Genomic DNA, 54,483 nt, shown 5'->3' with positions numbered 1-54,483 from the left:
TTCTCGTAATAGATGTCGGAGAAGTCGACCTGGGCGGCCCGCTCCGGGGTCACGTCCATGGCGGCGATGGCGGCGTCATAGCGACGGAACTTGAGGCTCGGGATCAGGCTGTCGAAGGCCTGGTTGTGGAAGCTGCACTCCAGCTTGGCCTGGGCACAGATGGCGCGGGCCAGATCGATGTCGAACCCCTGAAACTCGTTCTTGTCATCCAGGTATTCGAACGGCGCGTAGGTGGCCTCGGTGGCGAACTTGATCTCTTTCGCCAGCACCTGGGTGCTCAGCAGGCCCATGGCGGCGACCAGCAACAGACTCTTTTTCATGACAGCTTCCTTATCGATTCAATATCAATGCATCAAGAATTCGGCAAACCGGCTGGTTTGCGGGGCCTGGAAGATGGCGGCGGTGCCGGATTCGATGATCCGCCCCTTCTCCAGATAGATCACCTGACTGGCCACCTTGCGGGCGAACTCCACCTCGTGGGTCACCACTACCTGGGTAATGCCGGTCTGGCTCAGGGTGCGGATGATCTCCGCCACCTCTTTGGTAATTTCAGGGTCGAGGGCCGCGGTCGGCTCGTCAAACAGCAGCACCTGGGGATCCATCATCAGGGTACGGGCGATGGCCACCCGCTGCTGCTGGCCGCCGGAGAGGCGAGCCGGCCAGGCATCGCGCTTGTCGGCCAGTTGCAGCTGGGCCAGCAGGTAGGCGCCCTTCTCGATGGCGGCCTCACGGCTCATCCCGAGCACCTTGACCGGGGCTTCAATCAGGTTCTCCATCACGGTGAGGTGGGGCCACAGATTGTACTGCTGGAACACCATGCCCACCTTGCGACGCAGCGCCTGAGCCTGGCGGTTGAACTCGGCGGCGGGAAGGGTCGACGGGAAAGAAAATTCACTGCCTGCGATGCGCAGCACGCCGGCATCCGGAATGTCCAGCAAGTTCATCATGCGCAGCAGCGAGCTCTTGCCCGCCCCGCTCGGTCCCAGCAATACCAAGGTCTCGCCGGGAGCAGTCCGAAAACTCACCTGTTGCAGCACCGGCACCTTGTGCCAGGATTTTTCGACGCCGATTAATTCGATACCCATACAGCCCAACTGAATAAGTTTTCAAAATTTCGTCCTGATTCTAGCGTCAGCATACGTTGATGCAAGCTATATTTGAATCAATATGCAGAACAAGCGCCGCTTCCTTGCCAAAACAGGCATATGAATGCAAAATAGCGACGCTGTTCGTATCTGCCGCCTGAGCGTGACAGGCGGTCACCACCCTCACTCGTGAGTCCAAGATGAAACATAACGACAAGCAAGAAAAACTGGCCAAGGCCTTTAAAGCCTTGCTGAAAGAGGAGCGATTCGGCTCCCAGGCAGAGATAGTGACTGCCCTGCAAGAGATGGGCTTCGAGAACATCAACCAGTCCAAGGTCTCGCGCATGCTGAGCCGCTTCGGCGCCGTTCGCACCCGCAATGCCAAGATGGAGATGGTGTACTGCCTGCCGGTGGAACTGGGCGTCCCCACCACCTCCAGCCCCCTCAAGAATCTGGTACTGGACGTCGACCACAACGGCGCCCTGGTGGTGATCCACACCAGCCCGGGTGCGGCCCAGCTCATCGCCCGCCTGCTCGACTCCCTCGGCAAGGCCGAAGGGATCCTCGGCACCATCGCCGGTGACGACACCATCTTCATTACCCCAACCAGCGACACCGACATCGAGGAGCTCTACCTCTCCGCCCTCGAGCTGTTCGAACAGACGCCGTAAGGGGATCCACCGCCCAGCGGCGGTCGCGCCAGAACGCAAAATCCCGGCCAAGGCCGGGATTTTTGTTATCTGCAGACCGGGCTTATTTGCCCTGGGCCACCAGGAAGTCGACGGACGGCGCAAAGAAGGCCGCCCCGGTCACCGCCCGGGTGAAGCGCAGCAGGTGATCGAAGTGGCTGCCCTCCCCCTTGTACATGCTGGCCAGCATGGCGTTGAAGTGCAGCGGCGTGCGGCAGCAGGAGATGAAGTAGAGCCCCTGCTCGCTCATGGTGCCCCAGGGCATGCTCTGGCGCAGGATCTCCATGGACTCCCCCTTGGGGGTCTTGAGGTTGACCCGCTTGATGTGGGAGGTGAGCGGTTTGTCGGCAGACTCATACTCGATGTTGTCGGCCTTGGTGCGACCTATGATGTCTTCCTGCTCCTTCAGGGCCAGCTTCTCCCAGTCGCTCATGGCGTGGACCCAGCGCTGAACATGGATGTAGGAGCCACCGGCGAATTCGCCCCCTTCGAGCAGCGCCACCTCGGCCCTGTGATCCTCCTGCGGGTTCTCGGTACCGTCGACGAAACCGGTCAGATCGCGACAATCCAGATTGCGGAAACCGCGCACCTCTTCGGCCAATTCCACCAGGCCGGCCAGCAGGGCCATGACGCGCTGACCGGCATGATGCAGCACATCGACACGATCGGCACGCAGTTGCACGAACAGATCGAAGGGAGTATTCGGCGCCGTCTGGCCATTGGCGGACTGCGCCATGAAGCCGCGGAACTGGGGCGGACGGGCGGCGGGGTAGAGGTCATCCCAGGCATCGGCGCCCACGGCGATCAGACCGCTGAAGCCGGCATCGGGGAAATCGGCGCTCACCGACTCCCACAAGGTCGGCAGCCTGGCCAGACGGGCCGTCAGTTCGGCGGCATCACCGGTGCGGTTGAACATCAGATAGAGGGCGTGCAGATTCGGCTCTGCGCAGATCCCGGCTTGGGCTTTCATGTCTCTCTCCAAAGGCGTTGGCTATGGGCGTGGCGCGATTATAAACCAGTGCCATTTCAGTTCATTGATTTCGCGACGATATCGCGCGCTCAGGGCAAGGGGTCAAACAACACCAGGGAATGGGGGGCCACGGCCACCCGCGCCCTCTCTCCCTCCAGGGGCTCCCCTATACTGGCCTCCAGCTGCTGCCCCGCGCACTCCACCAGCACGCGGCAGTGATGACCCAGGAACTGCTGCTCCCGCACCGTCAGCTCGCCGTCAGCCGCCGTCGTCAGCGCCAGCTGCTGGGGCCTGAGCATGAGCTGCAGCCGCTCCCCGACCGCACGGCCATGAGGCTCGTGACCACAGATGGTCCCGAGGATGGTCTGCACGCAGTGGCTGTCCACCACCTCGGCGTCCAGGTAGTTGACCCCGCCGAGAAACTCCGCCACGAAGCGGTTCTCGGGGCGGCGATAGAGTTGCTCCGGCTGCCCCGCCTGCTCGATGTGGCCGGCCCGGAACAGTGCCAGCCGATCGGCGAAAGCGAAGGCCTCCTCCTTGCTGTGGCTAACGAAGATGGCTCCTATGCCCTGTTGCTTGAGCAGGGTGCGGATCTCGAGGATGAGCTTCATCCGCACCTGGGTGTCGATGTTGGAGAAGGGTTCATCCAGCAGCATCAACCGTGGCTTGCACACCAGGGCACGGGCAATGGCGACCCGTTGCTGCTGGCCGCCGGAGAGCTGATGGGGATAGCGCTCCCCCAGCCCCTGCAGATTGACCAGCGTCAGCGCCTCCTCCACCTGCTGCTGGCGCACGGAACGCTCGAGCCGCGTCAGGCCGAAGCCGATGTTGTCCGCCACCGTCAGATGGGGAAAGAGGGCGTAATCCTGGAAGATCATGCCGATGTTGCGCGCCTCGGGGGGCACATTCTCCCCCGGTCCTTCCAGCAGTGTCTCGCCGAGGCGGATCGCCCCCCCGGCCAGCGGCAACAGCCCGGCAATCGCCTTGAGCAAGGTGGTCTTGCCACAGCCACTCGCCCCCAGCAGGCAGACAATCTCGTTGTCGGCCACCGTCAGGGACAGCTGCTCCAGCACATTGCGACCGTTGTAGCGGCAGCTGACATTCTCAACCTGCAGGCAAGACACGACTGACATCCTCATATTTCTGTTGTTCCAAAGCGGCGGCAACCGCTCGACACCCTGCACGCCAAGGCGCGATGGCGCCGTTTATATCACGTTTTCGGGCTCAATGGCCCGGGCCATCCAGGCTGCGGTTGATCCAGACCAGGGGGATGAGCCCTACCAGCACGATGACGATGGCGCCGAGCGCTCCCCGCTCCAGCATCTCGTCCGAGACGAACTGGTAGACGTGGGTTGCCAGGGTCTCGAAGTTGAACGGTCGCAACAGCAGGGCGGCGGGCAACTCCTTCATGGATTCGATGAATACCAGCATGGCGCCGGCAAAGAGGCCGCGCCGCACCAGCGGCAAATGGATGCGACGCAGCATGCCGCCCGCCCCCTGCCCCAAGGATCGGGCCGCCATGTCGAGGCTGGGGGAAATCTTGTTCATGCTGCTCTCCACCGAGCCGATGGCGATGGCCACGAAGCGCACCAGGTAGCCGAACACGATGGCGGTGAGGGTGCCGGTCAGGAGCAGACCCGGCCCCTGCATCCCCAGCCACTCGGCCAGATCGTTGATGCCAAAGTCCAGCGCCGTCAGCGGCACCAGCACACCGATGGCCAGCACCGTGCCTGGCATGGCATAGCCCATGGCGGCGATGCGCAGGGGCAGCAGACTGCGCGTGCTTCCGTCGAGGCGGCGGAAGAAGCCGAGCAGCAGGGCGATCCCCATGGCAAGCAGGGCAGCCAGGGTCGAGACCGCCAGGCTGTTGCCAGCGAAGCGGACGAACTCCGGCGTCCACGACAGCGCGAAATAGCGCACCCCGTAGTCCAGCAGGATGGCGAACGGCAGGGCGAACCCCGCCAGCACCAGCCCCCAGCACCAGAGGCCGGCCAGCACGCGCCGCATCCCCGTGAGGGGGTAGCACAGCGGCTGCTCGAACCCCATGGACTTCTGGAACACCTGCTGACGCTGGCGTGAGCGGCGCTCCACGGCGATGAGCAGCACCACCGCCAGCAGCATCAGGCAGGAGAGCTTGGCGGCGGTGGCCAGGCTGCCATAGCCGAGCCAGGTGTCGTAGATGGCGGTCGTCAGGGTATTGATGGCAAAGAAGTGGACGGTGGCGAAGTCCGCCAGGGTCTCCATCGCCACCAGGGACACCCCCACCATGATGGCGGGACGGGCCAGTGGCAGACTCAGGCGGCGAAAACTCTGCCAGGGTGTGCAGCCGAGCAGGCGACTGGAGTGAATGAGACTGACCGACTGCTCCAGGAAGGAGGCTCGCGCCAGCAGATAGACATAGGGGAAGAGCACCAGGGCCAGCACCCAGGCGGCGCCGCCAAGGGAGCGAATGGCCGGAAACCAGTAATCGGCCGGACTGTTCCAGCCAAAGAGTGCTCGCAGCCCCGCCTGCAGCGGGCCCGAATAGTCGAGCAGGTCCGTGTAGACGTAGGCGACGATATAGGAGGGCATGGCCATGGGCAGCATCAGCGCCCACTGCAGGGCGCGTCGTCCCGGCACCTGGCACATGGCCACCAGCCAGGCGGTGGGCACCCCGAACAGCAGACTGAGCAGCACGACCCCCAGCACCAGACCCGAGGTGTTGCGAAGGTAATCGATCAGTACCGTATCGGCGAGGTGGGCAAACAGATCCCCGTCAGCCGATAGGGCCGAAAAGACGAGGGCAAGCACCGGCAAACCCAGCAGCAGGGCGGTGGCCCAGCTGCCGGCAATCCATCCAAAATTTTTCATGAGTCCACAGAGGTTGATGGGGCCCTTGGCCCCATCTGATTACAAGTCGAATTTCACTTCATCCAACAGCTGCAAGGCGTCCTTGCGGTGCTTGGCGTAGTCGCTGACCGGCAGGGCGTCAGCCTTGAAACTGCCCCAGGACTTGACCATGGCGGAAGGCTCGACACCGGCCTTGACCGGGTACTCGGCATTCACATCCGCATACATGTGCTGTGCAGTGTCGCCGGAGAGGAACTCCATCAGCTTCCGGGCGGCGTCCTTGTTCTTGGCATATTTGGTCATGGCCACGCCGCTCACGTTGACGTGGGCACCGCGATCACCCTGGTTCGGGAAGTTGATCTCGACCGCATCAGCCCAGGACTTCTGCGCCGGATCCTTCAGCATGGCGCCCAGGTAGTAGCTGTTGCCCAGGGAGATATCGCAGATGCCATCCTTGATTGCCTTGACCTGATCCCGATCGTTGCCCTGGGGCTTGCGTGCCAGGTTGGCCTTGACCCCTTCCAGCCAGGTCTTGGCATCCGCCATGCCGTGATGGGCGATCATGGAGGAGACCAGCGCCACATTGTACTCGTGCTTGCCGCTGCGAGTACAAATTTTTCCTTTGAATTCAGGCTTGGCCAGATCTTCATAGCTGATGGTGGCCAGCTTGCCGAGGCGTTCCTTGCTGGAGTAGATGGCGCGCACCCGGGTAGTCAGGGCGAACCAGCGGTTCTCCGGATCACGATAGATGGAGGGAATGTTCTCCTGCAGGGTCTTGCTGTCCACCGGCTGCACCAGGTCCTTGTCCACCAGGTCGGTCAGACGGCTGATGTCGACGGTCAGCATCAGATCCGCCGGGGAGAGCTTGCCTTCCCGCTCCAGACGCTCGTTCAGCCCCTCTTTGGCGAACACCACGTTGACCTTGATCCCGGTCTCCTTCTCGAACTGCTGGATGATGGGCTTGATCAGCTCATCCTGGCGGGTGGAGTAGACGTTCACTTCAGCGGCGAATGCCGACTGGGCGGCCAGGGTGGAGAGAGCCAGCGCCAGCATCTTCATTTTCATTGTCCGTTCCTTGTGTGCATATCGATTGATAACCATTTTCGTTTGCATTCTGCACGAGGCGCGGCCACCGGATCAAGGCGGTTCAGGGAGGTAGGATCACATATTTAACCATTGACCAAAGGAAAAGGGCCGGATGGTGTTCCATCCAGCCCCTTGAAGGCCAGTTTTTCATGCTACAAGCATCGCACTCCGGCCATCCCTGCCGCCCCCCGCGGCAGCGACATGACCGGTCGCGGCATCAGAGCGCCTCGTCGTCGCTCTCGCCGGTCCGGATGCGCACCGCCTGCAGCAGGTCGTAGACGAAGATCTTGCCGTCACCAATCTTGCCGGTATAGGCCGCCTTGCAGATGGCCTCGATCACCCCTTCCACGTTTTCGTCGGCGGTGGCGATCTCCAGCTTCACCTTCGGCAGGAAGTCGACCTGGTACTCGGCCCCCCGATATAATTCGGTATGCCCCTTCTGGCGACCAAAGCCCTTGACCTCCGAGACGGTCAGGCCTTCCACCCCCAGGTTGGCGATGGCCTCGCGCACGTCGTCCAACTTGAAGGGTTTGATAATCGCAGTAATCAGCTTCATCTGGTTGCTCCCAATCCATGGTATGTCACGAATGGGTCATCAATTCTTGTGCCAATTATTTTTATTGTTTACTTTCATAAGGATAGCCATTAAACCTCGAGCCTTTGCGGCTCCGGATCACCAAGGAAGCGCATCTCGCCCCATTATGAGGCACCAAGCTGCACCAGGCTCCCTTGATGCACCAAATGAGAGCATCACCCCATGTTAGTCATCTCCAACAGCGTGATCATCCCCTGGCACGAGCTGCAGTTTCAGACCATGCGCGCCCAGGGAGCCGGGGGCCAACACGTCAACAAGACCGACTCCGCCGTCTGGCTGCGCTTCGATTACCGCGACTCCCCCAGCCTGCCGGATCTCTATAAGGAGGGGCTGGAGAAACTCAGTGACAGCCGGGTCCACGACGGCTTCATCCAGATCAGGGTAGAGACCCACCGCAGCCAGGACATGAACCGCAAGGAGGCCATGAGCCGCCTGACCGAGCTGCTGAAAAAAGCCGCCTGGCGCCCCAAGGCCCGCCACGCCACCAAGCCGACCCGCAGCTCCCAGCGCAAGCGGGTCGACGCCAAGAAGCGCAAGGGGGAGATCAAATCCACCCGTGGCAAACCCGTGCTGGATTAGCTCGCCCATCCTTCGTAGGAGACACCGTGAAGTACAGTTTTTGTGAGTGCCGCCAGGGGCCCCTGCTCGTCGCCATCGATCAGGGCGGCCTGCGTCACGTGGAGTTCATGCTGGGGGAGCGCCCCATCCTGCCGCAGCCGGACTGGCAGCGGGATGACCAGGCCCTGGCCTCCTTCGTCGAGCAGTTTGACGCCTACTTCGCCGGCCGGCTGCGCCACTTCGATCTGCCCATGGCCGCCCGGGGCACCCCGTTCCAGCAGTCGGTGTGGCGCGCCCTGTGCGACATTCCTTACGGCCAGACCGTCAGCTACCTCGAGATAGCCCAGGCCATCGGCAACCCCAGGGCGGTGCGGGCGGTGGGCGCCGCCAACGGGCGCAATCCCTTGAGCATCATAGTGCCCTGCCACCGGGTGATCGGTCGCAGCGGCGAGCTGACCGGTTATGCGGGCGGCATCCCCATCAAACGCTGGCTATTGGCGCTGGAGCAGCAGGCTGCCGACGATTTCGTACTGCGCCCCTGAAAATGACATGCACGCTCATCAAGTGCTGACGGCTGACACCGGCATCACAGCAAGCCGTGACCGGGAGCCAACCCCTTGCCAGCGGATAAAACACTGATCATTGAAATGAATGCAGCATGAGCCCTGCATCTCACAGGCATCAGCCAGTGTTTCCAAAATGAACGGAATATGAAGCATCACCTCAGAAGGGCTTCAGACACCCTCAGGCATCATGGCTTCACACTTGGATGATATGGCTCATCCCTCATTCAAGTGGCACCCATGTGACGCTTCCAATCTGTCTTTTTCCCCGCGCCTCCTCTGAGGCGCTTTTTTTTGCCGACGAACAGCCACAAAAAAGCCCGCCGAAGCGGGCTCTGACCGGTGGTGCCGGTTGACGGGATCAATCAGAGGGCGAGGAAGAGCCCGGCCAGCGAGGCGCTCATCAGGTTTGCCAGCACCCCCGCCATGATGGCACGCATGCCGTAGCGGGCGATGAAAGACTTGCGCTCCGGCACCATGGCCCCCAGGCCGCCGATCAGGATCGCCATGGAGGAGATGTTCGCAAAACCGCACAGGGCGAAGGTGACGATGGCCTTGCTCGAGGCATCCAGCGTCTGATCCTGCACCAGGGCGATGAAGGCGACGAACTCGTTGATGACAATCTTGGTGCCGATCAGGGCGCCTGCGGCCTGGGCCTGCTCCCAGGGCACACCGATCAGCCAGGAGACGGGGGCGAACAACCAACCCAGGAGGATCTGGAAGCTCAGCTCCAGCCCCACCAGGTCACCGGCCCAGCCCAGCAGACCGTTGAGCAGGGCGATCACCCCGACGAAGGCCAGCAGGGTGGCGCCCACGGCGACGGCGATGTTGAGACCGGACATGGCGCCATCGGCGGCCGCCTCAATCACGTTGGTGGCGCGGGGGATCACCACGTCCTCGTGATGATCCACCTCTTCGGCAGCGGGCGGCACCAGGATCTTGGCCATGGCAAGCCCCGCAGGCGCCGACATGAAGGCCGCCGCGATCAGGTATTTCAGCTCGACCCCGATGCTGGCGTAACCCACCAGGGTACCGCCCGCCACGGAGGCGAGGCCGCAGCTCATCACCGCGAAGAACTGGGAGTCGGACATCTTGGAGAGATAGGGTTTGACCACCAGCGGCGCCTCCACCATGCCGACGAAGATGTTGGCGGTGGCGGAGAGGCTCTCGGCGCGGCCGGTGCCCAGCAGCTTCTGCAGGCCGCCGCCAAGCAGGGCAATCACTTTCGGCATCAGGCCGATGTGGTAGAGGATGGCGATCACCGCAGAGAAGAAGATGATGACCGGCAACACGTTGAAGGCAAAGATGAAGCCCAGCTTGAACTTGGCCAGATCGCCAAACAGGAAGGCGATCCCCTCCTGACCGTAACCGATCACGCTGCTGACGCTCTCGCTGACACCGTTGAGCACCTGCTGACCGGCGGGCAGCCAGAGTACCAGGGCGGCGAAGAGCACTTGCAGGCAGAGGGCCAGGCCCACTGTTCGCAACGGGATACGACGACGATTATCAGAGCAAAGCGTGGCCAGGGCCAGGATGCTCAGGATGCCGAGCAGGGCAATCATAGGGACTCCATCAGGTGGGGCAAAAGATGGGCGCGGATTCTGCGCCCCCTGCCCCGCCACTGCAAGTCCAGTTGGTTACAGCCCTGTTAGCAAAAACGTTTGCACGATACCGGTTGCGGCAACTGACTGATTTGGCTCGATTTTGGTATCAAGCGAAAACCAGTGTTCTTATATGGAAACGATCATTCCTCCAGGCCGGACAATTTTCCCCCGAGCCAGGGGGCGAGATGCTGCTCCCAATAGGGATGAGGGCCGAAGCTCTCCTTGAGGAAGTCGATGAAGAGACGGATCTTGGGGTCCAGGTGCTCCCTTCTGGCGTAGACGGCGTGCACCGCCATCTTCTGGTTCGGCTGCCACTGGGGCAGCAGGGGAATGAGCTGGCCTGACTGCAGCTCCTTGTCCAGCAGGTAGTTCGCCACATAGGCGATGCCGAGCCCGGCCAGGGCGGCGTCGCGCACCGCCTCCGCCAGATCCACCCGGTAGTTGCCCGCCACCTGCACCGTCTGGCGCTCCTTGCCCTGACGAAACGACCACTCGTGGTAGCGCCGCTCCCGGCTCTGGTAGGTGATGCAGTTATGCTGGGCCAGATCCCTGGGGTGCAGCGGCGTGCCGTGGCTCAGCAGATAGTCCGGCGAGGCCACCAGCACGAAACCGATATCCGCCAGCCGCTGCCCCACCAGCCCCTGGGGCTTGTCCTCAAAGGTGGTGATCCAGAGATCCAGCCCCTCATCCACCAGATTGGTGCGGCGATCGAACAGGGAGACTTCCAGCTCCAGATCGGGGTAACGGGTCTGGAAGGCCTTGAGCAGCGGGATCACGTGCAGCCGGCCGAAGGACTGGCCGACCCCCAGATGCAGCACGCCGCTCACCTTGCCGCGACGTTCCGCCACCATGGACTCCGCCTCCTGGGCCACCGCCACCAGGGCGCGGCAGTGACGGGCATACTCCTGGCCGAGCTCGGTCAGGGCGAAGCGGCGGGTGGTGCGCTGTACCAGCTGGGCCCCGAGTCCGGTCTCCAGCAGGGCAAGCTGCTTGCTGATGTGGGACTTGGAGACCCCGAGCCGGCGCGCGGCCGCCGAGATGCCTTGCTCGCGAACCAGGGCATCGAAGATCACCATTTGGGGAAGACGTTGCAGCACGGGATAACCAGAGTGAGGGGCGAGCCCCCATTATTCCAGAGCGGCCCGCCAGGGGGTAGGGTCAGGGCGCCAGCGCCTCGATGATCTTCCTCTTGAGCGGATCGCTCGCCGGATTCTGGTTGGCGCCATAGCTCGCAATCAGTTTACCATCGCGGCCCACCAGGTATTTGTGGAAGTTCCAGTTGGGCGCGTCACCGTCGGCAGCAGCGGCCAGCCCCTTGAACAGGGGCACCGCATCCGAACCCCGCACCGCCACCCGGTTGAACATGGGGAAGGTGACCCCGTAATCGCGCCGGCACACCTCTGCGGTCTTGTTCTCGTTGCCCGCCTCCTGCCAGAAGTCGTTGGAGGGGAAGCCCAGCACCATCAGCCCCTGCTCCTTATAACCCTGATAGAGCGCCTCCAGATCCCGGAACTGGCCGCTGTACCCGCAGTAGGAGGCGGTGTTGACCACCAGTACCACCTTGCCCTCGGTCAGCTGGCAGAGGTTGTGGCGCCGGGTGCTGTTGAGCTCCCGCATCTCCACGTTGAGGTAATCGGGGCAGGCGGCAGACGCCGCGCCCGAGCCGAGCAACAACAGCAGGGTGAACCATTTCATCGACGTGACTCCTCGCGTTTTCTCCATCATACGCAAGATCCACGCACAAGGTTCAGGGATCAGTGCAGCGGGATCCCGGTCAACCAGCCGTGGCCCCAAAAGATGAGCAAGGCCGTGATCGCCAGACCGGCACCCAGGCTGATCCCGGTTCCCTGCCAGCTCGCTTCGGGCCGCGGCTTCTGCTGCCAGTCCCGCACCGAAATCCAGACGATGCTCACCAGCGCCCAGAGGCCGATACCGCCAAACAGCACCAGGGAGCGGGCCTCGCTGTTGACCGTCAGGTGGGCGCCGGCCCAGAGCAGGGTACCGAGCAGCTGGGGATGCACCAGCCAGCGGCGCAGGTGATTCTGGCCCTGCCCGCTGCACAGCAGGATCAGGGATACCGGCATGGCCGCCATGGTCAGGGTCGGGCCCCAGGCGGGCAGCGGGTAGAGCGGCAATGGGCTGGCGCTGCGCCAGCCGGCCAGGATGCAGGCAATGGCGACGAACACCAGTAGCGAGAAGAGCCCCTTGTAGCGGTTCTCCCCCAGCCGCTCGCGCAGGCGGGCCCGGTGGGCCACGGCGAAGCAGGGATAGAGGTGGGTCAGGGTAAACAGCACTACCCCCAGGGTCAGCAGGATCATGGGTGGCTCCTCGCACATTGCCCCTCGCAATTGAGGAGATCACTATGCCGCAAAGCCTCTCGTCAGAATACAAAAACCATATAAAAGACAGCAGGATAATAAAAAAGCCGATCCGGGGATCGGCAAGTGCGTCGAAGGCGCGGCAGGCAAGCTGCCACCTCGGTTGCACGGGGCAGGGTGAGGCCGGTGCCGGGCACCGGCCAGAAGAGCATCAGTTGCGCAGCAGATAGAGGGCGGCCACGTTACGGGCCGTGAGCTGCAGGTTGGTGGTCGCGGTGGCGAGCGCCTCCGGCAGGGACATGGCCCGGTTGACCACGGCGAAGACCGCGTCCAGCCCATGCTCGTGCACCACGCCGCAGTCGTCGGTGAGACAGCCCGCGATGCCGATCACCGGCTTGCCAAACTGCTTGGCGCAGCGGGCCACGCCGATGGGCGTCTTGCCGTGGATGGTCTGGCTGTCGATCCGCCCCTCACCGGTGATCACGAGATCCGCGTCGGCCACTGCGTCGGCCAGTTTCAGCGCCTCGATGACGATCTGGATGCCGGGCTTGAGCTCGGCACCGAGCAGGCCGATCAGGGCAGCCCCCATGCCACCGGCAGCGCCGGTGCCCGGGATCTCCTTCACCTGGTGGCCCAGCGCCTGTTCGATGCAGTCCGCATAGCGGGCCAGGTTGGCATCCAGCTCGGCCACCATCGCCGGTGTGGCCCCCTTCTGCGGACCAAACACGGCAGATGCCCCCTTGGGCCCGCACAGCGGATTGTTCACGTCGCAGGCCACCTCGATGTGGAGCCCACTCAGGCGCGAGTCCAGCATGTTCAGGTCGATGCTGGCCAGCTCACTCAGGCCACCGCCCCCCAGGGCGATGGGCGAACCGTCCGCCTTCAAGAGCTTGCCGCCGAGGGCCTGGATCATGCCGGCACCGCCGTCGTTGGTGGCACTGCCACCGATGCCGAGGATGAGGTGGGTCACCCCCAGATCGAGGGCCGCCAGGATCAGCTCGCCAGTGCCAAAGCTCGAGGTGAGCAGCGGATTGCGCAACTCCGGCTCCACCAGATGCAGGCCGGAGGCCGCCGCCATCTCGATCACGGCGCGCTTGCCATCCCCCAGCAGGCCGAGGAAGCCTTGCACCCGGTTGCCAAGGGGCGCGGTCACCTCGACCGGCAGGATGCGGCCTCCGGTGGCATCCACCAGGGACTGCACCGTCCCCTCGCCACCATCGGCCATGGGCAGCTTGACGTAGGTGGCATTCGGCAGCACCTGCTTGAAACCGGCCTCGATGGCATCAGCCACCGCCATGGCGCTCAGGCTCTCCTTGAATGAATCCGGGGCGATCACAATTTTCATATCAGTTCCTTAGGCGAGGCCAAACACGCCAAACATCAGGGTGGAGACGGCGGCAATGGTCAGGCCGACGGCGGTTTCGTAGGGGATGAGCTTGAGCCGCTCGCTGACCCCCATGTGGACGCTGCCCCCGGTAGCGTGGAAGAAGGAGCCATGGGGCATGTGGTCAAACACGGTGGCACCGGCGTGGATCATGGCGGCCCCCGCCAGGCTGGTGACGCCGAGCTCGATCAGGGTGGCGCTGAACACGTTTGAAGCAACCACGGTACCGGCCGTGGTCGAGGCGGTCGCCAGCGACATCAGGGCGCCCGAGATGGGGGCCAGCAGGTAGGAGGGCAGGCCGGAGGCGGTCAGGCCGCTGATCAGCACATCCTTCAGGCCGGAGTTGGCGATGATGCCCGCCAGAGTCCCTGTCCCCAGCAGCATGATGGCGACCGGCGCCATGCGGGCGAGACCCGAGACCGCAAACTGGTTCACTTTGGAGAACTTGCCCATCATCAGGGCGCCGACCAGGCCGCCCAAGGGCAGCGCGATGAGCGGATCCACCACTATGCCGGCGACAGGGCGCAAGGCCAGCAGCAGGATGGCCACCAGGGGCGCACTGATGGCGGCGGCAAAGCCCGGCAGCTTGACGCCGTCGAAGCTCACCACCTCGTCGGCAGCTACCTTGCTGCCCCGGTTGTTGAGGCGCTTGGCAAGCCAGTAGGCCATCACCAGGCCGAACAGGCCCGGGATGATGCCGGCCGCCATCACCGAGGTGAGGGGCAGGTGGAAGGCATCGGAAGCGGCAATGGCATTGGGGTTCGGGGACATGACGTTGCCCGCCTTGCCGCCGCCTATCATCGCCAGCAGGATGGCCGCCTTGGAGAGATCGGCACGGCGCGCGATGGCCAGCGCTATGGGGGCGACCGTGATGACCGCCACGTCCACGAAGACGCCGACCGCAGTCAGGATCAGGGTGGCCAGGGCCAATGCCAGCAGGGCACGGGTCTCACCGAGTTTGCGGACTATGGTCTCGGCGATGGTGGTAGCGGCGCCCGACTCGATGAGCACGCCGGCCAGCACGCCGGCCGCCAGGATCCGCATCACGGCGGTGGTGATCCCCTGGGCGCCGCCGATCATCAGGGCGACGGTCTGGGTCAGATCGGCCCCGCCGATCAGGCCGCCGGCCAGGGCGCCGACGATCATGCCGTAGGCGGGCGGCACCTTCTTCAGAATGAGGAAGATGGCGATGGAGAGCGCGGCGAGAGCGCCGAGCGCGGATACAGGGATCATGACGGGCACCTTTTGTTGTAATGAGTGGCGCCATTATGGAGATCCCCGCCCGGAATGCTTTGGCAAAAAAGCCAAAAATCACCGTTTTAAAATCAACATTTATGTTCAAAAAAACAAATCAACTGTCGAGACTGAGCCCGAGATAGAGCAGAAACTTGTCGTCTAACTTGTTGAAATTCAACCCGGTTATCTGCTCTATCCGGGTCAGCCGATAACGCAGGGTATTGGGGTGAATGAAGAGGGCATCGGCACAGGGATGCAGATCACAATCCTGCAAGAAATATTGGCGCAGCGTCTTTTGCAACACCCCCTTGGTGTCCTCTTTCGCGAGCGCCAGCAGGGGCGCCCGCAGCTGATCCGCCTGCCAGGAGTCCGCCAGGCTGCCAAGCAGCACGGGCAGCCGGTAATCCTCGAAGAAGTAGACCTGCTTGCGCGGCGCCTGGCGCATGCCACGGTGCAAGGTGTCCCGCGCCGTCTGGTAGGAGAGCGCCAGCCCCTCTATCCCGGCGAAGTAATCACCCACCCCGATGCGCACCCGGAAGTGGGGAATGCGGGCGAGCAACTGCCTGATGCGGCTGCGCTCCTGGGCCGACTGCCACACGCCGTCGCTCAGTTGGGCCGGCTTGAGCACCACTATCTCGTCCAGGCCGTTGATGGCCACCAGGTTGTCCCGCTCCGGGTGCTCCAGCAGATGCACCAGCTCCCGCAGGCGGGCGGGCTCTGCCTCCTCCAGGGCCAGTACCGCCACCACCCGAGGCTGGGTCAGATCCAGCTCGAGGAAGCGGGCCGCCTGCTGCAGCTGGTCCACCCGCCCCTCGCCACGGATGAGTTGCAACACCAGTTCCTCCTTGTGGCGCTTGTCCCACTGCAGCTGCTCGGTGAGCGCGGCCTGCTCCAGGATGAGCTCGGCAGTCATGCGCACCAACTCGGCGTAAGCACGAACGATGTCCGGATCCCCCGAGATGCCGATGACCCCGAGCAACTCCCCCTGGTAGGCGATGGGCAGGTTGATGCCGGGCCTCACCCCTTTGAGCTGCTGGGCCGTCGCCTCGCTGATCTCCACCACCCGGTTCTCGGTCAGGGCCAGCACAGCCCCCTCATGGCGCTGATGCAGCCGCTCCGGATTGCCGGACGCAATGATCAGGCCATGCTCATCCATGACGTTGACCGAGAAGGAGAGGATCTTCATGGCCCGGCTGACGATCTGCCGCGCGAGAATGGCATCAAGCTGCATGAGGACTCCGCTCTACGAAGGGGGAACAGGATATGAAGGGCATGGAAACTCCGTGTAAAAACCTGAATGGCGGCGCAAAGATGCCACATCATCAAGACAAGCGAGGGGGGGATCGCTAGAATAGGCCACTTTACCTCAGGTGTGGCCCGACCGGGATCACGGATTTGACGCGACCCTTGGCGATGCACCTGCCGTTATCTGATGGATTCCGCTATGGACTATGAATTTCGCCGCGACCCGTTCGGTGGCTATCGCGCCCGGTTCTCCATGGGCCACGAAGCCATCGGCCAGTGGCTGATCGACGAGGTGGGCAAGGATGAGGAGAAGCTCGACCAGCTGTTCTCCATCATCGACGAGCTCTCCAGCCGTACTCGCGTCGAGTACCAGCTTGCCGGGGGGGACTACTCCCTGCTGCTCACCCATGAGGAGGCGGAGGTCAAGGCCAACGTCCTCAATATCGCGCTGGACGAGGATCTCGACGATCTCGCCTACTACGATGATGAACAGCTGGCCATGTGCGGGCTGGAAGATTTTGCCCAGGTCCTCACCTCCTGGCGCGCCTTTATCCGCAACGAGGATATGGGCTAGACCCTTTTATCGACCGGGCGCGACCGCCCGCTGCAACCCAACAGGATTGACTATGTCTATTTACGATTTTGATGACGAACTGCCGGAAGACGAGCTGGAAGAGCAGCCGAAGAAACCCGCCCAGCCCAAGAAAAAGGGCAAGCAGGTGCTGAACACCCAGGTCAACCTCAGCCCGCGCGATGCCAGCCGCCTGAACGGCATGCACGTGGAAGCCATCACCACCCTGGACGACGTCAGCCTGCCGAAGAACGTCATCTTCAAGGCCGGCCTCATCGCCCTGGGCGAACTGGAAGCGACCAAGCGCGCCGACATCATCGCCCGGGTCATCGCCGAGTCAGGCCGCTAAGGCCCACGCTCACGCCGTCGTCGATGGCGAGACATGCCGACCCGGTCGTCAGACCTTGCAAAACGCCGGAGCCCTGCTCCGGCTTTTTTATGGTGCCGGAAGCGGGCTCACTGGCAGCCAGGGCTACGACCACGCTATTGACCCTTGTGTCATGGCGGGGCGGCTCGTTAAGGTGCGTCCCCTCGAAGACCAAAGGAGACTCAATGCTGCCACTTCCTGATTCCCTGATCTGGGCCGTACTGGCGCTGGCCGTACTGCTTTGCCTGGCCCGCCGGCGTATCCCTGGCCTCTTTCTGCTTGGCATCGCCCTGCTCGGCGCGTTCTGGCTGGACCGCATCACGCCGCTGGCCCTCACCGTCAGCGTCGCAGGCTTGCTGCTCGCCTGGCGTACCCCCGCCCTGCCCCAGCCCTGGCGCGGGATGGCCCTTGCGCTGGTGATGGTCTGGGCCATCGCCCTGACCCTGCACCTGGTCCCGGGTTTTGACAACTTGCGGGTGCTGGACAGGGTGCAGGCCAGCCCCGCCAGCGTGCCCTTCACCCTCTACCTCAACCTGGACAAGCCGCTCATCTTCTTCGGCCTGTTGCTGGCCTGGCCCACCCTGCTCGGCCCAGGAGGCCCCCTGCGCTGGCGACCACTTGCCCTGTTGCTGTTACCCCTGGCCGCCCTGCTGATCGCCGCCTGGCAACTGGACGCGCTCAAACCCGAGATCGGCCTGCCCCACTGGTGGTGGCTGTTCGCGTTCAACAACCTGTTTTTCACCTGCGTGGCGGAGGAGGCGCTGTTCCGGGGGTTTATCCAGCAGGCCATCACGACGCGCAGCCGTGCCTGGGCAGGCATCTGCATCGCCAGTCTGCTGTTCGGGGCCGCGCACCTGGCCGGTGGCCCGCTGCTGGCGCTGTTCGCCACCCTGGCCGGCGCCTGCTACGGTCTGGCATTCCAGCTGAGCGGACGGCTCGGTGTCGCCATCCTGCTCCACTTCCTGTTCAACTTCGCCCACCTGGCTCTGTTCACCTACCCGCTGGCCAGCCGCTGACAAGCCTCGGTTTCACGGATAAAAAAATGCCCCGCACCGGCAGGTACGGGGCATCTCGTCAGGCCCGGGGGGTCAGTCCACGTAGAAGGTCTGCTGGAAGGTCAGCGTCTGCTTCTGCCCCTCCCCCATGATCGTCAGGGTGAACTGGTAGGTGTCCTCGTTGCGATAGGGCAGCACCGCCAGGTAGTAGATGGAATCCCCCTCCTTCACCTCCTGAAACTGCAGGGTACGGAGAGTCCCGGTGAGGTTCTTGGCCTCGCCGCTGATCCCCACCGCCTGTGCCACGCCCTGCTTGTTCTGCACCGCGATGTTGACGATGCCGTTGTAGCGGCTGCGCTCCAGACCATAAGCCTTGGCCACCTCGGGGGTGAGGAAGCTGGAGTTGAAGGCGCTGTAATGCACCCGCCAGGGGCCCAGCTCCTTCATCTGTTCGGCCCGCACCGGCAGTACCATCAGGAGTGCCAGCAGGCAGCTCATCCAGACTGTTTTCATGATGTCATCCTTCTCGTGTTCCACTCTCCAGCAGGGCGGCAATCTCGGCGGGGATCTGCCTCGGCGCCTCGATGGCAACCGTCTTGTGGCGACCCAGCTCCCCCCGCACGATGCGAACCTGCCCCTTGGCCACCTTGCACTGCTTGGCCAGGTACTTGATCAGGTGACTGTTGGCCTGACCATCCACCGGCGGCGCCGTGATGGCCACTTTCAACTCGTCCCCGTGCAATCCGACGATCTGATCCCGGCTTGCCTTGGGCTGGATCATGAGATGCAGCACAAGCTCGTTCCCTTCCCGCAGGACGGCTGGCATCAGATCATCCACCACAGCTGACCGAACAGATCCCCCAACAGATAGTTTATGGCCTGCAGCGCGATGAAGGCGACCAGCACGGAGAGATCCAGCCCGCCCAGGGCCGGCAGGATGCGGCGGATCGGCGCCAGGAAGGGCTCGGTCAGCTGGTGCATCACGTATTCGATGGGGTTGCGACCCTGGCTGACCCAGCTCAGGATGGCGCGGATCAACAGGATCCAGAAGATCATGGAGCCCGCCTTCTTCAGCACGGTGAGCGCCGCAAACAGGCTGAGGGTCAGCCAGTCGGTCAGCAGCACGTTCATGCTCTTGAGCAGCGCCAGCTTGGCGAAGGCGATGAGGAGCGCCAGCAGCACCGAGGCCATGTCCAGCCCGCCAAAGCCGGGAATGACGCGACGCAGAGGTACCACCAGCGGATTGGTCAGCTTGACCACCATCTGGCTCATGGGGTTGTAGAAGTCGGCGCGGGCCCACTGCAACCAGACTCGCAGCAGCACCACCATGAGGTAGAGATCAAAAACCGTGTTAATCAAAAAGTAAGCCGTGTTCATCCGGGCTCCTTGCTAAAAGAGGGTTCAAAAAAGGGTTTCCATCTCGCCGGCCCGGGTAACGGCCGCCTGCATGGCACGCGCGGTCAGCGGCATCAGCCCCTGCTCCTGGAAGGTCTTGACGGCCTCGGCCGTGGTGCCGCCCTTGCTGGTCACCTGCTCGCGCAGGGTCTGCAGCGACAGTTCGGGATTCTGCTCCACCATGGCGGCAGCCCCCAGCGCCGTCTGCTGTACCAGCAGGCGGGCCTGCTCCGGTGTAAAGCCCATGGCCTCGGCCTCTTCGGCAATCGCCTGCATGAACAGGAAGAAGTAGGCCGGGGCACTGCCCGCCGCCGCGATGACGCCGTTGATGCCGGACTCCTGCTCCACCCAGAGGGTCTTGCCCACCGCCTGCATCATCTGCTCGGCAAAGTCGCGATCGGCCTGCTCGATGCCTGACGGCGCGTAGAGCCCCGTCATCCCCAGCCCCAGCAGGGAGGGTGTGTTGGGCATGGTGCGGATGATGCGGCCATGGCCCCCCGCCATCTCCTGCAACCGCTCAACCCGGATGCCGGCGGCGATGGAGACCAGCAGCTTGCCCGCCAGCGAGCCCAGTTCGGCCACCAGCGCGGCCAGCATTCCCGCCATCAGCTGGGGTTTGACCGCCAGCACGATCACTTCGGCCTCGCGGGCTGCCTCGGCATTGTCCTGGGTGATGCGAATGCCGAACTGGCTGGCCAGTTCGTCAAGCTTGGGCCGGCTGGGGTTGGCCGCGATGATACGTTCAGCCGGATAGCCAGCCTGGATCAGGCCTGCGATGATACTGCGGCTCATGTTGCCTGCGCCGATGAAGGCCAGCACTCTGTGTTGCATCACTCTCTCCTGTCGCAGGGGTGAAGGGGACTACCGTGCCTGCCCGCTCCGGCGGCAACGCGGCGTACCATCCCGCACTCCTCATTGATGATATGAATGGGAAGCCCGCGCATCCTGGTGCGAGCCCTTGTCTGTGTCATGCCTGTGAATAGTCGCGGGCGCCGAAGATGGCGGTACCGACCCGCACCATGGTGCTGCCATGGGCGATGGCGAGCTCGAGATCCTCGGTCATGCCCATCGAAAGGGTGTCGACGCTCGGGTATTGTTGCGCAAGCTCGGTGAACAGAGCCTGCATGCGCGCCATCTGGGCGGCCAGCACCGACTCGTCACGGGTGTGCTCCGGAATGGCCATCAGACCCCGCAGCACCAGATGTTCACTGCGGGCCACCAGGGCAGCCAGACGGAAAATCTCTTGCTCAGACGTACCGGATTTGCTGCTCTCTCCGCTAATATTGATTTGCAGACAGACATTTAGCGGCGCCAACCCGGCAGGACGCTGGCTGTTGAGCCGCTCGATGAGCTTGTCGCGATCGACGCTTTGCACCCAGTCGAACCGCTCCGCCACCAGTTTGGACTTGTTCGATTGCAGCGGGCCGATAAAGTGCCACTCTATGTCTGTACAGGCGGCCTGCTCGCGCAGGGTATCTATCTTGAGCGCCGCCTCCTGGGCATAGGATTCGCCGAAGCGACGCTGCCCGGCGGCATAGGCAGCCTGGATGTCCCCCAGTGGCTTGGTCTTGCTGACCGCAAGCAACTGGATGTGATCGGCGCCACGGCCGACGCGCCGGGTGGCCTCTACAATACGTTCCTTTACCTGAAGCAGGTGCTGGGCAATATGGCTCATATTTCGTTCGTGATCTTGTGATGGGAGAATAACAAATCTATGGATATCACAGAGTTATTGGCATTCAGTGTAAAGCATAAGGCCTCGGATCTACACCTCTCCGCCGGGGTTCCTCCGATGATCAGGGTTGACGGAGAGGTTCGCAAGATCAATTTGCCCGCCCTGGATCACCGGGAAGTTCACGCCCTCATCTACGACATCATGAACGACCACCAGCGCAAGGAGCTGGAAGAGAACTTCGAAGTGGACTTCTCCTTCGAGGTGCCCGGCATGGCGCGTTTCCGGGTCAACGCCTTCCAGCAAGCCCGCGGTTCAGGCGCCGTGTTTCGGACCATCCCGAGCACTGTCCTGACCCTGGAGGATCTGGAGGCGCCGAGGATATTCAAACAGATAGCAGAATTCCCCCGTGGCCTGGTGCTGGTGACCGGGCCAACCGGCTCGGGCAAATCCACCACTCTGGCGGCCATGGTCGATTACATCAACGACAACTTCCACCACCACATCCTCACCATCGAGGATCCCATCGAATTCGTGCACGAGAACAAACGCTGCCTGGTCAACCAGCGGGAGGTGCATCGCGACACCAAGAGCTTCAGCAATGCCCTGCGCTCGGCCCTGCGTGAAGACCCGGACATCATACTGGTGGGGGAAATGCGCGACCTCGAGACCATCCGTCTCGCCATGACAGCGGCCGAGACCGGTCATCTGGTGTTTGGCACCCTGCATACCTCCTCGGCGGCCAAGACCATCGACCGTATCATCGACGTCTTTCCGGGATCCGAGAAAGACATGGTGCGCTCCATGCTCTCCGAATCCCTGCGGGCGGTCATCTCCCAGACCCTGCTCAAACGGATCGGCGGCGGCCGGGTGGCGGCCCACGAGATCATGATGGGCATCCCCGCGGTGCGAAACCTCATCCGGGAAGACAAGGTGGCCCAACTCTATTCCGTCATCCAGACCGGGATGACCCACGGCATGCAGACCATGGACCAGAGCCTCAAACAGCTGGTCAATCGGGGCATAGTCGCCGCCCTCGATGCCAAGGCCAAGGCGGTCGATCCCAACACCATTTAAGCCAGCACCCAAGGAGACGTTATGAACATGGATGTTCTGCTCGCAGCACTGGTTGAACAGAAGGGCTCGGATCTCTTCATCACCGTCGACGCTCCCCCCACCCTCAAGGTGAACGGGCGCTTCATCCCCCTCGGCGATAAACCGCTCGACAGGGAGGCAGCCCTGACCCTGGTCAGGGAGAGCCTGGATCATGCCCACTTTGAGCACTACACCCGCACCCGGGAGGCCAACTGCGCCATTCAGCGGGCAGCCCTCGGCCGGTTCCGGGTCAGCGCCTTCTGGCAGCAGGATATGCCGGGCATGGTGCTGCGCCGCATCGAGACCAAGATCCCCACCTTTGACGAGCTGATGCTGCCCTCCATACTGCAGGACGTCGTCATGGCCAAGCGCGGGCTGGTGCTGTTCGTCGGCGCCACGGGCGCCGGCAAGTCCACCACCCAGGCGGCCATGATCGGCTACCGCAACCAGCACGGCGAGGGGCACATCCTGACGGTGGAGGATCCGGTGGAGTTCGTCCATCAGCACGATCGCTGCCTAGTGACCCAGCGGGAGGTGGGACTAGATACAGAGTCTTTCGACACCGCACTCAAGAACTCCCTGCGCCAGGCACCGGACGTCATCCTCCTCGGCGAGATCCGCTCCCAGGAGACCATGGAGTTCGCCATCCAGTTCGCCGAGACCGGTCACCTCTGCCTCGCCACCCTGCACGCCAACAACGCCAACCAGGCACTGGATCGCATTCTCCACCTGGTGCCGCAGGAGAAGCACCGCCAGTTCCTGTTCGATCTCTCCTTCAACCTGCGCGCCATCGTCGCACAACAGCTGCTGCCCGCCGTCCATGGGCAACGCCGCGTCGCCGCCTTCGAGATCCTGCTCAACACGCCTCTCATCACCGACATCATCCGCAAGGGGGAGATGCAGCGGCTCAAGGAGGTGATGACCAAATCCAGCGAACTCGGCATGCAGACCTTCGATCAGGCGCTGTTCACCCTGTTCTGCGCCGGCCAAATTGGCTACAGTGAGGCCCTTGCCCATGCCGACTCCGCCAATGACCTGCGGCTGCTCATCAAGCTGTCCGGTCGCGAGCAACTGGGAGCCGGCACACTCGACAACGTCACCCTGGATGAATGAGGGGGCGTCCGTCACCGCAATGAAAGGAGAGTTATGCTGATTGTGGTTTCCCCGGCCAAGACGCTGGATTACGAGTCACCTCTGGTGACGTCCCGTTTCACCCAACCCGAGCTGCTGGACCACTCCGCCGAGCTGATAACGCGGGCCCGCGAGCTGAGCCCGGACCAGATCGCCAGCCTGATGAAGATCAGTGACAAGTTGGCAGGCCTCAACGCTGCCCGGTTTGCCGAGTGGCAGCCGGACTTCACCCCGGCCAATGCCCGCCAGGCTTTGCTGGCCTTCAAGGGGGATGTCTACACCGGGCTCGCGGTGGACGACTTCAGCGATGGTGATCTCGACTTCGCCCAGAACCATCTGCGTATGCTCTCCGGCCTGTACGGGGTACTGCGCCCGCTGGATCTCATGATGCCCTATCGCCTGGAGATGGGCATTCGCCTGGACAACGCTCGTGGCAAGGATCTCTACCAGTTCTGGGGCGACATCATCACCACCCGCCTCAACCAGGCGCTGGCCGCCCAGGGGGACGACGTGCTGATCAACCTCGCCTCCGACGAATATTTCAAATCGGTACGCCCGAAGGCCCTGCAGGGGCGCATCGTCACGCCGGTGTTCAAGGACGAGAAGAACGGCCAGTTCAAGATCATCAGCTTCTACGCCAAGAAGGCGCGCGGCATGATGGCCCGCCACATCATCAAGCACCGCCTGACCAGGGTGGAGCAGCTGACGGGCTTCGACGCCGAAGGCTACTACTTCGTGCCGGAAGAGTCCGATGCCAGCACGCTGATGTTCAAGCGCGCTGAAAATTAATTACAAACGGAGGGAACCAAGTCAGGGATCCTCGGGTCTGACTCTGTGAATCCTCTGTTGTAAGCACTTTTTGTTGGCCGACGTTCATGCGTCGGCTTTTTTCTGTCCGCTGCATCCCGGTGCTGGCCCGCCAGGCAGCAAACAGCAAAACGGCCATCCGAGGATGGCCGTTGCAACTGCGCTCTGGGGCATTACTTCTTTTTCTTCTTCGCCGACTTCTTGGCATCCTTCGGCTTTTTCTTCTTCACCGGCACCCGCGCCTCCTTGTGCTTGGGGCGCAGCTCGTCGATCACCCGGCGCTTGAGGCGCTCCTCGGTGTAGCGCTCAATCTTGGCCACCATGGCCATGTCGTGGGCTTCCACCAGGCTGATGGCGCAGCCGCGGTTGCCGGCTCGGCCGGTACGGCCGATGCGGTGCACGTAGACATCAGCGCCGTAGGGCATGTCGTAGTTGATGACATGGCTGACGTTCGGCAAATCGATGCCGCGGGCGGCCACGTCGGTGGCGATGAGGAAGGGCACCTCCCCTTCGTGGAACTTGCGGATCGACTCGATGCGTTTGGCCTGCTCCATCTCGCCACGGATCCAGGCGCAGGAGACACCCGCCGCCTGCAGCTGGCCGGAGAGCTCTGCCAGCCGCTCACGAGTCTTGACGAAGATGATGGCCTTCTGGGTTTCCGGGTTCTTCAGGATGTGCACCAGCAGGGCCAGCTTGTGGGCGGCGTCGTCCGCCAGATGGACCCACTGGGTGATGGGGCGGCGTTCGCTGCGGGGCGGCTCGGCGTGCAGCTCCACCGGGTCTTTCAGGATCTCGCTCGCGAACTTCTCAAGGCCGGCCCCTTCCAGAGTGGCGGAGAAGAGCATGGTGTGCTTGCGGTAGCGTGCCTCTTCCACGATGCGGTTCACGTCCTTGATGAAGCCCATGTCCAGCATGCGGTCAGCTTCATCCAGCACCAGCACCTCGATATCGTGGCTCTCGAACTCCTCTTTCTCGATGTACTCGAGCAGGCGCCCAGGGGTCGCCACGACGATGTCGGTGGTCTTGGTCAGGGCGGGCAGCTGCTCTTCGTGGCTCACGCCGCCGATGATGGTCTCGATGCTGAGATGAGTGTGCACCGCCAGCGCCTTGGCGTGGGCACTCACTTGCAGCGCCAGCTCGCGGGTCGGGGTCAGGATCAGCATGCGGCAGGGGCCCGGCTTGCGGCGCGGGAAATCCAGCAGGTGCTGCATGGCCGGCAACAGGAAGGCGGCGGTCTTGCCGGTCCCCGTCGGGGCGGATGCCAGAATATCGCGGCCGTCCAGGGCTGGCTCCAGCACCATCTGCTGGATGGTGGTGGGGCGGGTGAATCCCATCTCGGCCAAGGCCCGGCTGAGGGCTGGATTCAGGTCGAAATCATCAAAGGACTGGCTCATGGCAATACTCGGTCATTAAGGAAACGGCAGATTATAGGCGATTATGTCGTCGGCTCCTATGGTGACTGTGTCTTAGCCGCTATAATCGCCGACCATTTTCTGCGGGCAGGCACAGAACGGGATCCGGATGGGACGAAACAGCGGTTTTACCTTCAAGCAATTTCACATCGACCACGACCGTTGCGCCATGAAAGTGGGGACCGACGGCATCCTGCTGGGAGCCTGGGCCCCCGTTGCCGGTGCCCGCCGGGTGCTGGACATCGGTGCCGGCAGCGGCCTCATCGCCCTGATGCTGGCCCAGCGCACCGCCGACCATTGCATGATTGACGGGGTCGAGCTGGACAAAGATGCAGTTGGGCAGGCCAGGGAGAACGTGGCGACCTCCCCCTGGCAGGGCCGGGTCAGCATCATAGAGAGCGCCATCCAGGACTATAGTGCCGCCCCCTATGACCTCATCGTCTCCAACCCACCCTACTTCGTGGCAGGCCAGACATTTAGCGACCCGGCAAGGGCGCTGGCCCGCCATACGGGGGCGCTGGATCCCCGCGAATTGCTGGCCGCCAGCCAGCGCCTTTTGAGTCAGGATGGCCTGCTGGCCCTGGTGCTGCCCACGGCGATGGCGGATGAAATTTTATGCATTTCGTCGAGTTATGATCTGCACGCTGTTTGTTACACAGCTGTTATCACCAGAGCGGGAAAAGAGGCAAATCGTGTTTTATTGCTGCTTGGCAGAGGATCAAACAAGTGCGAGAGGGGTGAAATTGTGATCCATTCTGCTGATGGAACCTATTCCGACAGATACATCCAACTAACCAGCCCCTTCTATTTGAAGATGTAAATTTTGTCTTGAACTATTTTTTCACATCATTATGCTGACTACCAAATGAGCGCCCGCTCAAGACCAGTTCAAACCACTGGTCGCGATGAAAAAATCAGCGGGGCTCTTTTTTTTACCCCCGAACAGTACCGGTCACTGACCAATAAAAAACTATAACAAGCAATAGTTTACAAGACAGACGAGGTTGAACTTGACGAAATCACTCACATTGTCCGACGTACTCGGATTGGGCTTCATGACCTTCGCCTTCTATCTGGGCGCAGGCAACATCATCTTCCCGCCCCTGGCCGGCTTCATGGCCGGTGAGCACCTCTCCCTGGCCATGCTGGGCTTCCTGGTCACCGCCGTGGGTCTGCCCCTCATCACCATCATCGCTGTCGCCAAGGCCGGCAACGGCTGGGCCGGCATGACCAAGCTACTGCCAGCGGGCGTAGCCACCGCCCTGGCCGTCGCCATCTACATCATCATAGGCCCGGCCTTTGCCGCCCCCCGTACCGGCCTGGTCGCCTACGAAATGGGCCTCAAGCCCTTCCTCGGCGACATGGGCCAATCCGGCCTGGCCGCTTACACCGTGCTCTTCTTCGGGGTCGCCATCCTGGTCTCTCTCAACCAGGGCAAGCTGATGGACGCCATCGGTAAGTACTTGACCCCGGTCCTGATGGTGCTGCTGCTGACCCTGGCCATCGGCGTCTTCGTCGCCCCCCAGGGCACCATGCCCGCCGCATCCGGTGACTACCAGAGCGCACCTTTCGTGAAGGGCATCCTGGAAGGCTACAACACCATGGATACTCTGGCGTCCCTGATGTTTGGCGCCCTGATCGTCGATCTGCTGCGCCAGAAAGGCATCAACGACTACCAGAGCCAGTTCAAGTACCTGGCCATCGCAGGCATCATCTCCGCCATCGGCCTGTCCGTGGTCTACGTCTCCCTGTTCCAGCTCGGCAACACCGCTGCCGGCGTCGCCACCGACGTGACCAATGGCGGTGCCATCGTCAACGCCTATGTGCTGAGCCTGTTCGGACAGCCGGGTCAGTTCATTCTGGCCGCCATCATCACCCTGGCCTGCTTCACCACCGCCGTGGGTCTGATCTCCGCCTGTTCCGACTTCTTCCACAACCTCACCGGCATGAGCTACAAGAAGCTGGTGGTGTTGCTGGGCGTCATCTGCGCCGTGGTGGCCAACGTGGGCCTGAGCCAGCTCATCAGCCTCTCCATCCCGGTACTGGTCGCCATCTACCCGGTTGCCGTGGCACTGGTGCTGGTCACCTTCCTGAAGGGTTACTTCGGCCGTCCCCGCCTGGTGTTCCGCTCCGTGCTGCTGGTCGCCTTCCTGTTTGGCTGCCTGGACGGCCTGGGTGCCGCCGGCATGAAGATGGATGCGTTCGCCTTCCTGCCGCTGTTTGACAAGGGCCTGGCCTGGTTGCTGCCGACCCTGCTGGCCTGCGGTCTGGGTGTCATGGTGCGCGGTGGCGATAAACTGGCTGCCGAAGCCGCCTGATATCTCGCGACATCGCCAACAAGATAGAAAAGAGGCCAGCTGATGCTGGCCTCTTTTATTGGTGCTGATAGATGTGAAATGAGCCAGCACTCAGAGCACGGATGCGGGCTTGGGTTTGCCATCCAGGCCGTACCAGTGATGTTCGAACCGGCCGCCGTGCCAGCGCAGGGTGCCCCAGGGCTGATCGGCCTGCCAGCGGGGGAAGCTGATCTCCACGCGGTTGTCTTCGTACTTGTAGAGAGAGGTGTGGATCTCTATATCCGACAGGATGAGCAGTACCACCCCACCGATGAAACTCCATTTCAGCATCTTCCACATGGCGGTTACTCGAAGCAGATCTCTATGGTGGCACGGCCAAACTCCGAGTCGAACGGCATCATGATCTTGGCGCCGTCGGCCCGGTGGGTGATGGTGTGATTGGGACCGGAGACGATGACGGGGGTCGCCATGTCGAACTCATATCCCTTCTCCCCCAACATGCGCTTGGCGCCGCCCGTCACCATGTTGGTGATCTCGCCCACCATGTCGGTCACTTCCTCATTGATGGTGGTCGGCGCTTCCCCCAGCATGCGGCGCATGATCTCCAACGCCAGCCCCTTCTCGAAGCTGATGGAGAGGGAGCCCCGGGTCTGCGGACCCACCATGCCGATGAGGCCGGAGACGTCGCCCCGCGCCAGCTCGTCCGTCTTGCGCTTGGGGGCACCGGGTTTGAGCTCCAGCTGCGCCATGGTGGAGAGCACGTTGAGCAGGGAGAGCAGGAACGGGTTTACAAAATCAGCCTTCATCTTGACTCCCTACGGTGGCAGAGCAGCTCGCACATTGACCATGAGCTTCTATGGTCTTGTTGGTAATAGTAAAACCATGCAGGCGAGCCTGCTCGGAAAAGGCGGCGTCGATGGCCGGATCGTGCAGCTCCACCACCTCCTTGCAGCGATCGCAGATCAGCAGCTGCATCGGATGGGCATGGTCGAAGTGGCAGCAGAAGATGAAGGCGTTGAGCGACTCCACCTTGTGGGCGAACCCCTGCTCGAGCAGAAAGTCGAGGGCCCGATAGACGGTAGGGGGCTTGGCATGGGCCTCGGTCTGCTGCAACTGGGCCAGCAGATCATAGGCGCTGATGGCATTGCCATGGGCGGCAAGCAGCCGGAACACCTGGCGCCGGGTCGGAGTGAAACGGATCCCGCGCTGCTCGCAGAGGCGTTCCGCTCGTTGTAGAAGTTGGTCTTGATTCATGTTCACGCAGATACCCTGTCAATTAGCCGGATACTATCACAGGGCCTCCCTGGCGCGGGGACAAAATTCATTTTCGGAGCCTGTCTCACGTTGTGGTAGAATCCGCCCCCTTGTTTGGCCAACCCGGATGATTTTTATGCAGGCGCAGCGCTTCTCCATCGCCCCCATGCTGGACTGGACCGATCGGCATTGCCGTTACTTCCACCGTCTGATGACCCGTCAGACCCTGCTCTATACCGAGATGGTAACCACGGGCGCCATCATCCACGGCAAGGGGGACTACCTGGGCTACAGCGAGCAGGAGCACCCCATCGCCTTGCAACTGGGTGGCAGCAACCCGGCGGATCTGGCTCGCTGTGCCAGGTTGGCCGAGGAGCGTGGCTATGACGAGGTCAACCTCAACGTGGGTTGCCCGTCTGATCGTGTCCAGAACGGCCGCTTCGGCGCCTGCCTGATGGGCGAACCCGCCCTGGTGGCCGACTGCATCAAGGCGATGCGCGACGTGGTGGATATTCCGGTGACCGTGAAGACCCGCATCGGCATCGACGAGCAGGACTCCTACGAGTTTTTGCAGGCTTTCATCGAGCAGGTGCGGGATGCCGGCTGCGATACCTTCATCGTCCACGCCCGCAAAGCCTGGCTAAGCGGCCTGAGTCCGAAAGAGAACCGCGAGATCCCGCCGCTGGATTACCCCCGCGTCTACCGGGTCAAGCGGGATTATCCGGATCTGACCATCGCCATCAACGGGGGCGTCACCAGCCTGGAGCAGTCCCTCGAACACCTGCAACACCTCGACGGTGTCATGATGGGACGCGAGGCCTACCAGAGCCCCTACATCCTGGCCGAGGTCGACAACCGGATCTTCGGCATGACCGGCGAGGTGCCAAGCCGCCACGAGGTGGTGCGGATGATGCTGCCCTACATGGAGCAGGAGCTGGCCAAGGGCAACTACCTCTCCCACATGACACGCCACATGCTGGGACTGTTCCAGAACATGCAGGGCGCCCGTGCCTGGCGCCGTCACCTCAGCGAAAACGCCTGCAAGCCCGGGGCCGACATCCAGGTGGTGCTGGACGCCATGGCCAAGGTGCCGGAATTCGCGCCAGCCGACTCGGTGGAGTAATCATGTATCGCTTCACCGGTTCCTGGCTGCACAAGGCGCTGGTCCGCCTCTGTGCCGGCCTGCTCGCCATTCTGGGCATCAAGCTCAGCGCCTTCTACTTCATCGGGCTGTTGATCGTGCTGGGGCTGCACCGGGATCAGATCCTGGGCTGACCCTGGCTGACAAGATAGACACAAGAAAAAGCCGGGGCAACGATGCTCCGGCTTTTTTGTCTGCTGCGCGGACCACGCTGGGCCAGGCTCACTCCTCCAGCGCCACGAATTGCAGCTCCGGGGGAGAAGAGGTCAGCACGTCGGCGCAGTAATCCCAGGTCGAGATGCGGTAGTGCTGCAAGTCTTCATCCAGATGCAGGCCATCGGATTCCTGATGGAACCAGCTGGCGAAACGGGACGGGGTGATCAGCTGGATCTGCTCCTCGATGACGTGGCTGTCACGCCCTTCCGCCAGATCACAGTCCTCCATCACCCTCACCGCGAAGATGTGGCGGAAGCTGACCCGGCACATGGGCTGTGGCGGCAGGTCGATGCTGCGGGCGCGACCCAGCATGACGGTCAGGGTATCGCTCCAGATGTCCTGGTGCAGCTCGGCCACGACCAGGCCGGGGGGAAGCTGGCGAGCGGGGGCCCAGGGGATGGCCACCTGCCGAATGGCATTCTTCTGTTCTATATCCACCTCACTACAGCGCATGCCATATCCTGAGTGTATCTGAAACCAATTCCAATGAAGATGGCAAGAAAAAACCCGGCAGGTGCCGGGTTTCATTTGATTACTTAACGCGATTACTTGACGGCGTCTTTCAGCGCCTTGCCTGCCACAAAGGACGGCACATTGGCGGCTGCAATCTGGATCTCTTTGCCAGTCTGCGGGTTGCGACCGGTGCGGCCCGCGCGATGGTTGACCTTGAAGGTACCAAAACCCACCAACTGAACGGCATCGCCCTCTTTCAGGCTCTGGGTAATACCATTGATGATCTCTTCCAGAGCGACTTTGGCCTGAGCTTTGCTCAGGTCTGCTTTGGCGGCAATTGCATCGACAAGTTGAGCTTTGTTCATAACATTTCCTTTATGATCGGGCATTTAGCACCGGGCCACTCTATTCAAAAAAAAACACTCAGGCAAAGGCTTTATCAGCCGGATTGGCTTGAATGCTGGGGTTTTCATCAAGATCTGCGGAAATAGTCACATATCTCGTCCCTTTGCCTTCCAGATGGGTGACGGGACGCGAGAATCCGGCGGAGACTTGTATGCAGCCCCCTGCCTGATGTAACAATATCCCTACACTCCTATTGACGGTCAACAGTATTTTCCCTAGTTATAGGAGTGTCGTCAGTCGATGAGAATGACCGGAGGCGTGCGGCCAGGGTGTCGCAAGCCATGCCCATGGAGGGACTATGTTAACTGAACTGGAAAAAACCAAGCGCGCACTGGCAGGCAAGCACAGAGCGATAGACGACTGGCTGGATGCCAGGCAGGCGTTGCTGGTCGAGTACATGCGGCTCGCCGGGCTCATGCCGACCCGCGCCAAACAACGCTCCCTTCCCGGCCATGTCGAGCTGCAACGCTTCTGCGAACAGCTGGTCGACTACGTCAGCGCCGGTCATTTCGAGATCTACAACCACGTGGTCACCGCCTTCGAGCAGGCCAGCGGCGACAAGCTGGAACTGGCCAAGCGCATCTACCCCCACATTCGGGCCTGCACCGAGTTTGCACTGGAATTCAACGACAAGTACAGCAATGCCGACGAGGCCCAGCTGCTGCAACTCGACGAAGATCTGAATCAGCTGGGGCCCGTCCTGGAGGACAGGTTCAAGCAGGAAGACAGACTGGTCAAGGCGTTGCAGGTCGTCGAGTCCCTCAGTCATCAGCGGGTCTGATAGCCAATACCGGAGCCAGTTCAAGATCCTGATGTGCCAGCTGCATTACACTCTGGGACATGAACGACTAGCCCTGTGCTCGCACGCAGACCGGAGACGACCATGGCCGAGCGCCGCCACTTTACACGCATCTTCTATTTGACCGCCGCCAAGCTCACCCAGGGCGCGAACCAGTGGCACACCCAGCTGGTCGATATCTCCCTGCAGGGAGCCCTGCTGCTCAGGCCCGAGGAGTGGTCCCCCGGCGACGACAAGGAGTACGAGATCAGCTTCATGCTGGGGGGCAGCGACATCGAGATAAGGATGCAGGTCGAGCTGACCCACGTGGCCAGCAAGAAACTCGGCTTCTACTGCCACCACATCGACATCGACAGCGCGACCCATCTCAAGCGGATGATCGAGCTGAACATAGGGGAGGAGCAGCTGCTCTATCGCGAGCTGGAACAACTGCTGCAAGAGCACAGGGAGCACATTCCCCCGACCGCGCCCTGACAAGGGTCAGAGAACAAAAGGAGCGTCTCGACGCTCCTTTTGTTTTCCATCACTTTTTGCTTTGCCTCACAAAGCCTCGAGGGCATCGGAGAGCTTCTTCACCGGCACCACTTCCATCCCCTCGATGGGATGCTTGGGGGCATTGGCATGGGGCACTATGGCCCGGCGGAAGCCGTGCTTGGCCGCCTCCTGCAGCCGCTCCTGACCGGAGGGCACGGGCCGGATCTCGCCGGACAATCCTACCTCCCCAAAGACCACCAGATCCTTGGGCAGGGCCTGATCCCGGAAGCTGGAGACCATGGCCAGCAGCAGTGCCAGATCCGCGCTGGTCTCCTCGACCTTGACCCCGCCGACCACGTTGATGAAGACGTCCTGATCCGCCATCTGCAACCCGCCGTGGCGATGCAGCACCGCCAGCAGCATGGCGAGACGGTTGTGATCCATGCCCACCGCCACCCGGCGCGGATTGGAGAGCTGGGAGTAGTCCACCAGCGCCTGCAGCTCCACCAGCAGGGGACGGGTTCCCTCCCAGATCACCATGACGATGGATCCCGGAGCCTGCTCCTCCCCGCGGCTCAGGAAGATGGCGGAGGGGTTGCTCACCTCCTTCATTCCCTGCCCCGTCATGGCAAAGACGCCGAGCTCGTTGACCGCGCCGAAGCGGTTCTTGTGGGAACGCAGGGTCCGGAAACGGGAGTCATGCCCGCCATCCAGCAGCACGGAGCAGTCGATGCAGTGCTCCAGCACCTTGGGACCGGCCAGGGTACCGTCCTTGGTGACATGGCCCACCATGAAGATGGCCACGTGGTTCTGCTTGGCATAACGGGTCAGCAGGGCGGCCGCCTCCCGCACCTGGGAGACGGAGCCCGGCGCGGACTGCACGTCCGCCACGTGCATCACCTGGATGGAGTCGATGACCATGATCTGGGGCTGCTCCTGCTGGGCGATGAGGCAGATCTGCTCGACACTGGTCTCCGACAGCATGCGCAGCTTGTCGGTGGGCAGGCCCAGACGACTGGCACGCATGGCCACCTGCTGCAGCGACTCCTCGCCGGTGACATACAGGGTCTTCATGCGCTCCGCCAACCCGCACATGGTCTGCAGCAGCAGGGTCGACTTGCCCGCCCCGGGATTGCCGCCGATCAGGATGGCGGAACCGGGCACCACACCGCCGCCAAGCACCCTATCCAGTTCCTTGAATCCCGAGCTGAAGCGGGGGATCTCGGTCGTGGCGATCTCCGCCAGCGTCTGTACCTGACTGCCGATGGCACCGGCATAACCGGTATAGCGGGCGCTCTTGCCGGGGGTCGCAACCCCCAGTCTCACCTCGGTGATGGTGTTCCACTCCTTGCACTCGCCACACTGGCCTTGCCAGCGGCTGAAGGCGGCACCACATTCGGAACAAACATAGGCGGTTTTGTTTTTGGCCATGGATAACTCGGGGACAGGATGAATTCCTGCTTGATATACTGGTTTGCGACCGACAGATCAAACCCAGAATCGGAAAAGTGACTTTCCGCGGCAGGAATACATGGATTCAGAACAGCCCCTACACCTGATAGAACAACTCGTCCCCCTGCTTCGGGAAAAGGACTTCGACGACATCTTCAACCGCTTGACCCAGAACGAGAATACCAACAGTCGTTTCTTGCTGAAGATGGAGCTCAAGCGCAAGTGTACCCCCTGCCGCCGCGTGATCGACATGCGCAACGAGCTCGGTGCCCTCTGTCATGTCCACGAGTTCGACGGGGTGATCCACTTCATGCCTGCCGAGGCCATCGAGCTGTTTCAGTCCCAGTGCTACCTCTACCGGGACAGCTATACCCTGGGCGTCTACGAGACGCTGCAAGCCTGGTACAAGCTCAATCAGGGGCGCAGCGACAACCTCGCCCTGCCGCTCAACCCGGTTCGCTCCTTCGATGTCAGCGCCATACCCTTCGCCAGCCACTATGGCCGCCAGGAGGAGCGCATGCACTTCAGCTCCCCCATGGTGCTGCGCCTGGCCAGCGGGGAAAAACTGCAGGCCAAGAGCTCGGACATCTCCCTCGGCGGGATCCGGGTCTCGGTGCCCTATCTGCCCCAATACCAGAGCGGCGATCAGGTCGACGTCTTCTTCACCGGCCTGGAGCGTGAGCACCCCCACCCCATGCTGCGCCAGCCGATCGGCTACCAGATCCTGGGGGAGGAGCAGAAAGAGGGCAAATACTGGCTCCGCCTGCTCAAGAGCGGCGACACCCCCGCCTTCGACGATCTCCTGCGCGACTTCATCGAGCGCAACCGAAGCCGTTACCGGGTCAGCGTCGACTACCTGCTGTCGGCCGCCGTCATCAAGGGATATGAGCAGTTCTATCTGCCGCGCATGACGGGCATGCCGCTCTTCTTCGGCAAGGGCAGCACCCCGGCCCTCGAGATCGCCCTGCGCACCGAGAACAACCAGCACATCCTCGAGTACTGGCGCGACGCCAAGAACCGCGACATGCTCGCCACCCTGTTCACGGCGGCGCGGATGCCCTCCCTGCTGCCAGGCAAGGAGGGGCTGCGCGAAACCCTGATCTACAGCTTCACCCATTCGGTGCGCAGCCACCTCTACTTCTTCTCCGCCACCCGGGAGGAGCTGGAGCAGAGCGGGCTGACGGCCCTGTTCTTCCAGATAGGCTCCCGCCGCCCCAGCTGGCGGGTCTACAAGTTCAGCCTGGAGGCCTGCACGCTGCACGAGGCCGACCTCGACAGCCAGAAGGGCGGCGCAGGGCACCACCTGCAGGACATGCTGCTACGCGAGCGGCTCGCCCGCCTGGGCTATGTGGGCATGCTGCAGGAGATCGGGCTCGACACCCAGCGCGACGAATTCCAGTTCGACGCCAGCCAGATCCACAATGCCAACGCCTTGCAGCGCTTTGGCCACGACATTCATGCCGTCCCCTTCGAGACAGAGACGCTGCACTATGTGCAGCTGCGCAAGGAGGCCCGCTATGTACACAAGACGGCCATAGTGCTGCGCCACAAGGAGCGCGCCTGGGTCGGCTGGACTCGCGACATCTCGGCCCACGGCATGCAAATCGAGCTGGAGGAGCCCCTCGACGGGGAAAAGGGGGACATCATCCGGGTCGCCCTGCCCCGTTTGCAGGATCTCGCCAGGAACATGGATCTGCAGCACCTGCCCTATCGGCTGGTCAGCCTCAACCTGAGCCGTACCGTGCTGCACCTCTGCATCGAGGGGGAGGCGGAGCGCCACATCGGCCACCAGTTCTTCAGCCTGCTCATCGAGAGCAACCAGAACAAGCTCAAGACCACGGTGGAACACAAGCGCTATCGCGGCATGGCCCGTGCCCTGCGCAACCTCTATACCCATCACCTGTTCAATACCCCTATCTATGTGAACAAGCTCAAGGCGGCCCCCAGGCCGGCCGCAGCCGGCCTCTCTCCCCGGCCGCGCAGCCTCTCCCGGCTGCTGCGAAGCTGTGCCGAGCAAGAGGACCAGCTCAACCTCTACCCCCTTCTCCAGGGGGCGCTGCTCAAGACGCTGCTGCTCGACCCCCTGCGCACCATCGTTCGGGAAGACAAGCCGGAGGAGGAGGAGGTCTACATCGCCAACCTCCACTCACAGGGAGGCGCCCCCCTGTTTCGCAGCCACCTGGCCAGCAGTTTTGTGTCGGTGGAGCAGAAGCGCCACTTCATCGAGCTGGCCCTGCAACAGGGGGAGTTCTACTCGGTACTGGTCGGCATCTCCCGTACCGGCCGCCCGGATACCAGCTTCATCGCCAACGAGCTCGACTACATCGCCAAGTTCGCCATTCACAAGGCCAAGAAACTGGAGGAGGAGCTGTGGAGTGTCGTGGGGGTGGTTGAGCTGACCGACACCACCGAGGCTACCCTGTTCCGCCTCGGCATACCGTCAGTTACGCCTTAGCCGGTGGGGCCAGGCGCAACAACGAACAACGGGCACCAGGGGTGCCCGTTTTTTCGTGTATCACGCCGCCTGGGGATTGCGCAGCCAGGCGAGGATCTCGGGGAAGTGATCCTCCTGGGCCTGGGGCGCCGTCAGCATGTTGATGTGGTCGTAATCGAGCCGATTGCCGTTGTCCCGTCCGAGGCGGGTGTGCCGCACGGCCGAGCCCATCTCGTCGCTGAAGCGCCGCACGTCGACGGGATGGCCCAGCACCTTGTCGGCCTTGGCCGAGATCATCCAGAGCGGTGGCCAGTTGACCCCGGCCGCCGCCTCGTCATAGGCAAAACCATCGAACGGATCCCGCCAGGGGCCGCACTTCACCCAGGGAATGGTCTCCTGCAGATAGCGCAGGGGCTCGTCGTCGGCCCCGATCTTCAACCTGCGAGCAGCCAGGAAGCCGCTGTGTCGTGCCAACCAGGGGGCCAGGCGGTTCCAGATCAGGTCCACCTTCAACCAGCGCTCCGGGCTCTGTACCGAGACTCCCCGCTTGGTGCCGAAGAACACCAGGCTCGCGATTTCGTCCGCCAGCGCGGGGAAGCGCACCAGGGTGGACGCCATGATGACCCCGCCCCAGGAGTGGGCCATCCAGTGCACTCGGGCACCGGCATGGCGGGCAGACACCCAGCGCTGCAGGGCGGGCAGATCCTCGGTGATGAGCTCATGCTGGCCGTGACCGGCCCGCTCGGCGATGGCCGGGGTGCTCTGCCCCCGGCCACGCAGGTCCGCCACATAGACCTGATAGCCGTGCCGTGCCAGGAAGCAGGCCAGCCCCTTGCCGGATTCGGTGTAGAAGATGCGGCCGTTCTCGATGGCGCCGTGCACCATCAGAATGGGATCCGCGTGCACGGCGACACCGGGCTGGATATGGCGTACGTGCAGCCGGTGTTCGCCGCAGGGGACGAACAGGGATTGTTGCAACAGTTCCATCTTGTTCTCGGCTCCTCCTTGAGCAGACTCAGCCCCAGCGCAGATCTCGGCAGGCGAGCGCACCGAGCAGACAGAGCACCCCTTCCAGATCGTGGTGATTGAGGGTCGCCGCCGCCTGGGCGCGCACCAGGGGTTTGGCGTGGATGGCGATGCCAAGACCGGCCACCCCCATCATCTTGAGATCGTTGGCGCCATCGCCGACGGCCACCGTCTGTGCGGCGGGGATCCCGTGCTCCTCGGCCATGCGCTGCAGCACCTCGGCCTTGACGGCGGCATCGACGATGGCGCCGCTCACCTGGCCAGTCAGCAAGCCCCCTTCCACCGCCAGCTCATTGGCGAAGATGGCGTCCAGACCCAGTGCCCGCTGCAATGCCCCGGCAAAACGGGTGAAGCCGCCCGATGCGATGGCCACCTTCCAGCCGGCCTCTTTGAGGGTATCGACCATCAGCTGCAGGCCCGGCATCCAGGGCATGTCGGCCGCCACCTCGTCGAGGATGGTGACAGGCGCCCCTTCCAGCAGGGCGACTCTGGCCCGCAGGCTGTCGGCGAACTCCAGCTTGCCCTGCATGGCAGCCGCCGTGACGGCCGCCACCTGCTCGCCGACGCCAGCCAGCCGTGCGATCTCGTCGATGCATTCGATCCGGATGGCGGTGGAATCCATGTCCATCACCAGCAGGCCTGGCTCACTCAGGGTGGGCAGGGCGGCCAGATGGCAGAGATCGATGTCCCACTCCTGACTCTTCAGGGCCTGCACCAGCTCGGGAGAGAAACGGTCCGTCCCGAGCAGCAGCACGGGAATGCCGGCCTGCCCCCCCACGGGATAGAGGCTCGCCGCCATGTCATGACTGGCCAGCAGGCTGGCCAGGCGGGCCAGATGACCGGCCTCCAGCCCCTTGCCAAACAGAACGAGCCAGGCGCCGTCATGGGCACTGGCCGCCGGCAGCAAGGCTTCGGGAGTGAGCTGCCAGCAGGGGGCGCTGCACAGGGCGGTGGACCAGTCATGCAGGGAACGGGGGAGTTGGGACAACAACATAAGAGAGACGCCTTCCTTGGAAATCATGGGGTTCAACATGCCGACCCAGAGTAGCGTATTGCTTTTTGTACAGGCAAGCGCCAAGATCCCGCGTGCCGGGCGGGCAAGCCGTCCGCCTTCCTAGTTCATCCATCACCAGAGGCCTGCGCCGTGCGTCACCTTCCCATCAAACGAGTCATCAGCCTGGCGGCGGGGATCCTGCTCGGTCTCTGGGTGCTGGTGCTGCTCATTCACATGCAGGGAGAGAGTCAGGCCGCGCTGCACAGTGCGGCGCGGGAGCGGGCCCAGGCACTGGTCGCCTATGCCGCCCGGGACATGAGGCGCTGGATCAAGGAAGACAAGGAGAGCGAGCTGGAGCGGCTGGCCCAGGATCTGGCTGCCGAGCCCGACATCCTGGATGTCACCCTGTATGACGCCCGCGGCATTCCCCTCGCCCAGTCGGACAAGGCCGTGCCCCTGGACAGCCTGCTGCCCATCGGCACCGACAACAAGTCCCTGCCGGAACAGGGCAAGGGACGCGTCCAGTTCGTGCAGGAGATCCTGGAGGGGAACCTGACCCTGGGCTACCTGAGGATCACCCTGGAAGAGCAGAAGCTGCTGGCTGCGCAGGATACCCACCTCAAGGTGAATCAGGAGAAGCAGCGCCTGATGCTGCTCGTCATGCTGCTTGCCGGCCTGCTCATCTCCTACGGGGTGCGCCGCAACTACGTGCGGGTTCGCAAGCACAAGAAGCAGAGCAAGCCGGTCACGCCGCAAGAAGGGGGGTAGATCGCACCAGCCCGCTTGTATATAACTCTGACAGGATGACTGGCAGGAGAGCCACATGATTGCCCCCCCCTTGCCGCTGGACGAGCACAGCAGACTGGAGCGACTGCGCGTCCTCGGCCTGCTCGACCGCGAGCCCATCGACCAGCTGGATCGCCTCACCCGGCTCATCACCCGCCATTTCTCGCTGCCCATCGCCATGGTCTCCCTGACCGACGTGAACCGGCAGTGGTTTCTCGCCCGCACCGGGGTCGCACTGTGCGAGATCAGCCGGGAACACTCCTTCTGCGGCCACGCCATCCTGCGCCCCGACATCATGCAGGTGCCGGATGCCAGGCTTGACCCGCGCTTTGCCGACAACCCGCTGGTGACGGACGAGCCCCGCGTGGTCTTCTATGCGGGCCGACCGCTGCGGGCACTGGATGGCGTGGTGCTCGGTACCCTCTGCCTGGTGGATCATGCACCGCGCCACCTCGACGAGGAAGATTGCCGCGATCTCGACGACTTCGGCCGCCTGGTGGAGAGCACACTGCACGATCTGGAGCGGCGCCATCAGGTACGCAGCCTCAACCAGGTGCTGGAGGACAAGGACCACCTCTTCACCCTCACCTTCAATCAGGCGTCGGTGGGCATGGCCCTTTCTTCGGTCGAAGGACGGTGGCTGCGAGCCAACCCGGGGCTGGAACGGCTGCTCGGATACAGCGAACAGGAGATGCTCAGCCGCACCTGGCATGCCATGACCCACCCCGAGGATCTGCCGAGGGAGCTCGCCCTGTTCACTGCACTCCTCGCAGGGCAGCGCCAGGACTATCGCCTGGAGAAGCGGATGATCCGGGCCGATGGCAGCCTCTGCTGGGTGCAGCTCAGCGTGACCCTGTGCCAGAACCATACCATGGCCCCTCACCTGATCGCCGTGTTCGCCGACCTCACGGAGCGCAAGCAGGTCGAAGCCGAGCTGCTGCAACTGCAGCAGGGGCTCGAGCAGCAGGTGCGCGAGCGCACCCGCGAGCTGTCGAGCACGGTGGAGCAGCTGCATCGCGAGATGCAGGAGCGCGGCACCGTGCAGCAGCGCCTGTGGCAGGAGCAGCGCCGGCTGCAACACATGCTGGAGCACACCAGCAACGCCTTCCTCGAACTCGACGAGACGCTGGTCATCACCGGCTGGAACCCGGCCTCCACCACCCTGCTCGGCTGGCATCCCGAGGAGATGCTGGGGCGCCCCCTGCCCGCCCTGCTCGGCAACGAGCACCCTCTGCTGGCTCAGTTGACCCATTCCCAGACCACGCCTCGCCGTCTCGAGTGCGACATAGGTACCCGCGCCGGCCGCCACATCCCGGTCGAGGTGATCGCCGAGCGCTACCAGTTCGACGGCAAGGTACGCCTCGCCCTGTTCCTGCACGACATCAGCGCACGGCGCCAGGTGCTGGCCGAAATCGAGCGCGGGCGAGCCCGGCTGCGGGCCATCACCGACGGCCTGCCGGTCACCATCAGCATGGTCTCCCCCGAGGGGCGCTACCTGTTTGCCAACCAGGCCTACTGCCGCTACTTCGGGCTGGATCCCGAGCGGATGCGGGAGATGAGCGTGCGGGACGTCATCGGCGAGGAGGCCTATGATCGGGCCATCACTCACCTGGAACGGGCCGTGGCGGGCGAGCAGGTGAGCTTCGAGAACCGTTTCGAACTGCCCATCGGGCGCCGCGACCTCAGGATCACCATGATCCCGAGTCGTGGCGACGAGCCCGGGGTCTACATCCTCGGCAGCGACATCACCGAGTACAAGGCACTGCAAGACCAGCTGGAGCACGAGGCGGCCCATGACCCCCTCACCGGCCTGCCCAACCGGCGCGCCTTCACCCTGCGCCTCTCCCGTGAGCTGGAACGGGTGCATCAGAATGCCGAGCCCCTGGGCCTGCTGTTCCTCGACCTCGACGGCTTCAAGGGGATCAATGATCGCCTCGGCCACCACGTCGGCGATGCCCTGTTGCAACGCTTCGCCGAGGTGCTCGCGGCCGAGGTGCGCCCTGGTGACATGGTGGCGCGCCTCGCCGGTGACGAGTTCACCATCATACTACCCGCCCTGCGCCAGCCAGAGCTGGAGCTGCCCGCCCTGTGCGAGCGCCTGCTGGCAGCCATGGCCGTGCCCGCCGACGTGGCCGGCCACCCGCTGCCCCTCGCCGGCAGCATAGGTGGCGCCCTCTGCCGTTCCGGCCAGTACTGCCACATCGACGATCTGCTGCACCGGGCCGACAGCGCCATGTACCGGGCCAAGCTGGCTGGCAAGGGGCGCTTTGCCCTCGATCTGTGGCCGACACGCCAGGGCGCTGACTGAGAGACATCAAGAAACAGGGAGGCGTGATGCCTCCCTGCTCGTTTCCCCGCCCCGAGATTTTCTCAGTCCGAGACGATCTCCCAGGAACCGTCCGCATTCTGGCACGCGGTACCGAACGCATCTTCCTTCTTGCCCCCCACATTGACGGTCTGCTGGAATTCACGGCAGTAACGACCGTTGTTGCTGGTGCCTTCCCGCACCGCCGTCACCGAACCGTTGGCATTGCCGTCGCTCCAGGTGATGGGATCGTTCAGGGGCGCCGTGGTTGCCCTGACCTGGGCGCTCTCGTGTTCACGCTGCTGCGCTTCATTCAGGTTGTCGAGGATCTTCAGGGTGATGGCGGTGAAGGCCAGCCACTTCCAGGCATCATTGTCGTCGTAGTAGTTGCCATAGCCCCCGTACCAGTGGCCATAGGGGCGCACCACCACCACGTCGTGATAGACCCGGCGCCGGTTGGGGGGAACGACGATGTGGTTGTGCCGATTGTTGATGACCACGTTATTGCCATGGATGTCGCGACTGTTGTCAAACTTGCGGTGATCGTCGATGTGACGGTTCTTGATCTGGTTGCCATCCACATGACGATTCTGAACATGCAGCTGACGGTCGCTCGAGTGAACCGGACGGGTCGCCTTGTCCCGCGCCCGCACGTTGCCCCAGCCCTCCTTGAACTTGACCGACTCCCGGTTGACCTGGCGCGGCGCGGTATGCTGGCGCACCGCCTTGGGCTGGACCGGTTTGTGCTGCACCGGCCTGTGCTGTGGGACCCTGTATTGCGTCGCCCTCTGCTGGAGCCTGCCCTCCGCCGCCGCCACCTCCTGCCAGCCCATGGGCACCAGCAGGATGAGCAGCAACGGGGTCAAAATAGGTATTCGTTTCATGGTGTCAGCCTCGTGAGGAGTTGCCCGAAAGTATAGACAGCGCTACTTGTCTGCCACGGACTCTCACGAGGAATAAAAAAACGGCGACCCGAGGTCGCCGTTTTGCGTGAATACCGATGTGGCGGGATCAGTTGTCGCCCAGCAGCACGGAGTCCAGCGCGATTTCGATCATGTCGTTGAAGGTCAGCTGACGCTCTTCGGAGGTGGTCTGCTCACCGGTACGGATATGGTCGGAAACGGTGCAGATGGTCAGCGCCTTGGCACCGTACTCGGCGGCCACGCCGTAGATACCGGCGGCTTCCATCTCGACACCCAGGATGCCGTACTTTTCCATGACGTCGAACATGGAGGGATCCGGGGTGTAGAACAGGTCGGCGGAGAAGATGTTGCCCACGCGCACGGCGACGCCCTTGTTCTTGGCGGCTTGCACGGCATTGGCCACCAGGTCGAAGTCGGCGATGGCGGCGAAGTCGTGATCCTTGAAGCGCAGACGGTTCACCTTGGAGTCGGTGCAGGCACCCATGCCGATCACCACGTCACGCAGTTTCACGTCTTCACGCACGGCACCGCAGGAACCCACGCGGATCAGGGTCTTCACGCCGTAGTCGGTGATCAGCTCTTTTGCGTAGATGGAGCAGGACGGGATGCCCATGCCGTGGCCCATGACGGAGATGCGACGGCCCTTGTAGGTACCGGTGAAGCCGTACATGTTGCGCACGTCGCACACCTGCTCGACGTTCTCTAGGAAGGTCTCGGCGATGTACTTGGCACGCAGGGGGTCACCCGGCATCAGCACGGTATCAGCAAAGGCGCCATCTTTCGCATTGATATGAGGAGTTGCCATTCTCTTTATTCCTTCACACTAGGTTGAGTTTTATTGTCTTTATTGGGTTGCCCGCCACCTCGCGGCGGCGGGCCGGTACATTACAGGAAACTGGTGCCGTATTGCAGCTTGGGCAAACCGTGGTACGCCGCGATGCTCTGACCGATGTCGGCAAAGGTCTCGCGACGACCGACGGAGCCCGCCTTGACCGGCTTGCCGTAGAACAGCACCGGAATGTATTCGCGGGTGTGGTCCGTGCCGCTCCAGGTCGGGTCGCAGCCGTGGTCGGCGGTCAGCACCACCACATCGCCCTCCTGCATCACCTCGAACAGCTCAGGCAGACGGGAGTCGAAGTACTCCAGCGCATCGGCGTAGCCCTTCACGTCACGGCGGTGGCCGTAGGAGGAGTCGAAGTCCACGAAGTTGGTGAAGACGATGGTGTTGTCACCAGCGGCTTTCACCTCTTCCAGGGTTCTGTCCCACAGCTCGGCCAGACCGGTGCCTTTCACCTGCTTGGTGATGCCCTGCTGGGCATAGATGTCGGCAATCTTGCCGATGGAGACCACCTGGCCGCCCGCGTCCTTCATGTAGTCCAGCACGGTCGGCGCCGGCGGCAGCACAGAGTAGTCGTGACGGTTGCCGGTGCGCTTGAAGTCGCCTTTGCCACTGCCCACGAACGGACGCGCGATGACGCGGCCGATGTTGTAGGGCTCCAGCAGCTCGCGCACGATGTGGCACAGCTCATAGAGCTTCTCGAGGCCGTAGGTCTCTTCGTGGCAGGCGATCTGGAACACGGAGTCGGCAGAGGTGTAGAGGATCGGCTTGCCGGTGCGCATGTGCTCTTCGCCCAGATCGTCCAGCACCTGGGTGCCGGAGGCGTGGCAGTTGCCGAGGTAGCCCGGCAGGCCAGCCTTCTCGACGATGGCGTCCAGCAGCTCCTGCGGGAAGCTGTTGTGGTGATCGTGGAAATAGCCCCACTCGAACAGCACGGGCACACCGGCGATCTCCCAGTGGCCGGACGGGGTGTCCTTGCCGGAGGAGAGCTCCTGGGCGAAGCCATAGGCGCCGATCACCTCGATCTCTTTCTTCAGGCCGGCCGGGAAGACGCCGCTGGCGAGCTCGCCCGCGTGGCCCAGTCCCAGCTTGTTGAGGTTCGGCAGGTTGAGAGCGCCACGGCCCTCGATCTCGCCGGCGGCGCAGGCCTTGGCGATATGGCCAAGGGTATTGGCGCCCACATCTCCGAACTTGTCGGCATCGGCGGCAGCGCCGATACCGAAAGAGTCCATCATCAGAATAAAGGTACGTTTCATGGGACTTCCCCTTGTTACAAATCAGCCAGACCGATGCGACGGTAGACCTCGGGCAGCGCCTCTGGTCGGGTGTCACCGATCTTGACGGCAGCCTGCACCATGCGGGCGGCCTCGGCAAATTGAGCTTCTGTCTGAGCGTGGATCAGGGCGAGCGGCTTGTCAGCCTCGACGCTCTGCCCCAGGCGGATAAAGTCGGTCAGGCCGACTGCGTAATCGAGCTTGTCGCCGGCGGCGCGACGACCACCCCCCATGGCGACCACGGCCAGGCCCAGTTCACGGGTATCCATGGCGGTGACGAAACCGGCGTTGGCCGCGTACACCGGGCGTACGATGGCAGCCTTGGGCAGGTAGGCGTCGTAGCGCTCCATGAAGTCGGCGGGGCCACCGAGGCCGGTCACCATGCGACCGAAGATCTCGGCCGCCTTGCCGGTGTCCAGCACGGCCTGCAGCTTGGCACGGGCCTCTTGCTCATCGCGGGCCAGACCGGCGGAGATCAGCATCTCGGCACACAGGGCCATGGTCACTTCGTGGATACGCGGGTTGCGGTATTCACCGGTCAGGTAGCGCACCGCTTCGCGCACTTCCACCGCGTTGCCGGCACTGGAGGCCAGCACCTGGTTCATGTCGGTCAGGAGCGCAGAGGTGCGGCAGCCAGCACCGTTGGCCACAGCGACTATGCTCTTGGCCAGCTCCTCGGATGCTTCAAACGTCGGCATAAAGGCGCCGGAGCCAACCTTGACGTCCATCACCAGCGCTTCGAGCCCGGAGGCCAGCTTCTTGGAGAGGATGGAGCCGGTGATCATGGCGATGGATTCGACGGTGGCCGTGATGTCGCGCACCGCATAGATGCGCTTGTCGGCCGGGGCGAGATCACCGGTCTGACCGATGATGGCGACACCCGCCTCTTTCACCACTTTCAGGAAGCGGTCGTTGTCTACCGAGGTCTGGTAGCCGGGAATGGCATCCAGCTTGTCCAGGGTACCGCCGGTGTGACCCAGGCCACGGCCGGAGATCATCGGCACGAAACCGCCGCAGGCGGCGACCATGGGGCCCAGCATCAGGGAGACAACGTCACCCACGCCACCGGTGGAGTGCTTGTCGACAATGGGGCCACCCAGATTGAGGTGGTCCCAGGTCAGCACCATGCCGGAGTCACGCATGGCGCAGGTCAGGGCAACCCGTTCATCCATGGTCATGTCTTTGAAGTAGACCGCCATCGCCAGGGCCGCAATCTGCCCCTCGCCGATGGTGTTGTTGGTAATGCCCTGAACGAAGAATTGAATCTCTTGGGTACTGAGCGCTTCACCGTTGCGCTTCTTGCGAATGATTTCTTGAGGCAAAAACATCTTTCATTCCCTCCGTGCGTCACGCACAAACACAGACCGAACAGGATCCGGAGAGGGGGCGGCACACCGCCCCCTGCCGTCGCTTAGTAACCGCTGGTGTTGGCCGGCTTGTCGCCGTGCCCCAGGGTTGCCAGCAGGCTCGCCAGCAGGCTGGAGGCGCCGAAGCGGAAGGTGCGGGCGGATACCCAGTCTTTGCCCAGGATCTCTTCGGCCATGGCCAGATATTGGCCGGCAACGGCGGCGTCTTTCACGCCACCTGCGGGCTTGAAGCCGACGCTCGGGTTCTTGGCCTTGATCACTTCCATCATGATTCTGGCCGCTTCCGGGGTCGCGTTCACCGGCACCTTGCCGGTGGAGGTCTTGATGAAATCAGCACCGGCGTCGATGGAGATCTCGGAGGCGCGGCGGATCAGCGCTTCTTCTTTCAGCTCGCCGGTCTCGATGATCACCTTCAGCAGCACCTTGGCGCCACAGGCTTCCTTACAAGCTTTGACCAGATCGAAGCCGACCTGTTCATTGCCAGCCATGAAGGCACGGTACGGGAAGACCACGTCCACTTCGTCGGCACCATAGGCCACGGCGGCGCGGGTCTCGGCCACGGCGATCTCGATGTCGTCGTTGCCGTGGGGGAAGTTGGTCACGGTCGCAATACGCACGTCGGCAGCACCGATGTCACGCAGGGTCTTGCGCGCGATGGGGATGAAACGGGGATAGATGCAGACGGCGGCGGTCAGGCCGGCCGGAGACTTGGCCTTGTGGCACAGGTCGATCACCTTCTGATCGGTGTCATCATCGTTCAGGGTGGTCAGGTCCATCAGGTTCAGGGCGCGTTGGGCGGCCAATTTCAGATCAGTCATGCTATGTCTCCAAAGTCTTGATAAGCCCCGTCCCTCCACGATCGACCGTCACCGGACACCAAGGTCGGCAAGGAGCGATCCCGGCGCAACGGGATATGGAATTGCAGCGCAAGTGCACAGGCAATACGGCTGCAAATTAGGCAAGAGCCCTGTCACTTTCTTACAAAAGTGCGGACTTGGTTCCATGAAGACTTGAGAAAGGCAGACAAGGTCTGACCCGACTTCCCAATCAATTCCATTTGACCGCCAACACCCGGATGCACCGGGCATTAGTCAATGCCAGCACCCTGCTGGCATCGCCTATTTCAGCCGAGATACCCCGTGTTTGCAAGCCGGATTTGCCAATTTCAGAGGTATCTCACATCCGGCAAACCCAGCACTGACAGGTGCTTACGAGAAGAAGCGGGTCAGGATCCAGGAGTAGGCAATCCCCCCCAGATACACCCCCACAATCCCCATTACCCCGGACAGTACGGGGGGCGCCGGGATCGGCAACTTGAGGAAAGAAAACAACACCCCAACGATAAAGCCGGCGGCCATTGCCAGTAGCACTTCGTTCATAGAACCTCCGATTTGACTCATTTTATTATTAGTCTAGAAAGGAAAACGGTTGTCACCGCCCCAAACGAGAACGCCACAGCTTTTCGCTGTGGCGTTCGTCTTTACCCTGACTGTCAGGCGATATTACATGCCGGACAGCGCCAGGAAGAAGCCTGCGATGGTCGCAGACATCAGGTTGGACAGAGAACCTGCCAGTACCGCCTTCAGACCGAACTTGGCGATGGTGCCGCGACGGTTCGGTGCCATGGAACCCAGACCACCGAGCAGAATGGCGACGGAGGACAGGTTGGCGAAGCCACACAGGGCGAAGGAGATGATGGCCTTGGTGTGCTCGGACATGGCCACGCCATTGATCAGCACTTCGTCCTTCAGATAGGGGGCAAAGTTCAGGTAAGCCACGAACTCGTTGACGACCAGCTTCTGACCGATGAAGGAACCGGCAACGACGGCTTCACTCCAGGGCACACCGATCAGGAAGGCCAGCGGGGAGAACAGCCAGCCCAGCAGCAGTTCCAGTGAGAGCTGCGGATAACCGAACCAGCCACCCACACCGGAGAAGATGCCGTTGATCATGGCGATCAGGCCGATGAAGGCCAGCAGCATGGCGCCGACGTTCAGGGCCAGCTGCAGACCGGCGGAAGCACCGGCGGCGGCGGCGTCGATGACGTTGGCCGGCTTGTCATCCAGCTCGCTCTCGGCGCTGCTCTCGTCGTAGCTCGGGGTCTCGGTTTCCGGTACCAGCAGCTTGGCGAACAGCAGACCACCCGGTGCAGCCATGAAGGAGGCCGCGATCAGGTATTCCATCTTGACGCCCATGGAGGCGTAACCGGCCAGCACGGAACCGGCAACGGAGGCCAGGCCACCACACATGACGGCGAACAGCTCGGAGTCGGTCATCTTGGAGATGAAGGGACGCACCACCAGCGGCGCTTCGGTCTGACCGACGAAGATGTTGGCAGTCGCGGACAGGGATTCAGTACGGGAAGTGCCCAGTACTTTCTGCAGGCCACCGCCCAGCAGTTTGATCACCCACTGCATGATGCCGAGGTAGTAGAGCACCGCGATCAGGGAGGAGAAGAAGATGATAACGGGCAGGACGCGGAAGGCGAAGACGAAGCCACCGCCACCGAACACTTCAAACATCTTGTTGCCGACCAGACCACCAAACAGGAACTCGATGCCGTTCTGGCCATAGCCGATGACGCTGGAAACGGCGTCAGATACACCCACCAGGATGTCGCGACCAACCGGGACATACAGCACGAAAGCACCCAGGCCGGCCTGAATGGCAAAGGCGCCGCCTACGGTACGTATTTTGATTGCCTTGCGGTTGCTGGAGAACAGCACCGCAATCAGGATGAGCGTCGCCATCCCTACCAGACCCATTATCAGATTCATTATTAATACTTCCTCTTTAGTAGCACCTGCCAGCTTGTTAACGATTTGTGTATTGAAGCCGCTAATCAAGGGTGCGCATTATACTAATTACGGTGCGACAAAATAGAATACTGGTCACATTTTATAAGCCGGAAACGGACCGGACATCGTTTAATTAGACCGAAAACGATTTTTATGGGTTTGGTTTTTTACCACACCGGCATCAATAGTTAATCATATGTTAATTTGGCGATTTTTCAGCAGGAACAGTTTTTGGGTGGATTCATGTAACACCGAAATAACATCTGCCAGCGGCTGCTGGCGCAACTGCGCCAGCAAGGCGGCGATCTCCGGCAGGCTGGCCGGGGTATTTGTCTCCCCCTGTCGTCCCTGGAGCGGCATGTCGGGGGCATCGGTCTCCAGCAGCAGGGCCTCCAGCGGCATGGCTCGCACTGCTTCCCTTGTCTTGTTGGCTCTCTCATAACTGATGACCCCCCCTATCCCCAGCCGAAACCCCAGCTGCCAGAAGGCCTCAGCCTGCTGAAGGGAGCCGCTGAAGGCATGAATGACGCCCCCTTGCGCCGGTTTGAAGCGCCGCAGGATCCTGGCAACCGTGTCGTTGGCACGCACCGAGTGAACGATGAGGGGCAGTTCATGGGCCATGGCCAACCTCACCTGCGCCTCGAATGCCTCGACCTGCCCTTCCTGAGGTACCTGGCTGCGCAGATCCAGTCCGCACTCGCCCACCGCCACCAGTCCCCGGGGCCGGCTTGCCAGCAGGGCGGCCAGCCTGTCCAGCGCCCCCTCCGTCTGGGCCCCCACGTACCAGGGGTGGATCCCCAGGCCATAACGGATACTGTCGTGGCTCCCTGCCAATGCCATCACCCTGGCCCAGTTCTCTTCCCCCACGGCGGGGATGATGTACTCGCCCACCCCCAGCTGGTTCCACTGATTCAGCAATGCCTCACGCTCGGCATCGAAGACGGGAAAATCCAGGTGGCAGTGGGTATCTATCAGTTTCATGTCGTGCTTACCTGTCGGTCGTACTCAATGGGGGCATCTCATGCCACAACGCATCTCCCGCAGCCTCATGCCGGAACTTGTCATGCCGGTACCGGGGATCCTGGCTGTTCCCCCTCCCCGCGTCATCAACGGCCAGAACGATGCCCTCAAAAGCCATTTCTCGGTGACGGCGGGCAGCTCGCCCATGCCGGCCGAGCTGGTACAGGTGAAGGAGGAACCGCTGTCCTTCTATCACTTTAGCGCCAGGGGCACGCAGAACCTCGACATCAACGGCATCATTGGTGCCGTGACCCGCCAGTATCCGTGAGTGACGCCTCCTCCCTTTGCTTTGGCGCCTGCTCATCCTGCTCGCGGCGCACCGGTGTGCAGCAGCGCCGGTTCTCAGGAGTGAGTCCCCACTCCTCGCACCAGGCATCGTAACGAGCGAGCCAACGCAGCAATATCCCCTTCATGAACGCCTCCTTGTTTCGATTGCTTCCTGACACAGCCTGCCCCAGACGCGTTCCCCGTGCCAGCGTCACGGGGCCAGCGGCGTCATGCCTCGTCCAGCGGCAGCAACAGGCCCATGGTGATCTCGTCCACATAGCCCTCGTCCAGTCGATACGCCTGCCGTCTCAGACCCTCGATATCCGAGGGGCGCTCCCCCGCCTCATAGAGCATGAAGCGGGTCTCCCCATCCAGTTGCCGGAAGAAGTGATCCAGGGCGGCGGCATCCTCCACCCCGGCCAAACGAATGCTCATATCGGGCCTCCTGCCGATCGACCCCGGGCCGACCATAAAAAAACGACTCCATTTGGAGTCGTTTTTATCAGAGCCATCTGGCTAATGCCATGCCTCCATGGCGAGGCTGCCTCCCAGCCAGGCCTGATCAGCCTTGCGCCGGCAGGCTCAGACGGGCGACCGCCTCGACGTGCATGGAGTGCGGGAACATGTCCACCGGCTGCACCTCGTCCAGCACGAAGCCCTGCTTGACCAGCCAGGCGAGATCCCGGGCCAGGGTCTGGGGGTTACAGGAGACATAGACCAGCCGGCGCGGCGCCATGGCCACCAGGGTCTGCAGCACCGCCTTGTCGCAACCCTTGCGGGGCGGGTCCATTACCACCACATCGGCGCTCACCCCGTCGGCATGCAGCACGGGCATCAGCTGCTCGGCCTTACCTACGTGGAACTCGGTGTGCTCGATGCCGTTGAGAGCCGCATTGCGGCGGGCATCGCTGATGGCGCTCTCCACCGACTCGATCCCCACCACCTTGGCGGCCTTGCCTGCCAGGAAGAGGGAGATGGTGCCGATGCCGCAATAGATGTCGAACACCGTCTCGCTGCCGGTCAGCTCGCAATACTCCAGCGCCTTGGAATAGAGCACGTCGGTCTGGCTCGGGTTGTTCTGGAAGAAGGAGAGCGGCGAGATCTCGAACTCGAGGTCGTGGATCTTGTCGCGGATCACCCCGTCCCCCAGCAGCACCCGGTTGGTCGCGCCCAGAATGCGGTTGGTACGCTCGTCATTGACGTTCTGCACCAGGGTGGTGATGGGCAGATCGCTCAGGGCGGCCAGCAGCTCCGCCTCGAACGGCAGCTCCTCACCAAGGGTCACCAGCACAACCATCAGCTCGCCACTCTTGAAACCCTTGCGGGTCATCAGGTTGCGCACGCAGCCGGTGTGGTTGACCTCGTCATAGGCCGCGATGTCGTGCGCACGCATCCACTGGCGCACCCGGGCATTCAGCTCCACATGGAGCGGATCCTGCACCGCACAGTCGTCGGCGGTGATGAGATCGTGGGAGTGCTTGCGATAGAAGCCGATCTCGGCCCCCGCCTCGCTGCCGCGCACGGCGTACTGGGCCTTGTTGCGATAGGCGAACGGGCTCTCCATGCCGAGGATGGGGTTGACCGGGGTCTCACCCAGACCAGCCTGCTCGAGCGCCTGCTGCACCAAGGCCTGCTTGAGGGCGAGCTGGGCCGGATAGGCTAGCGGGCGCACCTGGCAGCCGCCGCATTCGGTGTTGGGGCAAAAATCGGCGACCCTGTCGGCAGACGGCTGGGTCAGCTCCACCAGCTTGCCGTGCAGGTAGTTGGGCTTGACCTCGGTCAACTCGACCAGCGCCTGCTCACCGGGCAGCAGACCCTCGACAAACAGGGGGCGATCGAACAGGCGCCCCTTGCCATCCCCCTTGTCGGTCAGTTCCAGAATATCGATCTGATGTTGGTGTCCCACTAACGGCATGAGCGGCTCCGAAGGCGTAAAAGAAGGGGGCGACGGGGCGGATCCGGCGGCCCCGAATAAAGGGTGGCAGAGTTTAGCGAAGATCTGCCCAAAATGCAGGCACAAAACCGCCTCGTCAGGCAAATATCGGCGGGAACTGCTCCCCTGGCCCCGATGGCGACTCGTTGCCGCCATAAAAAAACCGCCGGACGGTGCCGGCGGTCTCTCATCAAGGCTCACAGGATCACAGGCTGTAGGCTTTCTCGCCATGGCTGGTCACGTCCAGCCCTTCCCGCTCTGCATCTTCTTTCACCCGCAGACCGATCAGCAGGTCTACCAGCTTGTAGGCCACTGCCGAGACCAGCGCGGTCCAGACCACAGTCACCAGCACGCCGATGACCTGCACCTTCACCTGGGCCAGGATGGAGTAACCTTCGGCCACCTGGTTGGTCACATAGTCCCACACCCCGGTGCCACCGAGATCCGGGCTGGCGAACACGCCGGTCAGCACGGCCCCCAGGATCCCGCACACTCCGTGCAGGCCGAACACGTCCAGGCTGTCATCGGCCCCCAGCAGGCGCTTGAGACCGTGTACGCCCCACAGACCGGCAACGCCGCTCAGCAGGCCGATGATAAGGGCGCCGCCCACACCGACGAAGCCGGCTGCGGGGGTGATGGCGACCAGCCCAGCCACGGCACCGGAGACCGCCCCCAGCAGGGAGGGGCGCCCCTTCATCGCCCACTCGGCAAAGGTCCAGGAGAGCGCGGCACTGGCCGGTGCGATCCAGGTGTTGGCGAAGGCCAGGGCCGCCGTGCCGTTGGCTTCCAGGGAGGATCCGGCGTTGAAACCGAACCAGCCGAACCAGAGCAGGGCGCCGCCGATCATGGTCATGGTCAGGCTGTGGGGCGTCATAGGGTCACGACCGTACCCAACCCGCTTGCCGACCATGAAGGCCCCCACCAGGCCGGCCACCGCCGCGTTGATGTGCACCACGGTGCCGCCCGCGAAATCCAGGGCGCCGTGCTGGAACAGATAACCCGCGGTGGCGCCAGCCGCCTCGGCAGCGGCGGCATCCGTGTAGGCATCCGGGCCGGCCCAGTACCACACCATGTGCGCCATCGGAATGTAGGCGAAGGTGAACCAGATCACCGAGAACAGCAGTACGGCAGAGAACTTCATCCGTTCGGCGAAACCACCGACGATGAGCCCGCAGGTGATGGCAGCAAAGGCCCCCTGGAACACCACATAGATGAACTCGCTGATCCCCACCCCCTTGTTGAAGGTGGCGGCGATGGAATCCGGCGTCACCCCGGCCAGCAGCACCTTGTCAAAGGAGCCGTAGAAGGCGCCGCCCTCGGTAAAGGCCAGTGAATAACCGTAGATCACCCAGAGAACGGTGATGAGACAGAACAGGGTGAAGACCTGCATCAGCACGCTCAGCATATTCTTGGCGCGCACCAGACCGCCATAGAAGAGGGCGAGCCCGGGAACGGACATCAGGATCACCAGAGCCGCCGCCACCATCAGCCAGGTATTGTCCCCCTTGTTGATGGTCACGGTTGCCGCCTGTACCACATCGGCCTGCGCGGCCACCTCTTCGGCCCAGCCAGGGGCGGCCATGGTGGCGCTCAACGCCAGCAGGCCAGTCATTACGAGTCTCTTGAACATACAGCCCTCTCCTTGTCGTCCCGGCATCCGGGTCCATTTCCTGATTTGAATTCCATTCCTGATCATCACCCGTCCTGTTCATTCCGCTTGCCAGGTACCACCCGGGGATGAGGTCGCAGACTTGTGATGGCGACATGACATGGGCAAAAGCATAAAGCAGGCCAACAAAAATTCTCATTTAAATTCAATTTCTTATATCTAAATGATGACTTTAATGCACCAGATTGGCGCACCATGCCCCGCAACGGAGGGAAAATCGCACTTTGGCTGTGCATCGCAGGAAGAGTGCACCAGGATGACTCAATCCCCCGGGGAAAGTGTCATCCCTGGATATGGGACAGGGGCATGCCCCACGCCTTGCATATCACCAGGACGCGAAGCTGATGCCCCATTGTCGCGGCACAAGGTTGGGAGGAAGTGAGGAGCGGGATGGTCGGGCAAGTCGTCATCCACTTGCCCAGGTCATGAAGAGCGGGAATGTGGTGACATAAGATGGGGTACACCCGGCCACACAGGCCAAGTCGAACGGGGATGCAGACGCCTCGGGAGGATGGTCTTCCACCCCTGGATGGAATGAAATGGGCAGCCGCCCATGGTGTGGCGCCAGAAAAACATAAGGCCACCCGCTTGGGTGGCCTTATGTCATTGAATTTGTTGATGGTGCCCGGGGTCGGACTCGAACCGACACGTATTGCTACGGCGGATTTTGAATCCGCTGCGTCTACCGATTTCGCCACCCGGGCAACTGCGAGGGATTATACGAATGGCGTTTGGGCATGCAAGGTGTTTT

Annotated in this window: 59 protein-coding genes and 1 tRNA gene (1 of these 60 running past the window's edge); 19 read left to right on the top strand and 41 right to left on the bottom strand. The window is 62.6% G+C overall.

Annotated features, from left to right (window positions below; genetic code table 11):
- Positions 1 to 320 carry the 5' portion of a transporter substrate-binding domain-containing protein gene (locus tag J9885_RS11365; protein WP_210549491.1) on the bottom strand. Its footprint begins 418 nt before the window's first position, so only the first 320 of its 738 coding nucleotides appear in the window; the start codon lies at positions 318 to 320; its stop codon lies beyond the left edge, outside the window.
- A gap of 24 nt (positions 321 to 344) precedes the next feature.
- Positions 345 to 1,085: an ATP-binding cassette domain-containing protein gene (locus J9885_RS11360; protein WP_210549490.1), complete on the bottom strand. Its 741-nt coding sequence runs from the start codon at positions 1,083 to 1,085 to the stop codon at positions 345 to 347.
- A 200-nt stretch (positions 1,086 to 1,285) separates the two neighbouring features.
- Here J9885_RS11360 and argR point away from each other — a divergent pair, with 200 nt between their 5' ends.
- The gene (argR, locus tag J9885_RS11355; protein ID WP_005308670.1) at positions 1,286 to 1,756 is read left to right on the top strand and encodes a transcriptional regulator ArgR; all 471 of its coding nucleotides are present in this window, start codon (positions 1,286 to 1,288) and stop codon (positions 1,754 to 1,756) included.
- An 82-nt stretch (positions 1,757 to 1,838) separates the two neighbouring features.
- Here the strand turns inward: argR and J9885_RS11350 are convergent, their stop codons facing one another.
- From J9885_RS11350 to glnK, 5 genes are all read right to left on the bottom strand, one after another.
- Positions 1,839 to 2,744, bottom strand: a complete 906-nt coding sequence (locus J9885_RS11350; protein ID WP_043757609.1) for a Dyp-type peroxidase — start codon at positions 2,742 to 2,744, stop codon at positions 1,839 to 1,841.
- 89 nt (positions 2,745 to 2,833) lie between these two features.
- Positions 2,834 to 3,868 (bottom strand): ABC transporter ATP-binding protein, encoded by a 1,035-nt coding sequence (locus J9885_RS11345; protein ID WP_043757606.1) that lies wholly within the window; start codon positions 3,866 to 3,868, stop codon positions 2,834 to 2,836.
- Positions 3,869 to 3,968: 100 nt separating this feature from the next.
- Positions 3,969 to 5,594: an iron ABC transporter permease gene (locus J9885_RS11340; protein ID WP_210549489.1), complete on the bottom strand. Its 1,626-nt coding sequence runs from the start codon at positions 5,592 to 5,594 to the stop codon at positions 3,969 to 3,971.
- Between the two features lie 39 nt (positions 5,595 to 5,633).
- Entirely contained in the window at positions 5,634 to 6,638 is a 1,005-nt protein-coding gene (locus J9885_RS11335) for a Fe(3+) ABC transporter substrate-binding protein (RefSeq protein WP_134694871.1), read from the bottom strand.
- Between the two features lie 238 nt (positions 6,639 to 6,876).
- Positions 6,877 to 7,215: a P-II family nitrogen regulator gene (gene glnK, locus J9885_RS11330; protein WP_005332325.1), complete on the bottom strand. Its 339-nt coding sequence runs from the start codon at positions 7,213 to 7,215 to the stop codon at positions 6,877 to 6,879.
- A 201-nt stretch (positions 7,216 to 7,416) separates the two neighbouring features.
- On the opposite strand from glnK, the gene arfB reads away from it, so the two are divergent.
- Together arfB and J9885_RS11320 are read left to right on the top strand one after the other, a co-directional pair.
- Positions 7,417 to 7,833: an alternative ribosome rescue aminoacyl-tRNA hydrolase ArfB gene (gene arfB, locus J9885_RS11325; protein WP_043757587.1), complete on the top strand. Its 417-nt coding sequence runs from the start codon at positions 7,417 to 7,419 to the stop codon at positions 7,831 to 7,833.
- Between the two features lie 26 nt (positions 7,834 to 7,859).
- Positions 7,860 to 8,354, top strand: a complete 495-nt coding sequence (locus J9885_RS11320) for a methylated-DNA--[protein]-cysteine S-methyltransferase (protein ID WP_210549488.1) — start codon at positions 7,860 to 7,862, stop codon at positions 8,352 to 8,354.
- A gap of 386 nt (positions 8,355 to 8,740) precedes the next feature.
- Here the strand turns inward: J9885_RS11320 and J9885_RS11315 are convergent, their stop codons facing one another.
- From J9885_RS11315 to J9885_RS11285, 7 genes are all read right to left on the bottom strand, one after another.
- Positions 8,741 to 9,937 (bottom strand): NupC/NupG family nucleoside CNT transporter, encoded by a 1,197-nt coding sequence (locus J9885_RS11315; RefSeq protein ID WP_043757581.1) that lies wholly within the window; start codon positions 9,935 to 9,937, stop codon positions 8,741 to 8,743.
- Between the two features lie 182 nt (positions 9,938 to 10,119).
- Positions 10,120 to 11,055 carry a LysR family transcriptional regulator gene (locus J9885_RS11310; protein ID WP_210549544.1) on the bottom strand — a complete coding sequence of 312 codons (936 nt, stop codon included), beginning with the start codon at positions 11,053 to 11,055 and terminating at the stop codon, positions 10,120 to 10,122.
- A gap of 82 nt (positions 11,056 to 11,137) precedes the next feature.
- Positions 11,138 to 11,674 (bottom strand): glutathione peroxidase, encoded by a 537-nt coding sequence (locus tag J9885_RS11305; RefSeq protein WP_210549487.1) that lies wholly within the window; start codon positions 11,672 to 11,674, stop codon positions 11,138 to 11,140.
- Positions 11,675 to 11,733: 59 nt separating this feature from the next.
- Entirely contained in the window at positions 11,734 to 12,297 is a 564-nt protein-coding gene (locus J9885_RS11300) for an NnrU family protein (protein ID WP_210549486.1), read from the bottom strand.
- A gap of 211 nt (positions 12,298 to 12,508) precedes the next feature.
- A complete protein-coding gene (locus J9885_RS11295; RefSeq protein WP_210549485.1) occupies positions 12,509 to 13,642 on the bottom strand; it encodes a glycerate kinase in 1,134 nt (377 codons plus the stop codon).
- 9 nt (positions 13,643 to 13,651) lie between these two features.
- Entirely contained in the window at positions 13,652 to 14,914 is a 1,263-nt protein-coding gene (locus tag J9885_RS11290) for a GntP family permease (protein WP_043757568.1), read from the bottom strand.
- 118 nt (positions 14,915 to 15,032) lie between these two features.
- Positions 15,033 to 16,148 (bottom strand): sugar diacid recognition domain-containing protein, encoded by a 1,116-nt coding sequence (locus J9885_RS11285; protein WP_043757566.1) that lies wholly within the window; start codon positions 16,146 to 16,148, stop codon positions 15,033 to 15,035.
- Positions 16,149 to 16,361: 213 nt separating this feature from the next.
- On the opposite strand from J9885_RS11285, the gene J9885_RS11280 reads away from it, so the two are divergent.
- The 3 genes from J9885_RS11280 to J9885_RS11270 all read left to right on the top strand — a co-directional run bounded on the left by J9885_RS11280 (position 16,362) and on the right by J9885_RS11270 (position 18,116).
- The gene (locus J9885_RS11280; protein ID WP_210549484.1) at positions 16,362 to 16,736 is read left to right on the top strand and encodes a YacL family protein; all 375 of its coding nucleotides are present in this window, start codon (positions 16,362 to 16,364) and stop codon (positions 16,734 to 16,736) included.
- Positions 16,737 to 16,788: 52 nt separating this feature from the next.
- The gene (locus J9885_RS11275) at positions 16,789 to 17,082 is read left to right on the top strand and encodes a hypothetical protein (RefSeq protein ID WP_210549483.1); all 294 of its coding nucleotides are present in this window, start codon (positions 16,789 to 16,791) and stop codon (positions 17,080 to 17,082) included.
- A 203-nt stretch (positions 17,083 to 17,285) separates the two neighbouring features.
- The gene (locus tag J9885_RS11270; protein ID WP_210549482.1) at positions 17,286 to 18,116 is read left to right on the top strand and encodes a CPBP family intramembrane glutamic endopeptidase; all 831 of its coding nucleotides are present in this window, start codon (positions 17,286 to 17,288) and stop codon (positions 18,114 to 18,116) included.
- A 72-nt stretch (positions 18,117 to 18,188) separates the two neighbouring features.
- On the opposite strand, the gene J9885_RS11265 is transcribed toward J9885_RS11270, so the two are convergent.
- The 5 genes from J9885_RS11265 to J9885_RS11245 form a co-directional block, all read right to left on the bottom strand.
- Positions 18,189 to 18,608, bottom strand: coding sequence for a DUF4426 domain-containing protein (locus tag J9885_RS11265; RefSeq protein ID WP_043757560.1), 420 nt, complete (start codon positions 18,606 to 18,608; stop codon positions 18,189 to 18,191).
- 4 nt (positions 18,609 to 18,612) lie between these two features.
- Positions 18,613 to 18,921 carry a DUF167 family protein YggU gene (gene yggU, locus J9885_RS11260; protein WP_043809026.1) on the bottom strand — a complete coding sequence of 103 codons (309 nt, stop codon included), beginning with the start codon at positions 18,919 to 18,921 and terminating at the stop codon, positions 18,613 to 18,615.
- Entirely contained in the window at positions 18,921 to 19,472 is a 552-nt protein-coding gene (locus J9885_RS11255; RefSeq protein ID WP_043809029.1) for a YggT family protein, read from the bottom strand. Before J9885_RS11255 ends, yggU begins: the two co-directional genes overlap by 1 nt.
- A 24-nt stretch (positions 19,473 to 19,496) precedes the next feature.
- Positions 19,497 to 20,321, bottom strand: coding sequence for a pyrroline-5-carboxylate reductase (gene proC, locus J9885_RS11250; RefSeq protein WP_210549481.1), 825 nt, complete (start codon positions 20,319 to 20,321; stop codon positions 19,497 to 19,499).
- A gap of 136 nt (positions 20,322 to 20,457) precedes the next feature.
- Entirely contained in the window at positions 20,458 to 21,165 is a 708-nt protein-coding gene (locus J9885_RS11245) for a YggS family pyridoxal phosphate-dependent enzyme (RefSeq protein ID WP_210549480.1), read from the bottom strand.
- 39 nt (positions 21,166 to 21,204) lie between these two features.
- Between J9885_RS11245 and tapT the strand changes: the two genes are divergently transcribed.
- From tapT to yaaA, 3 genes are read left to right on the top strand one after another with little or no spacing between them, the layout of a single operon-like run.
- Positions 21,205 to 22,239 carry a type IVa pilus ATPase TapT gene (gene tapT / locus J9885_RS11240; protein ID WP_210549479.1) on the top strand — a complete coding sequence of 345 codons (1,035 nt, stop codon included), beginning with the start codon at positions 21,205 to 21,207 and terminating at the stop codon, positions 22,237 to 22,239.
- Between the two features lie 21 nt (positions 22,240 to 22,260).
- Positions 22,261 to 23,370 (top strand): PilT/PilU family type 4a pilus ATPase, encoded by a 1,110-nt coding sequence (locus J9885_RS11235; RefSeq protein WP_210549478.1) that lies wholly within the window; start codon positions 22,261 to 22,263, stop codon positions 23,368 to 23,370.
- Positions 23,371 to 23,403: 33 nt separating this feature from the next.
- On the top strand, positions 23,404 to 24,177 hold the full coding sequence (gene yaaA / locus J9885_RS11230) for a peroxide stress protein YaaA (protein WP_210549477.1): 774 nt from the start codon (positions 23,404 to 23,406) through the stop codon (positions 24,175 to 24,177).
- 191 nt (positions 24,178 to 24,368) lie between these two features.
- Here yaaA and srmB read toward each other — a convergent pair whose 3' ends face one another.
- Positions 24,369 to 25,589 carry an ATP-dependent RNA helicase SrmB gene (gene srmB, locus J9885_RS11225; RefSeq protein WP_134694885.1) on the bottom strand — a complete coding sequence of 407 codons (1,221 nt, stop codon included), beginning with the start codon at positions 25,587 to 25,589 and terminating at the stop codon, positions 24,369 to 24,371.
- Between the two features lie 127 nt (positions 25,590 to 25,716).
- Between srmB and J9885_RS11220 the strand changes: the two genes are divergently transcribed.
- Entirely contained in the window at positions 25,717 to 26,427 is a 711-nt protein-coding gene (locus tag J9885_RS11220; RefSeq protein WP_210549476.1) for a tRNA1(Val) (adenine(37)-N6)-methyltransferase, read from the top strand.
- Between the two features lie 235 nt (positions 26,428 to 26,662).
- Positions 26,663 to 27,925 carry a branched-chain amino acid transport system II carrier protein gene (gene brnQ / locus J9885_RS11215; RefSeq protein ID WP_043757542.1) on the top strand — a complete coding sequence of 421 codons (1,263 nt, stop codon included), beginning with the start codon at positions 26,663 to 26,665 and terminating at the stop codon, positions 27,923 to 27,925.
- A 90-nt stretch (positions 27,926 to 28,015) separates the two neighbouring features.
- Here the strand turns inward: brnQ and J9885_RS11210 are convergent, their stop codons facing one another.
- The 3 genes from J9885_RS11210 to zur are packed head-to-tail and all read right to left on the bottom strand — an operon-like array spanning position 28,016 to position 29,158.
- Positions 28,016 to 28,243, bottom strand: a complete 228-nt coding sequence (locus tag J9885_RS11210; RefSeq protein WP_210549475.1) for a hypothetical protein — start codon at positions 28,241 to 28,243, stop codon at positions 28,016 to 28,018.
- Between the two features lie 5 nt (positions 28,244 to 28,248).
- Positions 28,249 to 28,710, bottom strand: coding sequence for a chemotaxis protein CheX (locus J9885_RS11205; RefSeq protein WP_210549474.1), 462 nt, complete (start codon positions 28,708 to 28,710; stop codon positions 28,249 to 28,251).
- Positions 28,700 to 29,158, bottom strand: coding sequence for a zinc uptake transcriptional repressor Zur (zur, locus tag J9885_RS11200; RefSeq protein WP_043757539.1), 459 nt, complete (start codon positions 29,156 to 29,158; stop codon positions 28,700 to 28,702). Before zur ends, J9885_RS11205 begins: the two co-directional genes overlap by 11 nt.
- Before the next feature lie 136 nt (positions 29,159 to 29,294).
- On the opposite strand from zur, the gene dusA reads away from it, so the two are divergent.
- A complete protein-coding gene (gene dusA, locus J9885_RS11195; protein WP_210549473.1) occupies positions 29,295 to 30,281 on the top strand; it encodes a tRNA dihydrouridine(20/20a) synthase DusA in 987 nt (328 codons plus the stop codon).
- Positions 30,282 to 30,283: 2 nt separating this feature from the next.
- Complete coding sequence (locus J9885_RS11190) at positions 30,284 to 30,433, top strand: hypothetical protein (protein WP_081843590.1); 150 nt, start codon at positions 30,284 to 30,286, stop codon at positions 30,431 to 30,433.
- 88 nt (positions 30,434 to 30,521) lie between these two features.
- Here the strand turns inward: J9885_RS11190 and J9885_RS11185 are convergent, their stop codons facing one another.
- Positions 30,522 to 30,947, bottom strand: coding sequence for a hypothetical protein (locus tag J9885_RS11185; protein ID WP_134694892.1), 426 nt, complete (start codon positions 30,945 to 30,947; stop codon positions 30,522 to 30,524).
- Positions 30,948 to 31,060: 113 nt separating this feature from the next.
- Positions 31,061 to 31,333: a nucleoid-associated protein HU-alpha gene (gene hupA / locus J9885_RS11180; RefSeq protein ID WP_005305063.1), complete on the bottom strand. Its 273-nt coding sequence runs from the start codon at positions 31,331 to 31,333 to the stop codon at positions 31,061 to 31,063.
- A 338-nt stretch (positions 31,334 to 31,671) separates the two neighbouring features.
- Between hupA and J9885_RS11175 the strand changes: the two genes are divergently transcribed.
- Both J9885_RS11175 and J9885_RS11170 read left to right on the top strand, forming a co-directional pair.
- Positions 31,672 to 32,154, top strand: a complete 483-nt coding sequence (locus J9885_RS11175) for an Rsd/AlgQ family anti-sigma factor (protein WP_043757493.1) — start codon at positions 31,672 to 31,674, stop codon at positions 32,152 to 32,154.
- Between the two features lie 102 nt (positions 32,155 to 32,256).
- Complete coding sequence (locus J9885_RS11170; RefSeq protein WP_210549472.1) at positions 32,257 to 32,646, top strand: PilZ domain-containing protein; 390 nt, start codon at positions 32,257 to 32,259, stop codon at positions 32,644 to 32,646.
- A gap of 66 nt (positions 32,647 to 32,712) precedes the next feature.
- Here the strand turns inward: J9885_RS11170 and radA are convergent, their stop codons facing one another.
- The gene (gene radA, locus J9885_RS11165; RefSeq protein ID WP_043757488.1) at positions 32,713 to 34,077 is read right to left on the bottom strand and encodes a DNA repair protein RadA; all 1,365 of its coding nucleotides are present in this window, start codon (positions 34,075 to 34,077) and stop codon (positions 32,713 to 32,715) included.
- Positions 34,078 to 34,177: 100 nt separating this feature from the next.
- On the opposite strand from radA, the gene J9885_RS11160 reads away from it, so the two are divergent.
- The gene (locus J9885_RS11160; RefSeq protein ID WP_210549471.1) at positions 34,178 to 36,553 is read left to right on the top strand and encodes a PilZ domain-containing protein; all 2,376 of its coding nucleotides are present in this window, start codon (positions 34,178 to 34,180) and stop codon (positions 36,551 to 36,553) included.
- A 60-nt stretch (positions 36,554 to 36,613) separates the two neighbouring features.
- Here J9885_RS11160 and J9885_RS11155 read toward each other — a convergent pair whose 3' ends face one another.
- Together J9885_RS11155 and serB are read right to left on the bottom strand one after the other, a co-directional pair.
- On the bottom strand, positions 36,614 to 37,519 hold the full coding sequence (locus J9885_RS11155) for an alpha/beta fold hydrolase (protein WP_043757482.1): 906 nt from the start codon (positions 37,517 to 37,519) through the stop codon (positions 36,614 to 36,616).
- 28 nt (positions 37,520 to 37,547) lie between these two features.
- The gene (serB, locus tag J9885_RS11150; protein WP_210549470.1) at positions 37,548 to 38,552 is read right to left on the bottom strand and encodes a phosphoserine phosphatase SerB; all 1,005 of its coding nucleotides are present in this window, start codon (positions 38,550 to 38,552) and stop codon (positions 37,548 to 37,550) included.
- A 150-nt stretch (positions 38,553 to 38,702) separates the two neighbouring features.
- On the opposite strand from serB, the gene J9885_RS11145 reads away from it, so the two are divergent.
- A complete protein-coding gene (locus J9885_RS11145) occupies positions 38,703 to 39,320 on the top strand; it encodes an AhpA/YtjB family protein (protein WP_043757478.1) in 618 nt (205 codons plus the stop codon).
- Between the two features lie 55 nt (positions 39,321 to 39,375).
- Positions 39,376 to 41,646, top strand: coding sequence for a PAS domain S-box protein (locus tag J9885_RS11140; RefSeq protein WP_210549469.1), 2,271 nt, complete (start codon positions 39,376 to 39,378; stop codon positions 41,644 to 41,646).
- A 62-nt stretch (positions 41,647 to 41,708) separates the two neighbouring features.
- Here the strand turns inward: J9885_RS11140 and J9885_RS11135 are convergent, their stop codons facing one another.
- From J9885_RS11135 to J9885_RS11100, 8 genes are all read right to left on the bottom strand, one after another.
- A complete protein-coding gene (locus J9885_RS11135; protein WP_246876909.1) occupies positions 41,709 to 42,527 on the bottom strand; it encodes an RT0821/Lpp0805 family surface protein in 819 nt (272 codons plus the stop codon).
- A 127-nt stretch (positions 42,528 to 42,654) separates the two neighbouring features.
- Positions 42,655 to 43,371: a purine-nucleoside phosphorylase gene (gene deoD / locus J9885_RS11130; protein ID WP_043757474.1), complete on the bottom strand. Its 717-nt coding sequence runs from the start codon at positions 43,369 to 43,371 to the stop codon at positions 42,655 to 42,657.
- Between the two features lie 80 nt (positions 43,372 to 43,451).
- A complete protein-coding gene (locus tag J9885_RS11125) occupies positions 43,452 to 44,660 on the bottom strand; it encodes a phosphopentomutase (RefSeq protein WP_210549468.1) in 1,209 nt (402 codons plus the stop codon).
- Between the two features lie 14 nt (positions 44,661 to 44,674).
- Positions 44,675 to 46,006 (bottom strand): thymidine phosphorylase, encoded by a 1,332-nt coding sequence (gene deoA, locus J9885_RS11120; RefSeq protein ID WP_210549467.1) that lies wholly within the window; start codon positions 46,004 to 46,006, stop codon positions 44,675 to 44,677.
- Between the two features lie 83 nt (positions 46,007 to 46,089).
- Positions 46,090 to 46,863 (bottom strand): deoxyribose-phosphate aldolase, encoded by a 774-nt coding sequence (gene deoC, locus J9885_RS11115; RefSeq protein ID WP_043757466.1) that lies wholly within the window; start codon positions 46,861 to 46,863, stop codon positions 46,090 to 46,092.
- A gap of 390 nt (positions 46,864 to 47,253) precedes the next feature.
- The gene (locus J9885_RS11110) at positions 47,254 to 47,424 is read right to left on the bottom strand and encodes a DUF1427 family protein (protein ID WP_010673027.1); all 171 of its coding nucleotides are present in this window, start codon (positions 47,422 to 47,424) and stop codon (positions 47,254 to 47,256) included.
- A 123-nt stretch (positions 47,425 to 47,547) separates the two neighbouring features.
- Positions 47,548 to 48,822, bottom strand: a complete 1,275-nt coding sequence (locus J9885_RS11105) for a NupC/NupG family nucleoside CNT transporter (protein ID WP_043757461.1) — start codon at positions 48,820 to 48,822, stop codon at positions 47,548 to 47,550.
- Positions 48,823 to 49,035: 213 nt separating this feature from the next.
- Complete coding sequence (locus J9885_RS11100; protein WP_210549466.1) at positions 49,036 to 49,824, bottom strand: TatD family hydrolase; 789 nt, start codon at positions 49,822 to 49,824, stop codon at positions 49,036 to 49,038.
- Positions 49,825 to 49,864: 40 nt separating this feature from the next.
- Between J9885_RS11100 and J9885_RS11095 the strand changes: the two genes are divergently transcribed.
- Positions 49,865 to 50,131, top strand: coding sequence for a hypothetical protein (locus tag J9885_RS11095; protein WP_210549465.1), 267 nt, complete (start codon positions 49,865 to 49,867; stop codon positions 50,129 to 50,131).
- On the opposite strand, the gene J9885_RS20170 is transcribed toward J9885_RS11095, so the two are convergent.
- The 5 genes from J9885_RS20170 to J9885_RS11075 form a co-directional block, all read right to left on the bottom strand.
- Positions 50,100 to 50,276 (bottom strand): DUF5363 family protein, encoded by a 177-nt coding sequence (locus tag J9885_RS20170; RefSeq protein ID WP_345739272.1) that lies wholly within the window; start codon positions 50,274 to 50,276, stop codon positions 50,100 to 50,102. The two genes, J9885_RS11095 and J9885_RS20170, sit on opposite strands and share 32 nt — an antisense overlap.
- Before the next feature lie 82 nt (positions 50,277 to 50,358).
- Positions 50,359 to 50,565: a hypothetical protein gene (locus tag J9885_RS11090; RefSeq protein ID WP_210549464.1), complete on the bottom strand. Its 207-nt coding sequence runs from the start codon at positions 50,563 to 50,565 to the stop codon at positions 50,359 to 50,361.
- Positions 50,566 to 50,692: 127 nt separating this feature from the next.
- Positions 50,693 to 52,045: a 23S rRNA (uracil(1939)-C(5))-methyltransferase RlmD gene (gene rlmD / locus J9885_RS11085; protein ID WP_210549463.1), complete on the bottom strand. Its 1,353-nt coding sequence runs from the start codon at positions 52,043 to 52,045 to the stop codon at positions 50,693 to 50,695.
- Positions 52,046 to 52,268: 223 nt separating this feature from the next.
- Positions 52,269 to 53,693: an ammonium transporter gene (gene amt, locus J9885_RS11080; RefSeq protein ID WP_043757450.1), complete on the bottom strand. Its 1,425-nt coding sequence runs from the start codon at positions 53,691 to 53,693 to the stop codon at positions 52,269 to 52,271.
- Positions 53,694 to 54,351: 658 nt separating this feature from the next.
- Positions 54,352 to 54,436, bottom strand: a tRNA-Leu gene (locus J9885_RS11075).
- Positions 54,437 to 54,483 lie beyond the last annotated feature (47 nt).

The sequence above is a fragment of the Aeromonas sp. SrichE-2G genome (genome assembly GCF_017939565.1).
In the GTDB taxonomy this organism is placed as follows: domain Bacteria; phylum Pseudomonadota; class Gammaproteobacteria; order Enterobacterales; family Aeromonadaceae; genus Aeromonas; species Aeromonas taiwanensis.
The sequence above is the reverse complement of the archived record's forward strand: the minus strand, read 5'-3'. Positions and strand labels throughout refer to the sequence as shown.

What these genes read in the sequence shown, in the direction of transcription:
- deoC (WP_043757466.1), bottom strand. Translation starts at nt 46,863, where the DNA reads ATGACTGATCTGAAATTGGCCGCCCAACGCGCCCTGAACCTGATGGAC.
- deoD (WP_043757474.1), bottom strand. Translation starts at nt 43,371, where the DNA reads ATGGCAACTCCTCATATCAATGCGAAAGATGGCGCCTTTGCTGATACC.
- radA (WP_043757488.1), bottom strand. Translation starts at nt 34,077, where the DNA reads ATGGCCAAAAACAAAACCGCCTATGTTTGTTCCGAATGTGGTGCCGCC.
- J9885_RS11125 (WP_210549468.1), bottom strand. Translation starts at nt 44,660, where the DNA reads ATGAAACGTACCTTTATTCTGATGATGGACTCTTTCGGTATCGGCGCT.
- J9885_RS11295 (WP_210549485.1), bottom strand. Translation starts at nt 13,642, where the DNA reads ATGAAAATTGTGATCGCCCCGGATTCATTCAAGGAGAGCCTGAGCGCC.
- J9885_RS11175 (WP_043757493.1), top strand. Translation starts at nt 31,672, where the DNA reads ATGTTAACTGAACTGGAAAAAACCAAGCGCGCACTGGCAGGCAAGCAC.
- J9885_RS11095 (WP_210549465.1), top strand. Translation starts at nt 49,865, where the DNA reads ATGCCACAACGCATCTCCCGCAGCCTCATGCCGGAACTTGTCATGCCG.
- J9885_RS11170 (WP_210549472.1), top strand. Translation starts at nt 32,257, where the DNA reads ATGGCCGAGCGCCGCCACTTTACACGCATCTTCTATTTGACCGCCGCC.
- glnK (WP_005332325.1), bottom strand. Translation starts at nt 7,215, where the DNA reads ATGAAGCTGATTACTGCGATTATCAAACCCTTCAAGTTGGACGACGTG.
- J9885_RS11285 (WP_043757566.1), bottom strand. Translation starts at nt 16,148, where the DNA reads ATGCAGCTTGATGCCATTCTCGCGCGGCAGATCGTCAGCCGGGCCATG.
- rlmD (WP_210549463.1), bottom strand. Translation starts at nt 52,045, where the DNA reads ATGCCGTTAGTGGGACACCAACATCAGATCGATATTCTGGAACTGACC.
- yggU (WP_043809026.1), bottom strand. Translation starts at nt 18,921, where the DNA reads ATGCCAGCCGTCCTGCGGGAAGGGAACGAGCTTGTGCTGCATCTCATG.
- srmB (WP_134694885.1), bottom strand. Translation starts at nt 25,589, where the DNA reads ATGAGCCAGTCCTTTGATGATTTCGACCTGAATCCAGCCCTCAGCCGG.
- J9885_RS11350 (WP_043757609.1), bottom strand. Translation starts at nt 2,744, where the DNA reads ATGAAAGCCCAAGCCGGGATCTGCGCAGAGCCGAATCTGCACGCCCTC.
- J9885_RS11135 (WP_246876909.1), bottom strand. Translation starts at nt 42,527, where the DNA reads ATGAAACGAATACCTATTTTGACCCCGTTGCTGCTCATCCTGCTGGTG.
- J9885_RS11210 (WP_210549475.1), bottom strand. Translation starts at nt 28,243, where the DNA reads ATGTGGAAGATGCTGAAATGGAGTTTCATCGGTGGGGTGGTACTGCTC.
- J9885_RS11190 (WP_081843590.1), top strand. Translation starts at nt 30,284, where the DNA reads ATGTATCGCTTCACCGGTTCCTGGCTGCACAAGGCGCTGGTCCGCCTC.
- J9885_RS11310 (WP_210549544.1), bottom strand. Translation starts at nt 11,055, where the DNA reads ATGGTGATCTTCGATGCCCTGGTTCGCGAGCAAGGCATCTCGGCGGCC.
- brnQ (WP_043757542.1), top strand. Translation starts at nt 26,663, where the DNA reads ATGACCTTCGCCTTCTATCTGGGCGCAGGCAACATCATCTTCCCGCCC.
- J9885_RS11160 (WP_210549471.1), top strand. Translation starts at nt 34,178, where the DNA reads ATGGATTCAGAACAGCCCCTACACCTGATAGAACAACTCGTCCCCCTG.
- hupA (WP_005305063.1), bottom strand. Translation starts at nt 31,333, where the DNA reads ATGAACAAAGCTCAACTTGTCGATGCAATTGCCGCCAAAGCAGACCTG.
- J9885_RS11340 (WP_210549489.1), bottom strand. Translation starts at nt 5,594, where the DNA reads ATGAAAAATTTTGGATGGATTGCCGGCAGCTGGGCCACCGCCCTGCTG.
- J9885_RS11155 (WP_043757482.1), bottom strand. Translation starts at nt 37,519, where the DNA reads ATGGAACTGTTGCAACAATCCCTGTTCGTCCCCTGCGGCGAACACCGG.
- argR (WP_005308670.1), top strand. Translation starts at nt 1,286, where the DNA reads ATGAAACATAACGACAAGCAAGAAAAACTGGCCAAGGCCTTTAAAGCC.
- dusA (WP_210549473.1), top strand. Translation starts at nt 29,295, where the DNA reads ATGCAGGCGCAGCGCTTCTCCATCGCCCCCATGCTGGACTGGACCGAT.
- J9885_RS11275 (WP_210549483.1), top strand. Translation starts at nt 16,789, where the DNA reads ATGTCTATTTACGATTTTGATGACGAACTGCCGGAAGACGAGCTGGAA.
- deoA (WP_210549467.1), bottom strand. Translation starts at nt 46,006, where the DNA reads ATGTTTTTGCCTCAAGAAATCATTCGCAAGAAGCGCAACGGTGAAGCG.
- J9885_RS11335 (WP_134694871.1), bottom strand. Translation starts at nt 6,638, where the DNA reads ATGAAAATGAAGATGCTGGCGCTGGCTCTCTCCACCCTGGCCGCCCAG.
- proC (WP_210549481.1), bottom strand. Translation starts at nt 20,321, where the DNA reads ATGCAACACAGAGTGCTGGCCTTCATCGGCGCAGGCAACATGAGCCGC.
- J9885_RS11100 (WP_210549466.1), bottom strand. Translation starts at nt 49,824, where the DNA reads ATGAAACTGATAGATACCCACTGCCACCTGGATTTTCCCGTCTTCGAT.
- J9885_RS11245 (WP_210549480.1), bottom strand. Translation starts at nt 21,165, where the DNA reads ATGAGCCATATTGCCCAGCACCTGCTTCAGGTAAAGGAACGTATTGTA.
- J9885_RS11265 (WP_043757560.1), bottom strand. Translation starts at nt 18,608, where the DNA reads ATGAAAACAGTCTGGATGAGCTGCCTGCTGGCACTCCTGATGGTACTG.
- J9885_RS11140 (WP_210549469.1), top strand. Translation starts at nt 39,376, where the DNA reads ATGATTGCCCCCCCCTTGCCGCTGGACGAGCACAGCAGACTGGAGCGA.
- zur (WP_043757539.1), bottom strand. Translation starts at nt 29,158, where the DNA reads ATGAATCAAGACCAACTTCTACAACGAGCGGAACGCCTCTGCGAGCAG.
- J9885_RS11105 (WP_043757461.1), bottom strand. Translation starts at nt 48,822, where the DNA reads ATGAATCTGATAATGGGTCTGGTAGGGATGGCGACGCTCATCCTGATT.
- J9885_RS11110 (WP_010673027.1), bottom strand. Translation starts at nt 47,424, where the DNA reads ATGAACGAAGTGCTACTGGCAATGGCCGCCGGCTTTATCGTTGGGGTG.
- J9885_RS20170 (WP_345739272.1), bottom strand. Translation starts at nt 50,276, where the DNA reads ATGAAGGGGATATTGCTGCGTTGGCTCGCTCGTTACGATGCCTGGTGC.
- J9885_RS11220 (WP_210549476.1), top strand. Translation starts at nt 25,717, where the DNA reads ATGGGACGAAACAGCGGTTTTACCTTCAAGCAATTTCACATCGACCAC.
- amt (WP_043757450.1), bottom strand. Translation starts at nt 53,693, where the DNA reads ATGTTCAAGAGACTCGTAATGACTGGCCTGCTGGCGTTGAGCGCCACC.
- J9885_RS11255 (WP_043809029.1), bottom strand. Translation starts at nt 19,472, where the DNA reads ATGAACACGGCTTACTTTTTGATTAACACGGTTTTTGATCTCTACCTC.
- J9885_RS11360 (WP_210549490.1), bottom strand. Translation starts at nt 1,085, where the DNA reads ATGGGTATCGAATTAATCGGCGTCGAAAAATCCTGGCACAAGGTGCCG.
- J9885_RS11090 (WP_210549464.1), bottom strand. Translation starts at nt 50,565, where the DNA reads ATGAGCATTCGTTTGGCCGGGGTGGAGGATGCCGCCGCCCTGGATCAC.
- serB (WP_210549470.1), bottom strand. Translation starts at nt 38,552, where the DNA reads ATGTTGTTGTCCCAACTCCCCCGTTCCCTGCATGACTGGTCCACCGCC.
- J9885_RS11270 (WP_210549482.1), top strand. Translation starts at nt 17,286, where the DNA reads ATGCTGCCACTTCCTGATTCCCTGATCTGGGCCGTACTGGCGCTGGCC.
- J9885_RS11205 (WP_210549474.1), bottom strand. Translation starts at nt 28,710, where the DNA reads ATGAAGGCTGATTTTGTAAACCCGTTCCTGCTCTCCCTGCTCAACGTG.
- J9885_RS11300 (WP_210549486.1), bottom strand. Translation starts at nt 12,297, where the DNA reads ATGATCCTGCTGACCCTGGGGGTAGTGCTGTTTACCCTGACCCACCTC.
- J9885_RS11290 (WP_043757568.1), bottom strand. Translation starts at nt 14,914, where the DNA reads ATGATCCCTGTATCCGCGCTCGGCGCTCTCGCCGCGCTCTCCATCGCC.
- J9885_RS11315 (WP_043757581.1), bottom strand. Translation starts at nt 9,937, where the DNA reads ATGATTGCCCTGCTCGGCATCCTGAGCATCCTGGCCCTGGCCACGCTT.
- J9885_RS11235 (WP_210549478.1), top strand. Translation starts at nt 22,261, where the DNA reads ATGAACATGGATGTTCTGCTCGCAGCACTGGTTGAACAGAAGGGCTCG.
- yaaA (WP_210549477.1), top strand. Translation starts at nt 23,404, where the DNA reads ATGCTGATTGTGGTTTCCCCGGCCAAGACGCTGGATTACGAGTCACCT.
- J9885_RS11305 (WP_210549487.1), bottom strand. Translation starts at nt 11,674, where the DNA reads ATGAAATGGTTCACCCTGCTGTTGTTGCTCGGCTCGGGCGCGGCGTCT.
- tapT (WP_210549479.1), top strand. Translation starts at nt 21,205, where the DNA reads ATGGATATCACAGAGTTATTGGCATTCAGTGTAAAGCATAAGGCCTCG.
- J9885_RS11280 (WP_210549484.1), top strand. Translation starts at nt 16,362, where the DNA reads ATGGACTATGAATTTCGCCGCGACCCGTTCGGTGGCTATCGCGCCCGG.
- arfB (WP_043757587.1), top strand. Translation starts at nt 7,417, where the DNA reads ATGTTAGTCATCTCCAACAGCGTGATCATCCCCTGGCACGAGCTGCAG.